Raw genomic sequence first — 56,954 nt, 5'->3', positions numbered from 1 at the left:
GGGAAGCATATAATCGTTTTACATGGTATCATGCGTATTTATGCCAAAACTTTGGCTTAAATCCGAAAAAAGATATCGTGTCACATAAAACGCTTGATCCAGCTAGAAAGATTGATCCTGAGAATGTATTAGGGAAACAAGGTATTAAATTTCAGCAGTTTTTAGCAGATGTCTATCGGATGTACGTTTCGTTTAGATGACAAATATATGAAAAATGAATACAATAAAGATAGGTGCCTACTGCTGTAAGTAGGTTTTTTCTTGTTTTTATAAATAGTGTATTGGTAGAAGACTAGGAGTGGACGAGTATGCAGAAAGAAACAGTTATTATAATCGGAGGCGGTCCGTGCGGATTAGCGGCTGCAATTTCGTTGCAAAAGGTTGGGATAAATCCGTTAGTAATTGAAAAAGGAAACATTGTAAATGCTATTTATAATTATCCAACTCATCAAACATTTTTCTCTTCGAGTGAAAAATTAGAAATTGGTGATGTAGCTTTTATTACAGAAAATCGTAAGCCAGTTCGAAATCAAGCGCTTGCGTATTATCGTGAAGTAGTAAAACGTAAATCTGTACGTGTAAATGCTTTTGAGCGAGTGGAGAAAGTTCAAAAAGATGGAGAAGTTTTTCAGGTTGAGACGACAAAGCGTGACGGAAGTAAAGAAATATATATAGCGAAATATATTGTTGTAGCAACTGGATATTATGATAATCCAAATTATATGAATGTTCCAGGTGAGGAATTGAAGAAAGTAGCTCACTATTTTAAAGAGGGGCATCCTTATTTTGATCGAGATGTAGTAGTTATAGGTGGGAAAAACTCGAGTGTAGATGCCGCGTTAGAACTTGTTAAATCTGGTGCACGTGTAACGGTACTGTATCGTGGAAGTGAGTATTCACCAAGCATAAAGCCTTGGATTTTGCCGGAATTTGAGGCGTTAGTACGAAATGGTACAATTCAAATGCATTTTGGGGCTCATGTGAAAGAAATTACTGAGCATACATTAACGTTTACAGTTGATGGTGAAGCTTTTACAATCAAAAACAATTTTGTATTTGCGATGACTGGTTATCATCCTGATCATAGCTTCTTAACGAAGATGGGTGTTCAGATTGATGAAGAAACAGGACGTCCAATTTATACAGAGGATAGAATGGAAACGAGTGCTGAAAATATTTTCATTGCAGGTGTCATTGCTGCTGGAAATAATGCAAATGAAATATTTATCGAGAACGGTAGATTTCATGGAGATGCGATTGCGCAAACCATTGCATTAAGAGAAAAATAAAAAGGAGCTGTCGGGAAAACCTCGACAGCTTCTTTTTATTCGTGCATAAACATATTTTGAATGGATTCATGAGAATTTGTATTCTCTAATGCAACAAGCAATTTAATGCGTGCTTTTTGTGCATTTAAGCCGTATGTGAATACAATGCCCATATCTTTTAAGTGTTTACCGCCACCTTCATACGAATATACGTCTTGAACGATACCGTTGAAACAGCGAGAAACTAATACGACAGGAATACCTTTATTTAATAATCTTTCTAGGCTAGGTAGTGTTCTCGGAGGGAGATTACCTTGTCCAAGAGCTTCGATAACAATGCCGTCTACAGGAAGATTTTCGATTGCTGCTAATAATGTATCATCCATGCCAGCATATGCTTTTAGAACAACTACATTTTTAGACACTTTGTTTATCGTATATGTTTCGTGATGTACTAAAGCGTGATGGAAGACAACGCCGCGTTTTGTTACCATTCCAATTGGTCCGTATTGTGGGCTTTGGAATGTTGCGACATTACTTGTATGTGTTTTCGTTACATTTGTAGCGCAATGAATTTCGTCATTTAATACGACTAAAACACCTTTTTCTGCAGCTTCATCACAACTAGCAACTTTTACAGCTGATAAGAAGTTATATAGACCATCAGCACCTAACTCATTGCTAGAGCGCATTGCACCTGTCACTACGATCGGAATAGTTGCTTGTACTGTTAAATCTAAGAAATAAGCTGTTTCTTCTAATGTATCCGTGCCATGCGTAATGACTACGCCATGAATGTTGTCTTGTTTTACTCTTTCATCAATGATGACTTGTAATTGTAACATTTCGCTCGGTGTCATATGAGGAGATGGTAGATGGAACACATCTTCAACGATTAAATCAACATCGCCTTCTAAATCAGGAATGAATTTTAAAAGAGGATTTTTTTCACCTGGTTGTACGACCCCAGTTTCTTTATCTTCCTCCATTGCAATTGTTCCACCTGTGTGTAAAACTAGGATTCTTTTCAATGCTTATACCCCTTTCAAGTAAAAAAATACATTTAGAACATAACATGTTTTGAGTAAATTCGACAATGGAAATGTATAAAAGTATGCCTCGAAAATGACAATAAAATTAACCGCTATATGTACGATGTATAAAATCACGAAACGAAATGGGCAAATATAGTATAGGAGGGAGGGATTGCGGTGAAAAAGATGGAGAGAATTTTTATTCGTATATTAATAATACAATTCATTTGTCTTTCTGTTGTGCAATTGTTATTTATACATAAGTCATCAGTGAAATATTTATCTAAAATTGTTTATTATGAGGGTGTCATGGTAAAAAACAAAATGGAAATCTTGCAGGTGAATAGGTAGTTTTCATTTTCTTCTATGAAGGATTATGCTACAATAATTGAGGATTTAATGACGTGAAGCAAATGAGAAGAAGCAGGGTGAACACCTGCTTTTCGTTTTGTTTTATAAGTGAAAAAATGAGGTGTTACGATGGATAAACGAATTTCAATTGCTATAGATGGTCCAGCAGCTGCTGGGAAAAGTACAGTGGCAAAAGTTGTTGCGAAGGAACTTTCTTACGTTTATATTGATACAGGCGCAATGTACCGTACGCTTACATATGCAGCCCTTGAACAAAAAGTAGACATTGAAAATGAAGAGCAGTTAATGGAAGTTGTAAAGAATGTAAATATTGAGTTTCAGCAAGGAGACAATACACAGCTTGTATTTTTAAATGGACAAGATGTTTCTGAAGTAATTCGTACACCTGATGTGACGAATCGAGTATCTATTGTAGCGAAACATCGCCTTGTTCGTGAAGAAATGGTACGTCGTCAGCAAGAGTTAGCGAAAAAAGGCGGCGTTGTAATGGACGGCCGTGATATTGGTACACATGTATTACCGGATGCTGAAGTGAAAATCTTTATGCTTGCTTCTGTTGAAGAAAGAGCGGAAAGAAGACATTTAGAAAATTTAAATAAAGGTTTCGATTCTAATTTAGAGCAGTTAAAAGAAGAAATTGCTCAGCGTGATAAATTAGATTCAGAACGCGAAGTTTCTCCACTAAAAAAGGCTGATGATGCATTGGAATTAGATACGACTTCTTTATCAATTGAAGAAGTTGTCCAAAAAATTATGAGCATTGTTTCTGGAGTGTTTGCGAAATAAAGAAAGGGGATAATCCTCTTTCTTTTTTTGTTTAAATAGAAATGTAAAGGATACGTGAATTGTGAGTCTCTTTCCTTGACAAATGAGCTGATTTGTAAGAAGTTAGTTAAAGAGGAATAAAACTGTCAGAATATATTCGCTATTATATTTCAAAACATACTTTTTTCAAGCTAGTTTTGCTGTATACTATTTATATAGGTTTAATATATTTTCTTGTGAATGGTATTGAAAAAGAGTATGTGATGAGAAATTCTTAAACGTGCAAATGAAAACTTTGTTTTCATTTCGTATATACATAAAAAATGCTTTGTCAATTCTGTAGGGAGGTATTTCCATGGTAGAGAAAATGAATGAAGAAGTTATGGATTCAAAAGAATTACAAGTTGGTGACGTTGTTACAGGTTCTGTAACGAAGGTTGAAGAGAAACAAGTGCTTGTAAATGTTGGATACAAAACAGATGGCGTAATTCCAATTAGTGAATTAGCTAACGTTCATATTGAAAAAGCAAGCGATGTTGTAGAATTAGATCAAACACTAGAGTTGAAAATTATTAAATTAGAAGAAGATGATCTTGTCTTATCTAAACGTGCTGTTGATGCAGAAAAAGCATGGGTAGAACTACAAGAGAAATTTACTTCTGGTCATGTATTTGATGTTACTGTAAAAGATATTGTGAATGGCGGATTAGTTGTGGACCTTGGTGTTCGCGGTTTTATTCCAGCTTCACTTGTAGAAGTACATTATGTAGAAGACTTTACTGACTATAAAGGTAAAACATTAGCGGTGAAAATTGTTGAATTAGACCGTGAAAAAAATCGTGTAATCCTTTCGCATAAAGCGGTAGTAGAATTAGAACTAGATTCTAAGAAAAAAGAAGCAATTTCTTCATTAAAAGAAGGGGACGTTGTTGAAGGAACAGTGCAACGATTAACTGACTTTGGCGCATTCGTTAACGTTGGTGGAGTGGACGGCTTAGTTCACATTTCACAAATTTCACACGAACGTGTAGAGCAACCTTCTGAAGTGTTGGAGCAAGGTCAAAAAGTTAAGGTAAAGGTGTTATCTGTTGATGCTGATACACAACGTATTTCTTTATCAATTAAAGCAGCTCAACCAGGACCTTGGGAAAACGTTGCTGGCGAAATAAAAGCTGGAGATATTCGTGAGGGAGTAGTAAAACGCCTTGTTACATTTGGTGCATTCGTTGAGATTTTACCTGGCGTTGAAGGACTTGTACACGTATCTCAAATTGCAAATCGTCACGTGAAAAATCCGAATGAAGTATTGGAAATGGGACAAGAAGTAAAAGTGAAAGTACTTGAAGTTCACGTAGCAGAGAAACGTATTTCTTTAAGTATAAAAGAAGCGCTTGAGGAAAATAATGTAACTGAAGATTATAGTCAGTATGAGCCAAATGCTGATTCTGCTACTTTCCAATTAAGTGATATTATTGGTGAACAACTGAAAAAATTAAAGAAATAATGAGGGGTACAAGTGGTAAGGGCAAAACGTAAATTAGATCATATTGAATATGCTCTTTCTACTGGTCAGTCTCGTACGCATGGCTTTCATGATATTGATTTTGTGCATCAAAGCTTGCCAAATTCAAATTATGACACAATAACATGTGAAACAAAAATCGGCGAACTTTCACTAAGTTCGCCGATTTTTATCAATGCGATGACTGGTGGTGGAGGAGAGAAAACGTTACATATTAATGAGCAATTAGCATATGTAGCGAAACATCATAACCTTGCTATGGCTGTAGGTTCGCAAATGGCGGCGTTAAAAGATGAAAGTGAAGTTGCTTCTTATAAGGTGATTAGAAAGGTAAACCCAAATGGTATTTTCTTTGCTAATTTAGGTAGTGAGGCAACTATCGAGCAGGCAGAGCGCGCCGTTGATATGATTGAAGCGAATGCATTGCAAATTCATTTAAATGTCATACAAGAGTTAACGATGCCAGAAGGAGACCGTGATTTTACTGGAGTACTTCAGCGCATTGAGAAAATTGTTTTAAATAGTAAAGTTCCTATCATTGTAAAAGAAGTTGGATTTGGGATGAGTAAGGAAACGATGCAACAGTTAGCGAACGTAGGTGTAACAGCCATTGATATTGGTGGGCAAGGTGGTACGAATTTTGCTGCTGTTGAAAATGAAAGAAGACAGCGAATGCTTTCTTATTTTAATAACTGGGGCATACAAACAGCAACCTCGATTATTGAAGCAACCTCTACAAATAATAACCTCTCTTTTATTGCATCTGGGGGTATACAAACAGCGCTTGACGTAGCGAAAGCAATCGCATTAGGGGCGAATACAACTGCGTTTGCTGGTTACTTTTTACGTATTTTAATGCAAGATGGTATCGAGAAGTTAGTGGATGAAATTGAGCTTCTACATACAGATTTGAAATTTATTATGACAGCTCTTGGTGCGAAGACGATAGAAGAGTTGCAATCTGTACCTCTTGTTGTAAAGGGTGAAACATATCATTGGTTAATGCAACGTGGTATTGATACTGCGCATTATAGTAGGAGATAAAAAATCAACCGTTCGGTTGATTTTTTTGTTCTATTCTTTTTCGTAATATAAAGTGGAGAATGGAACTAGTATTATATGAAAATATCATTTCGTGAAAATTACAATTGAAAAAGGGTTGAAAATGTAGATGGTGTGTTGTCGAATTACTGGAGAGAATTTAATTTTTAATGGGAATAGGTGAAGGTAAAAAGAAGTAGTGGAAGGATATAGTGCGCAAAATATTATTTTGATATAAATTTAAAACATTAAAATGATTATGTAAAAGACGGTTTCGGACAATATCGAAACCGTCTTTTTGTATTAATTAGTGCTGGTTTTGTTTTCGAGCCTGTTCTGGTGTATCAAGTCCAGTCGCACCTGGATATTGTAGTGATTGATCACGATCGGATTCAACGCGGCGTGATTCTCGTAGTTTTCGTTCTTGGCGATCTTTACCCATAATGAATAACACCTCCTTGTTAAAAGTGTTGCTGTTATAAGAAAAAACTATGCGTAAATAAAGTGGATTAACTTTCATAAAAAGTTCCCATAATGGAAAACATAGGAGGTGAAGTTGATGGATGGAAGTACTTTTTATTTTGTAGCTTGGATAGGGTGGGTCATCGCAACCTTTTTTATGAAAAAGGACCCTATTCGGTGGAAGTTAGGCGCTTGTATACTGATTTTTATAATTTGCTCTCCGTTACATGTAACGATTGCCTCATTCGTGGTATCGGTAAATGCTCTTCTACTTTGTATTATTTCTTTTATAGGGATCACGCTATATTCTGTCTGGAGAAAATTGTATAGCTTACTTTCGGCACTTATTATCGCAATGTTATATACAAGTTTTCATCTGTTAGAAATATATGATCCGATTTGGATTGTGGTGGATAGAGTGTTTCTGCTAAGTAGTGCTCTTGTGTATGCATCGGTGTTATTGCATGGGGATCGCGTATTACGATTATGTTCCCTATATGTAGGAATGTTACAAGGAGAGTTGCTAGTGACATTTATTTTTAGGAAATTGAATTTTCCATATGATTATGGTAGTTTAGCATTTTTTGATATCATCGCCGTTTCTACATTATTCATGGCAGTATTGTTTTTGATTGCAAAAGCATCAGTATACAGGGAACAGTTTAAGAGAAAAACACGTAAAAGAAAGGCGAGGGTAATACATGACTGAATATACACCAGCCATTTTATGCGGCGTAATAGCAGGGACAGTTACAAGGGTGCTAATGCTGCGGACGGATACGCGGCAATATCCGACGAGGCTGCATGGGAAAATCATTCATATTGCAATGGGTTTAATTGCAGCTGCTTTAGGAGCGATTGCAATCCCGTCTATTTTGAAAAAAGATTTTTCTGCCATTACATTTCTTACGTTAGCAGCGACACAATTTCGTGATGTACGTAATATGGAAAGAAATACGCTTCAACAATTAGATGGGTATGAGCTCGTACCGCGTGGAAATACATACATTGAAGGAATTGCATTGGTTTTTGAAAGTCGCAACTATTTGGCAATGTTAACGTCGTTTGCAACGACGTTTGCGTATATAGGGTTCCGTTCATGGATTGCAGGAGTAATTATGGCTATAATTGCATTTTTTATCGCGAAAAAATTAATGTCTGGTAAAAGGCTGCATGATCTTGTTGAAATTGAGCACGTTCCGCTTCGTTTTGAAGGAGCAGGGCTTTATATTGACAATATTTACATTATGAATATTGGATTGCCAGCAAGACAAGAAGAAATTATGAAATATGGTATGGGTTTTATTTTAAAGCCGAAATCAATTGATGCGATGGTTACAATCTCAAATTTAGGGCAACGACAAGCTATTTTACACGATGTTTCAGTAGCGTTAGGGATTTATAGAGATTCTGGTACACCAGCGCTTGTACCGTTAGCAAAGCGTGATTTAGAGGATGGCAGGGTTGGGATTTTTGTCCTGCCGCAAGATCAAGATGCAGAGAAAGCGATAGGTGTCATAGGAAATGTACCAACGTTAGAAAGTGCTGTCCATATGTCATCGGAAGCCCCGAAAGGAAGGGGAGATAAGAGATGATGTTAGAAAGTGTTATTCTGGCAGTTATAACAACGACTCCAGAAAAATTTGCAGGTGGTGCTCCTTTATTCGTTTGCGAATCGACAGAGGAACTAGAATTTGTTGCAAATAATTTAGAGGCAATTTTAGATGGTATTGCACATCGCTTACAAGAGAATGTATATATTATTGTGAAACATTAGCAACGTGTGTTATAATGTGAGGTGTTTTGATACGTTGAGAAATATTCTGGAATGCAAATCCCTTCTTGCACAAAGAAGGGTTTTTTACATAATAAACAGAAGCAAGTTGAAAGGATGAAAGTATATGCCGAAACCAGTAATAGCGATAGTAGGTCGCCCGAACGTAGGGAAATCTACTATTTTCAATAGAATTGTTGGAGAAAGAGTTTCAATCGTAGAAGATATTCCAGGTGTAACGCGTGATCGTATTTATAGCGCTGGAGAATGGTTAAATCATGAATTTAACATTATTGATACGGGCGGAATTGATATTGGAGACGAGCCGTTTTTGACACAAATTCGTCAACAAGCTGAAGTAGCGATTGATGAAGCGGATGTTATCATTTTTATGACAAACGGTCGTGACGGTGTAACAGCAGCTGATGAAGAAGTTGCAAAAATTTTATATCGTTCAAATAAACCGGTTGTACTTGCGGTAAATAAAGTGGACAATCCGGAAATGCGCAGTGACATTTATGACTTTTATGCATTAGGATTTGGCGAACCATTCCCAATTTCAGGTACACACGGATTAGGATTAGGTGACTTACTAGACGAAGCTGCACAACATTTCCCAAAGATTGAAGAAGACGGATATGATGAAGACACAATTCGTTTCTCTTTAATTGGACGTCCAAATGTAGGGAAATCATCACTTGTAAATGCTCTTCTTGGTCAAGAGCGTGTAATTGTTAGTAATGTAGCAGGAACAACTCGTGATGCTGTCGATACACCATATAGTAAAGATGGAAAAGATTATGTAATTATTGATACAGCTGGTATGCGTAAAAAAGGAAAAGTGTATGAAAGTACAGAAAAATATAGTGTACTTCGTGCTCTAAGAGCGATTGAACGTTCTGACGTTGTTTTAGTTGTTTTAGATGGTGAAGAAGGAATTATTGAGCAAGATAAAAAAATCGCTGGATATGCTCATGATTCAGGGCGAGCTGTTGTTATCGTTGTAAATAAATGGGATGCAGTGAAAAAAGACGAGAAAACAATGAAAGCATTTGAAGAAAATATCCGTGCTCATTTCCAATTCTTAGAATACGCACCAATTGTTTTCTTATCTGCAAAAACGAGAAAACGTACACAAACATTAATACCGGTTATCGATGAGGTAAATGAAAGTCATAGTATCCGTATTCAAACGAACGTATTAAACGATGTAATTATGGATGCGGTAGCGATGAATCCGACACCAACTCATAATGGTAGCCGTCTGAAAATTTTCTATGCAACACAAGTTGCGGTAAAACCACCGACATTTGTTGTGTTTGTAAACGATCCAGAATTATTGCACTTCTCATATGAGCGTTTCTTAAAGAATCGCTTACGTGAATCATTTGGCTTCGTAGGAACGCCGATTCACATTATCGCTAGAGCAAGAGACTAATGGAGAGGATGTGATTTTATGACAAAAATCACAGTAGTAGGAGCAGGTAGCTGGGGAACAGCGTTAGCGATGGTATTAGCTGACAATGGACATGATGTACGTATTTGGGGGAATCGCCCAGAACTTATGGATGAAATTAATACGAAACATGAGAATAGTCGATATCTCCCAGGCATTACATTGCCAAGCACAATCGTAGCCTACTCTTCTTTAGAAGAAGCATTAGTAGATGTAAATACAGTACTGCTAGTAGTACCAACGAAAGCGTACAGAGATGTATTACAAGAGATGAAAGAAATTGTTACTGAATCAATTACTTGGATTCATGCGAGCAAAGGAATTGAACCTGGTACGTCAAAACGTATTTCGGAAGTGATTGAGGAAGAAATTCCAGAGCACTTAATTAAAGATGTTGTTGTACTGTCTGGACCGAGTCATGCTGAAGAAGTCGGTTTACGACAAGCGACAACAGTTACGTCTGCAGCAAAGCGTATGGAAGCGGCTGAGGAAGTACAAGATTTATTTATGAATAGTTATTTCCGTGTATACACAAATCCAGATATCGTTGGAGTTGAACTTGGTGGTGCGTTAAAAAATATTATCGCATTAGCTGCTGGTATAACTGATGGTCTTGGATTAGGTGATAATGCAAAAGCAGCATTGATGACACGTGGTTTAACAGAGATTGCTCGTTTAGGAAGAAAGATGGGCGGGAATCCGTTAACGTTTGCTGGTCTAACTGGTATGGGAGACTTAATTGTAACTTGTACAAGTGTTCATAGCCGAAATTGGCGAGCTGGAAATATGCTTGGAAAAGGACACTCTTTAGAAGAAGTGTTAGAAAGTATGGGTATGGTTGTGGAAGGTGTAAGAACAACGAAAGCTGCTCATGAATTGGCAGAGAAAATGGAAGTTGAAATGCCGATTACAGCTGCTTTATATGACGTGCTGTTCAATGGGAATAACGTAAAAGATGCGGTAGGCTCATTGATGGGACGTGTTCGAAAACATGAAGTGGAAGCTATACCTGATTTACTGTAAAGAAAAGCGCCAGAAGTACATTTGTACTTCTGGCGCTTTTTTTATTTTTTGGGTCTTTTCACCATTTTTTCATTTTTGCATAGGATGAAGAGTAACTTGAGGAGAGGGTGAAAAGAATGGATAATAACATTTTTAATAATATTGAGAAGGAAGCGAAAGTAAATAAAGAGGATATTTTTAAATTAGCATCATCCGTGCAAAATGCGAATTTACGTGATGAAACTGTACTTCGTCAATTAATTCATCAAGTGGCTCTTATGGCGGGACGTGAAGTGCCGAAAGAGCAAGAGGATCAAATTGTAAAAGCGATTATTAATAATAATATGCCAACAGATTTTGGCTCGTTAAGCAAGATGTTTAAAAAATAAATTATGAGAAACAAAGAGTTTGTAGATTGCATATGATAGCCATGAAAGAATGGGAATAGAGCTGTTTTTGGGCATATTTGGTCAACCGAAGCGAGAGATACAATCGCTTCGGCTTTATTTTTGCCTAGATTGGTGAGAAATGCTGAAAAAACCTATTGATTAAAGTTACATATTCGCAATTTGTAGTAAAATGTTCTTTTTGTATTTGTTTAAAGATTTTAATTTGTTAAAATAGTATAAAAATAGATTAATAAAAAGGGGTGTGTATATGTCAGAAGGGCTTATGAAAATGTGGTTGGCTTTAGGGGCAATTGGATTTATGTTTTTTGCAGTAAGTTTTATTTTATTAAGTAGACATAAAATAAAGAATAAATTTTTGAAAGGGATTACAGCGTTAGTAGCCTACACCCTTATGATTGTGTCAGGAATTGTTATTTTTCTTGTTGTATTTAGTGGACCTGTACAGCAGTAAATGGAATGGTCTCGAAAATACTATATACGGAGCAAGTTATATTAGTATGAAAAGGTGATGCTAGTGAAAAAAGTCTATATTATTTTAATATTTTGTTGTATGAGCCTTTTAACAGGGTGTCTGTATCCGAAAGAAAATATAAAGCAAAATGCGGTTCCTTATGAAGATCAACTACAGGTTGTTCAAAAAGCTGTTGTGACATTTAAGGAGCAAAATGATGGGATATTGCCAATTAAGACGAGGGATATGAGTACACCTATTTATCAAAAGTATCCAATCGATTTTCAACAGATTGCCCCGCGTTACATACAAGAAGCGCCAGGGAATGCGTATGAAAGTGGAGGAGTATATCAATACGTATTAATAGACGTTGAAACAAATCCAACAGTAAAGTTAATTGATGTTAGGATGGCTGAACAAATTCAGGAACTCTCTTTAAAGCTTAGGATGTATCGTGATGAACATCAATATCCACCTTTTAAAAAAGTAATTTCAGATGGTGTATATGAATTGGATTTCAAAAAACTAGGCTATAAAGATGTACCACAAGTGACAAGTCCATATTCTGGTAAAGGACTTCCTTTTGTAATAAATGAAAAAGGAGAAGTTTTTGTTGATTATAGAATTGACTTATATGACGCTTTGAAAAAAAATGAAGGGCAGTTTACAGAGGGAGAAGATATTCGAAATATACTTTTGAAAGCTTCCCCGTTTGTACCAGCTTATTCTTTACCGTACACAGTAAAGGACGGAGAACCAATTTTTTTAAAATGATAAGTCATGAACCTTTCTTTTAGTGAATAAGTTCTAGAAGAAAGGTTTTTTATGTTATACAACTTACGATGCAAACAAAAGATATTTTTTAATAGTCATATGAAATTGGACAAAATTATATGATATATTGTCCGAACTTCTAGAATACCATTATATTATATCAGATATTATAGGCAACGTTAGAGAAGGTATTAGTTGACTATAAACGCGGAATTATTCCCAAAAATTTTGAGGGAGGGAATCACTTGGAAAAGGTAGATATTTTTAAAGATATTGCAGAACGAACAGGCGGTGATATTTATTTTGGAGTTGTAGGAGCTGTTCGAACAGGGAAATCAACATTCATTAAAAAATTTATGGAACTTGTAGTTATTCCAAATATTGAGAATGAGTCTGACCGTCAAAGAGCGCAGGATGAATTGCCTCAAAGTGCTGCTGGTCGTACAATTATGACGACGGAACCGAAGTTTGTTCCAAACCAAGCGGTTTCTATCGAAGTAGATGAAGGACTTGAAGTGAATATTCGATTAGTAGATTGTGTTGGATATACGGTTCCTGGAGCGAAGGGCTATGAAGATGAGAATGGCCCGCGCATGATTAATACCCCTTGGTATGAAGAACCTATTCCATTCCATGAAGCTGCAGAAATCGGCACGCGTAAAGTAATTCAAGAACATTCAACAATTGGTGTTGTAATTACAACAGATGGAACAATTGGTGAAATTCCAAGAAGAGATTATATAGAGGCAGAAGAACGCGTTGTAAATGAGTTGAAAGAAGTAGGAAAACCTTTCATTATGATAATTAATACGGTACAGCCGTATCATCCAGATACAGAGCAATTACGCCAAAGTTTATCAGAAGAATATGATATCCCGGTTATTGCAATGAGTGTGGAGAGTTTAAGAGAAACAGATGTATATAATGTACTTCGTGAAGCGTTATTTGAATTCCCTGTATTAGAAGTGAATGTGAACCTTCCAAGCTGGGTGATGGTGCTAAATGAAGGGCATTGGTTGCGTCAAAGTTATCAAGAAGCAGTTCAAGAAACTGTGAAGGATATAAAACGTCTTCGTGATGTGGATCGCGTTGTTTGGCAGTTTAGTCAATATGAATTTATTGATCGAGCGAGCCTAGCTGGCATTGATATGGGGCAAGGTGTGGCGGAGATTGATTTATATGCGCCAGATGAATTATATGATCAGATTTTAAAAGAAGTAGTAGGAGTAGAAATTCGAGGGAAAGATCATTTATTAAAGCTTATGCTCGATTTATCTCATGCGAAAATAGAGTACGATCAAGTGGCGGATGCACTGCGTATGGTTAAGCAAACAGGATATGGTGTAGCAGCGCCTGCATTAGCGGATATGAGCTTAGATGAGCCAGAAATTATTCGTCACGGTTCAAGGTTTGGTGTGAAGTTAAAAGCGGTAGCGCCATCTATTCATATGATTAAAGTAGATGTAGAGTCAACGTTTGAGCCGATTATAGGTACTGAAAAGCAAAGTGAAGAATTAGTTCGTTATTTAATGCAAGATTTTGAAGATGACCCGTTATCAATTTGGAATTCTGATATATTTGGACGTTCACTTAGCTCGATTGTTCGAGAAGGAATTCAGGCAAAATTATCTTTAATGCCAGAAAATGCTAGATATAAATTAAAAGAAACGCTAGAAAGAATTATTAATGAAGGATCTGGCGGATTAATTGCGATTATACTATAATAAAAAATCCCTCTCATTGTAGAGGGATTTTTTATTTTTTTGATTGTAAAATAGAAAAATAAACAGTCATTATCTAATACATTGTTGTAAATTGTCAAGTTTCATCAGATTTTCACATTTTCAGAGTAACAATTTCCTTAAAAATATTGAATTATAAAGGAGAATCGTATAATATAGGCGTTGATAATGATTTATCTACATCTTTGTAGTATAGAATTTGCAAAAATTGCCTACAAATGAAAGTAAGACTCATTTTATGATCATTATACAGTCTTATCTTTGGGAGGAGGTGAATGGCATGAACAAGACAGATTTAATCAATGCTGTTGCAGAAGCAAGTTCCCTTTCTAAAAAGGACGCAACAAAAGCAGTAGACGCTGTTTTTGATTCTATCTTAGAAGCTTTAAAACAAGGTGATAAAGTACAACTGATCGGATTCGGTAACTTCGAAGTTCGTGAGCGTGCGGCTCGTAAAGGTCGTAACCCACAAACAGGTGAGGAGATTGAAATCGCTGCAAGTAAAGTACCTGCATTCAAACCTGGTAAAGCGTTAAAAGATGCGGTTAAATAATCCTTACATATTAACAGGGAAGAAGAGTTTCCTTTTTGGGAACTCTTCTTTTTGCTTTTAAAAACATAAATATGCTAGAATGTGTTCGTATCACTTTTAGGTTTTCGGGAGGGCTAGCGGATGGCAAAAGTTAATTTAGAACAAATTGAACATGCAGTACGCCTTATTTTAGAGGCGATTGGGGATGACCCAAATCGTGAGGGAGTACTTGATACACCAAAGCGTGTTGCAAAAATGTACGCAGAAGTGTTCTCAGGTATGCATGAAGATCCGAAAGAGCATTTGCATAAAGTATTCGGAGAAGATCACGAAGAGCTTGTACTAGTAAAAGATATACCATTTTATTCGATGTGTGAGCATCATTTAGTTCCATTCTATGGAGTTGCTCACGTTGCATATATTCCGCAAGGTGGAAAGGTGACAGGGTTAAGTAAATTAGCTCGTACTGTAGATACAATTGCACGTCGTCCACAACTGCAAGAACGTATTACATCAACAGTAGCGAACTCTATTATGGAAGTACTAGAGCCTCATGGTGTAATGGTAGTAGTAGAAGCAGAACATATGTGTATGACGATGCGTGGTGTGAAAAAACCAGGTGCGAAAACAGTAACGACAGCAGTACGTGGTGTGCTTGAAAATGATGCTGCAGCACGCAGTGAAATTTTATCGTTTATTAAAACGAAGTAAAGAAAAGCGGGAAACTGCTTTTCTTTTTTTTTTTAGTAAATAAATGATATAGTTTTAACTAGACAGAGTGAGATTAGAAAGATTGCTTACATGAATGGTAGGTGTAGCCAAGTTTTGGTTATAGAAAATAGAGTGTATGTGTTATAATAAGTTTTATGAATTAGAAAACAAGGGTGATTTTTTGTGTGTGACATCTACGGAGGGTATGCGGGTATAAAAGAAAAATTGATGGAGAAATTACGCCATCCTTATTTTATAAACTATATTGAAGAACCATTTATTGATGAAGAAAAGATAGCATTGTTATATGGTGCTTTAAAGAGTGCAAACTTACATATAGAACAAATTGAGCATTACGTAGTAACAATTATGCTTGTACAAATTGCGCTTGATACACATGAAAGGGTATCAAATAAAGTAGGCGAGGAAGAAATTGAATCGCATAAATGTCGTCAATTAACAGTACTTGCAGGCGATTACTATAGTGGACTATATTATTATTTATTGTCTATGAACCGTGATATTGTTTTAATTCGTGCACTTGCTGAAGGAATTAAAGAGATAAATGAACACAAAATTATGTTATACCAAAAAGCGCATGAAACGATGAATGACATAATGAAAAGCATAGTAACGATTGAGTCTGCACTCCTTCAAAAAACATGTGATCATTTTCATTTATCACATTGGAAGCCATTTATCACATACGTATTAGGTGGAAATCGCCTTCAAAAAGAAATTCAATTGTATGCTGATAAACAACATTCACCTGTTTTTCAAGCTATGCAAGATGCTTTAGGGGATAAAGCAGAAGTAGTGATTAATGGTTGGCTGAAGGACTTGAGAAAGAAAGAAAAACAATTTTTAGAAAATCACACAGATATAAATAAAATAAATTCTGTGTTAAGGAATAAATAGAAGACATAAGCAATTTTACATTGGAAGAAGGTACGAGCATGCAACAATCAAAAGAAGAAAGAGTACATGACGTATTTGAAAAGATTTCTGATAAATACGATGTGATGAATTCTGTAATTAGTTTTCAAAGACATAAAGCGTGGCGTAAAGAAACGATGCGAATTATGGATGTACAACCAGGCAGTCAAGCGCTTGATGTATGCTGTGGAACCGCGGATTGGACAATTGCGCTAGCTGGAGCCGTAGGTGAACAAGGAAAGGTTGTTGGCTTAGACTTCAGTGAAAATATGTTATCTGTCGGTAAGCAAAAGGTAGAGGCGTTACAATTAAAACAAGTAGAACTTCTACATGGGAATGCAATGGAACTTCCGTTTGAAGATAATACGTTTGATTATGTGACGATTGGGTTTGGTTTACGTAACGTGCCGGATTATATGCACGTATTAAAAGAAATGACGCGTGTAGTAAAACCAGGTGGAAAAGTAATCTGTTTAGAAACATCTCAACCAACAATGATTGGTTTTCGACAAGGGTATATTTTATACTTTAAATATATCATGCCGTTATTTGGAAAGATGTTTGCGAAAAGTTATAAAGAATATTCATGGCTTCAAGAATCTGCTAGTACGTTCCCAGGAATGAAAGAATTGGCTCAAATGTTTGAGCAAGCTGGACTTGAACGTGTGCAAGTGAAACCATTTACTTTTGGGGTAGCAGCGATGCATTTAGGTATTAAACCAGAATCAAAATAGAAAAAAGAAGTTTTAGGTTAAGGTGAACAATATGAAGTTACAACTTATGTACTCTTTTTTACGATCGGATATTAATGTGATAGAAAAAGAATTAAAAAAGACAGTCGCTTCTGAACAGCCATTAGTAGAAGAGGCAGCATTACAGCTTATTGAAGCTGGTGGGAAACGAATTCGTCCTGTATTTGTGTTGCTTGCAGGGAAATTTGGAGATTATAAGTTAGATGCGATTAAGCATGTTGCTGTTGCGTTAGAACTTATTCATATGGCTTCTCTTGTTCACGATGATGTTATTGATGCTGCATTTTTACGACGCGGCAGTGCGACTGTGAATGCGAAATGGGGAGATCGTATTGCGATGTATACAGGGGACTATCTGTTCGCTAAGTCTCTTGAATGTATAACAAATATCGAAATTCCAGAGGCGCATCAAGCGTTATCACATACTATTTTAGAAGTCTGTAAAGGTGAAATTGAACAAATTAAAGATAAATACAATTATGACCAAAATTTAAGAACGTATTTAAGAAGAATAAAGCGAAAAACAGCATTATTAATTGCCGCGAGTTGTCAATTGGGAGCGATTGCTGCTGGTGCTAATCGTGATACGGTAAATCGTCTATTTTGGTATGGGTATTTTGTAGGGATGTCTTATCAAATTATTGATGACATTTTAGACTTCGTTTCCACAGAAGAGAAACTTGGAAAACCTGCTGGCGGAGATTTACTACAAGGGAATATTACACTTCCTGCTTTATATGCGATGGAAGATCCAGTACTTCGTCAGAAAATCACATCTGTACATGAAAATTCAACAGCAAGTGAAATGCAAGAAATTATTGATGCTGTAAAAAATAGTACAGCAATTGATCAAGCATTTGCGTTTAGTGAACGTTATTTACATAAAGCTTTAGAAATAATAAAACCACTTCCACGTGGAAAAGCAAAGTACGCATTACAAAATGTTGCAAAGTATATTGGAAAACGAAAATTTTAATGTTTATTCTAAAAAATAAAATAATCTCTCTATTTCAAAACTATTGCACAATTGTGATAAGGGTGATAATATGTGTGTGGGGATATACAATTACATACATAATTCAGAAGTGGAGAGATTTTTTATGGAAAAAACATTTCTAATGGTAAAACCAGACGGTGTACAACGTGCCTTCATTGGGGAAATTGTAGCTCGTTTTGAGAAAAAAGGCTTTCAATTAGTTGGTGCAAAATTAATGCAAGTCACTCCGGAAATTGCTGGACAACACTACGCTGAGCATAAGGAAAAACCTTTCTTTGGTGAGTTAGTAGAGTTTATTACATCTGGACCTGTATTCGCAATGGTATGGCAAGGTGAAGGTGTAGTAGATACAGCGCGTAACATGATGGGGAAAACAAGACCACATGAAGCAGCTCCTGGAACAATTCGTGGAGATTTCGGTGTAACTGTTGCGAAAAACATTATCCATGGTTCTGATTCTTTAGAAAGCGCAGAGCGCGAGATTGCTATTTTCTTTAAAGAAGAAGAATTAGTTGACTACTCAAAATTAATGAATGAATGGATTTACTAATTATTTTGAAATAATTTGTAAACGCTTTAATCACTGTGATAATAGTAAAAAGTGCAAGGAGAATAGGGGTATTCTTCTTGCACTTTTTTTATTTTCAGTTAGTTACGAAGTTTGAGCTGTTATGATATGTTGATATTTAAATTAGGCCTATCGGAAATATAGAATAAGAAAATGGTCGATTTATGATATAATTTCTTTAATATTTTTAGAATGATAAAAGTTAATATAGTGAGATAAATACATATACGAAAAGAGGAATAATGTATGCGATATATTACAGCTGGTGAATCTCATGGTCCACAACTTACAACGATTATAGAAGGTGTTCCGGCAGGATTGTCTTTAGTAGCAGATGATATAAACGAAGAGTTAGCTAGAAGGCAAAAGGGATATGGGCGCGGTAGACGCATGCAAATTGAAACGGATCAAGTGCAAATTTTAAGTGGTGTTAGACATGGAGAAACATTAGGTTCCCCTATTGCACTTGTTGTTGAAAATCGTGATTTTGCACACTGGACAAAAATTATGGGGGCGGAGCCTTTAACTGAGCAAGAAGAAAAAGAGATGAAAAGGAAAGTGACAAAACCAAGGCCTGGGCATGCTGATTTAAATGGTGCGATTAAATATGGTCATAGAGATATGAGGAATGTACTGGAACGCTCGTCAGCGCGCGAAACGACGGTACGTGTTGCTGCTGGTGCGGTTGCTAAAAAGGTGTTAGCAGAACTTGGTATTAAAGTGGCGGGCCATGTAATTGAAATTGGCGGTGTACAAGCTAAGGAGATTACGTATAGTTCAATTGAAGAATTAAAGAGTATTACAGAAGCATCTTCTGTACGCTGCTTAGATGAAGAAGCTGGTAACCAAATGATGAAAGCGATTGATGATGCGAAAGCAAATGGTGATTCAATTGGTGGAATCGTTGAAGTAATTGTGGAAGGGATGCCAATTGGAGTAGGTAGCTACGTGCATTATGATCGAAAACTGGATGCGAAATTAGCAGCTGCAATTATGAGTATTAATGCTTTTAAAGGTGTCGAGATTGGAATTGGTTTTGAAGCAGCGCATAGACCAGGAAGTGAAGTTCATGATGAAATTCTGTGGGATGAGGAGCATGGATATACACGAAGAACAAATAATGCAGGTGGACTAGAAGGCGGTATGACGACTGGAATGCCAATTGTTGTGCGCGGTGTGATGAAACCGATACCTACACTTTATAAACCTCTTCAAAGTGTAGATATTGATACGAAAGAGCCTTTTACAGCGAGTATTGAACGTTCAGATAGTTGTGCAGTGCCAGCAGCTAGTGTCGTTGCAGAAGCGGTTGTGGCTTGGGAATTAGCGACAGCTTTAATAGAACAATTCGGATTAGATCGTATGGAACTAATTCGTGAAAATATTGAGAAACATAATGAATATGCGAGGGGATTTTAATGGGAAACATACATATTCAAACGAAATCAAAAGAATATGATGTACATGTTGGTAAAGAAGCGTTGTCAAACTTAACAATGATCGTTCAAAATATGCAGCCAGCGGTATCTAACGTAATGATCATTTCAGATGAAGCTGTTGCATCACTACATTTACAGACAGTTATCGATGCATTACAAGTAGAGCAGCACGTGTTTTCGTTTGTTGTACCAAGTGGCGAAAAAGAGAAGTCTTTCGAAAATTTCTATGCGGCTCATACGTCAGCTCTTGAAAATAAATTAGATAGAAATTCTTTAATTCTTGCACTTGGAGGCGGAATGATTGGAGATTTAGCTGGTTTTGTTGCTGCATCGTTTATGCGTGGTATTCGCTTTGTGCAGGTTCCGACAACTTTATTAGCGCACGATAGCGCAGTGGGTGGGAAAGTAGCGATTAACCATCCGTTAGGTAAAAATATGATTGGTGCATTCCATCAGCCAGAAGCAGTTGTATATCATACACCGTTTTTACAGTCTCTTCCTGAAAAAGAGTGGCGTTCAGGTTATGCAGAGGTGATAAAGCATGCTCTTATCGGTGATGTGGAGCTATACCATTGGTTAAAAGAAGAAGTGCAAACATTAGCGGATCTTCATGATGAGAAGTTAATCCATATATTAACGAAGGCGATTCCTGTAAAGGCAAATGTTGTGTCACAAGATGAAACAGAGAAGGGTATACGTGCTCATTTGAACTTTGGACATACGTTAGGACATGCTCTTGAAAAAGAGCTAGGGTATGGAAATATTACTCACGGTGACGGTGTAGCGGTTGGAATGTTATTCGCCATATTTTTAAGTGAGCAAGTGTACAAGGTTGATCTTGCTTATGAAGATATGAAGCAGTGGTTCTTGAAATACGGCTATCCAAAAATGCCAAGAGATTTGAATGTAGAGCGCCTCGTTCAATTGATGAAACAAGATAAGAAAGCAAATGCAGGAGCAATTCATATGGTGCTTATGCAGGAATATGGGGTAGTGAATGTCGTATCTATTTCAGATGAGACTGTTCATATTGCGTTAGAGGCATTTCAAAAAGATATGGTTTAAAATGATAGCGAAGTGCTGTGAAGTGCTCATTTAGAGGTATTCTCGTAATAGTGACGGTTATGACAAAAGATTACAGTAAGGGGCTATAACCGTATTGTAATCAAATTGAATGAAATGACTGGGGGAAGAAAAATGAGAGTGAAAGAGCAATTGTTAACTTTGAGAGCGTATGTGCCTGGGAAAAACATTGAAGAAGTAAAAAGGGAATATGGTTTATCAAAAATTGTGAAATTAGCATCCAACGAAAATCCATTCGGTTGTTCAGCACGTGTGACAGAAGCATTAACTTCTTTAGCGAGCCAATATGCCCTTTATCCAGATGGATATGCCTTTGAACTTCGGACAAAAGTAGCGGAACATTTAGGTGTAAAAGCAGAACAACTACTATTTGGTAGTGGATTAGATGAAGTCATTCAAATGATTAGCCGAGCGTTACTACATGAAGGAACAAACGTTGTAATGGCGAATCCTACGTTTTCACAATATCATCACCATGCTGTTATTGAAGGAGCAGAAGTTCGTGAAGTATCACTTAAAGATGGTATTCACGATTTAGATGCAATGCTAGAGCAAGTAGATGAGAAAACGAAAATTGTATGGATTTGTAATCCGAATAATCCAACAGGTACATATGTTGAGAAACAAAAATTACTTTCACTTTTAGAATCAGTTCCTAAGTCGGCTCTCGTTATTATGGACGAAGCATATTATGAATACGCGGAAGCAGAAGATTATCCGCAAACATTACCACTTCTTGAAAAGTATGAAAATCTTATGGTTTTACGCACGTTTTCAAAAGCATATGGTTTAGCTGCTTTTCGTATCGGATATGCGATTGGGGATGCGAAGTTAATCGGACAGCTAGAAGTAGCTAGGTTACCATTCAATACATCAACTGTAGCCCAATCTGTAGCACTCGCTGCATTAGAAGATCAAGCATTTTTACAAGATTGTGTGCAAAAGAATGCTGAAGGTTTAAATCAGTATTATGCATTTTGTAAAGAATATAACGTATTCTATTATCCATCTCAAACAAATTTCATTTTCTTAAAACTTGGTATACCGGGTAATGAAGCTTTCGAACGATTAATGAAAAAAGGATATATCGTTCGTTCTGGTGCTGCATTTGGTATCGATGATGGTATTCGTATTACTGTCGGTTTGAAGGAAGAAAATGATGAAATTATAGAGTTGCTGAAAGAGCTTGTAAATGAGCAAGTACAGAAAGAAGAAACATATTCTTAAGAGATTGTGAAGGCTCCTAGTATAGGAGCCTTTTTTATCGCATTAAAAATAAAGGTTGAAGACTGCTAATTAAGTTGTTCTGTAAACCATAGTTTGTATGGCTCGATAATTAGTGAGAGAAGTTATTTGCACGGTCATAAAAGAAAGCGGTACAATAGAAGATGAGGATAAGGTATCGGTGTCATATTCGAACCGTTTGAACAATTACCTACTCTGTAAGAAGAAGTATAAGAAGATGCATGCTCATTCTAAAGGTTGCGTTCTAACAGTGAGTTGCTTATGATAAAGTGAAACTTTAATCAGTGGGGGGATGTTTATCCCCCGCTGATTATTAGTTGAACCAATCGGGCTTTTACGGGCAGTTGATCCCAAAACTAACTTCTTTGCCTTAGCTGAATTTTGAGGTGGGGGTCTTACTGCCCGTTAATAGCGGGGTAAATGAACAGAAGAGAATATTTTTTAGAATTAAAGGAGACGTTTATGCAAAAGTTTGAACAAGCTGTTTCATATATTGAAAATGGTGAAGCGGAAAAAGGATTACAATTATTAAAAGAACAATTAAAAATTGCGAATGATGAAGAGAAGTATGATATCGCTCGTTACTATCATACGCTTGGATTTACAGATGAGGCATTAGCAATTACTGAAGACTTACGTTTACTGTATCCAGAAGAAAGTGAATTCACTGTATTTTTAGCAGAATTATATATTGATCTAGATAAAGAAGATGAAGCGATTGAAGTGCTTCATGATATTCCAGAAAATGACGATTTATATGTTCAATCGTTATTACTTGTTGCAGATTTATTCCAAATGCAAGGTTTTGATGATGTAGCAGAGCAAAAACTATTAAAGGCGAAAGAAATGATGCCTGATGAACCTGTTATTACGTTTGGGTTAGCAGAATTATATAGTAGTAAAGGTGAAGAACAAAAGGCAATTACTTATTATGAATCGCTATTAGCGGAACATAAAGTAATGGGTGGTGTTGTGATTGCACTTCGCCTCGCAGAAACGTTAAGCGCGATCGGAAACTGGGAAGAAGCGATTTCTTATTATGAAGCAGGCCTAGAGGAACAAAAAGATATTCACTCATTATTTGGATATGCCTTTACATTATACCAAGGTGAAGAATATCAGAGAGCAATTGGTGCTTGGCAAGAACTAAAAGAATTAGACCCTGAGTACGCATCACTGTACATGTATTTAGCGAAAAGCTATGAAAAAGAAGGAATGCTTCAAGAAAGCTATGAAACGCTTCATGAAGGAATTAAAGTAGATGAGCTTTCAGTTCCATTTTATGTAGAGTTAGCGAACATTGCGGCGAAATTAGGAAAAATAGTAGAAGCAGAGGAAGTTCTTCAAAAAGCGCTTGAGTTAGATCCAGGGCATTTAGGTGCAACATTAAAATATGCATATATCTTAAAAGAACAAGAAAAGTACGAAGAGTTAATTGCAATTGTAGAGCGTGCTATTGATAGTGGAGAACCAGATACACAACTACTTTGGGATCTTGCGTATGCAAAAAAACAATTAGAAATGTATTCGGATGCATTAAAACACTATGAAAGTGCATATACTTCTTTTAAGAATCATCCAGACTTCTTAGAAGAGTACGGTTATTTCTTATTGGAAGAAGGAAAACGAAAAGAGGCGAAAGAAGTATTTACCCAGTTATTACAACTAGACCCGACACAAATTCATATTGAAGAGTTGTTATATAATTTAGAGGATTTTTCATAAGTTGGAAGGAAACTGAATGCCGCTTCTTGAATCTAAAAAGAAAAGAGAAAGACAGAGGAGGGACTTAATTGCTATGAATACCCCTGTTTCTGTAAACGAGAAGAAGGATTTTGTAAAATGGTTTTTGAATAATTACCAACTGAAACAGCGTGAATGTGTATGGATTCTGAATTATTTAATGAGTCACGACCAATTGATGCATAAAGTCCACTTCGTAGAGCATGCAAAATATTGTCCGCGTGGCTTAGTAATGTCAGCGAATTGTGTGAAAGACACACCGTTTCACTTTTTTAAACAAAATGTTATGACAACAGATGCTGAAAAATCGTTTCATGATATTCGTTTAAATCGAGATGAGGATATTTATATTCAACTCAACTTTAAATCATCGTTTCAAAATGCGAATTATGTAGCTGTATTAGAAGAAAATCCATATCTACCAAAGCATATTGAAGTAAATGAAAAAGATCGTTTACTTGCAGAAAGGTTTTTGGAAGAAAGTGTATTTTCGTTTAGGAGAGAACGCCTTTTGAAACAAATTGATGAAGCGTTAGATAAGCAAGATAAGGAAGCGTTTCATAGATTAACGGCAGAGTTAAAGACTTTATAGAATTTATTTGGATTAATTAATTTTTACAAATTTCAGACTTTTATTAAGAAAAACTACCTATATTAGGTAGTTTTTCTTTTTTTACCTCTTTTAGTGTGGTTTAATATATATAAAGTGAAAGTTCTGTCATTTGTAAGTGAAGGAGGGAAGGGATTTGAAGTGGATTGTAAAAGATGTAGAACAGTTTGAGCAAGCAAGAGAGTATGTTGATACAGGAGTAATACCGCTGTTATCAATTTCAGCAGCAAAAGAAATGAAAATGATTGTAGAACAAGGTGAATTTATCGAATTATTGAGCACGGAATTGGAAAGAGAGTATAAAGGAAGAGTGCTTTTACTGCCTGCGTTTACGTATTTGGTAGAAAGTCAAAAGAATGAAAAAGGTCGTTTGCAAGAATGGACAAATCATTTACGAAGTGAAGGTTTTAAGCATATTGCTTATGTTACAAGTGATTTTTCATGGAAAGAGGATATGCAAGAGTTACAGGGAGATTTATTTTGGTTTCCTTCATTAGCGTTAGAACAATTTAGTGATCAAGCAAAAAGAGAAGTTATTCATGCGCATATAAAAAATATAATGGTGATGTTGGAAGAGAAATGGGGAAACTCGCAATAAACAGAAAGTTCTTATTATTATGAGTAGTATGATATTGACCTGTGCATGAGCGTATTATATCATGATAGTGTCCTAGTTTTTATTTTTTATATAATTTATCACGAGGGGACAATTTCTGATAGAGGGGGGAAATTTTCGTGAGCGACAAAGAACATCGCGTGTCAAGAAGACAATTTTTAAATTACACACTCACAGGGGTAGGAGGCTTTATGGCTGCCGGTATTTTAATGCCGATGACGCGATTTGCGCTTGATCCGGTGTTAAGAAAAGAAGCGGGAACAGATATGGTTGCTGTTGCGCAAGTAAAGGATATTACAACAGAGCCGAAGCGTTTCGATTTTAAAGTGAAGCAGGTTGATGGTTGGTACAAGTCTGAAGAACCAAAATCGGCTTGGGTTCATAAAGATGAAAGCGGAGACATTGTTGCGTTCTCTCCAGTATGTAAACATTTAGGATGTACAGTTAACTGGAATTCGGACAAAGCACATCCGAATCAATTCTTTTGCCCATGTCACGGGGGGCGTTATACAAAAGATGGGATTAACATTAAAGGTACGCCACCCCTTGCTCCGCTTGATGTGTACGAGTCTAAAGTGAAAGATGGAACGCTGTATCTAGGAAAAGCGAAGCCAAGAGGGGGTGCAAAGTAGATGTTAAATAAAATTTATGATTGGGTGGATGAAAGATTGGATATTACACCAATATGGCGTGATATCGCTGATCATGAAGTACCTGAACATGTAAACCCGGCACATCACTTTTCTGCATTCGTCTATTGCTTTGGAGGACTTACCTTTTTCGTTACTGTAATTCAAATTTTATCTGGAATGTTTTTGACGATGTATTATGTGCCTGATATTAAAAATGCTTGGGAATCAGTTTACTATTTACAAAATGAAGTTGCTTATGGGCAAATTGTTCGTGGTATGCACCACTGGGGTGCTAGTCTCGTAATTGTAATGATGTTTTTACATACACTCAGAGTTTTCTTCCAAGGTGCGTATAAAAAGCCCCGTGAGTTAAACTGGATTGTTGGTGTTCTTATTTTCTTTGTTATGTTAGGTCTTGGTTTTACCGGATATTTATTGCCGTGGGATATGAAAGCTTTATTTGCTACAAAAGTAGGGATTCAAATTGCAGAGCAAACACCGCTCATTGGTCCTTATATTAAAACATTACTCGCTGGTCATTCCGAAATTGTTGGCGCTCAAACATTAACTCGCTTCTTTGCTATTCACGTCTTCTTCTTACCAGCAGCACTTCTAGGTTTAATGGCCTTCCACTTCATCATGATTCGCAAACAAGGTATTTCCGGTCCACTATAAGAGATTGCTAAATTAAAGGGGAAAGAACTAAAGGAGGGAGATTATGCATCGCGGCAAAGGGATGAAGTTTGTAGGAGATTCTCGGGTACCAGTAGCTCGGAAACCAAATATTCCAAAAGACTATTCTGAATACCCAGGGAAAACAGAAGCATTTTGGCCGAACTTCTTGTTAAAAGAATGGATGGTTGGTGCAGTTTTTTTAATCGGTTATTTATGTTTAACAGTGGCGCATCCGTCGCCGCTTGAGAGAATGGCGGACCCAACTGATGCTGGATATATACCACTTCCAGATTGGTATTTCTTATTCTTGTATCAGTTATTAAAGTATTCTTATGCTTCCGGTTCATTTACTGTAATTGGAGCATTTATTATGCCAGGGATTGCGTTTGGAGCATTACTGTTAGCTCCATTTCTTGATCGAGGTCCAGAAAGACGTCCATTGAAGCGTCCTGTGGCAACTGGATTTATGCTTTTAGCAATTGCATCGATTATTTTTTTAACTTGGGAATCTGTAGCACACCACGACTGGGAAGCTGCAAAAAAACAAGGAGCAATTGTAAAAACAGCGCCAGTTGATAAAAATGATGATGGCTATAAATTAATGCAAAAAAATACTTGTTTAACATGTCATGGTGACAATTTACAGGGCGGGGCAGCAGCACCGGCACTGCAAAACTTAACTTTAAAGCCAGAAGAAATTGCTAAAATTGCGAAAGAGGGAAAAGGTTCAATGCCTAAAGGTGTATTTAAAGGTACGGATGAGGAACTGAAGAAGCTTTCGGAATTCATTGCAAAGTATAATAAAAAATAATAAAAAGCTGACTACAAAATTTGTAGTCAGCTTTTCTATTTAGTTGGATGAAGTTTGTTATAATAGAGTAGGATTTAATGAATGAATTACTTTGCTTGAAAGGTGTTGGACATACGGATTGGTGTACTTGTATGCAATGTTAAGACAACGCTCGGTATTATTATTTTTATTAATTGTTAACATATTAGGTACAATTTACGGATTTATATGGTACGGAAATCAATTGAAAGAAACGTCACCTATATTTTGGCCGTTTGTACCAGATAGTCCTATGGCGAGTCTCTTTTTTGTCTTTGTTTTAATTGCTTTTTTGGCAAAGAGAAACTGGGGATTAATAGAAGCGTTAGCGATTGTAACTTTAATAAAATATGGTATTTGGGCTGTTGTTGTAAACGGGATTATGATTTACGTAAAAGGGCCTATTGGCCTTATGGGCTACATGTTAATGCTTTCGCACTTTGCGATGGCAGTACAAGGATTTTTATATGCCCCATTTTATCGTATAAAAAAATGGCATTTTATAGTAGCAGCTGTGTGGACGTTGCATAACGATGCAATTGATTATTTATTTTGGCAAATGCCGCGATATGGAATTATGCATTTGTTTGTAGAGGAAATTGGTTATTTTACGTTTTGGTTAAGCATTGCTGTATTATGTATTACATATTATTGTTGTTTAAGTGAGCAAAGGAAACAATTTTCTTTATGATGGTTAGAACATTTTAGGGGGGAGAACATGGAGAAAAATAAGAGTGGTACAAAAATATTGGATCGATTGATTACTTTAGTTGTTTCATATAGCATAGCATTTTCTATTTTTGCACTCTCAACAATGGCAGTTGTATATGGAAAATGGCTGTATTATTTTGAAATTGATTTTTTAAATATTCCTGATTTAGCGGATATGACGAAGGATGAAATTAAAAGAAATTACGATGTGCTTATTACATATTTATCCCCGTTTTATGACGGAGCATTACATTTGCCAACATTAGGTATGTCTACAAATGGCCGTATTCATTTTGTAGATGTTAAAAATATTTTAGTAAACATTCAATATGTGATGTATGCGACAATTATGATTGCAGTGATAGGCGGAATTTATTTATTAAAAAAGAAAAATGAAAAGTTTTTACTGCACGGATCGATTTTAACAATCATTTTTCCGATAGCGCTTATGTTACCAATTGCTATTAATTTTGAAAAGAGTTTTGTATTATTCCATAAGCTTTTATTTAGTAATGATTATTGGGTTTTTGATCCTGAAAAGGATCCAATTATATTAATGTTACCAGAAGAGTTCTTTATGCATGCTGCGTGTGCTATTTTATTATTCATTTTAGGTGGTAGTATACTTTGTTACAGTTTATATAGATATTTCGTAAAAAAGAAAAGGATGTCACAGAAAAAATTCTCTGCTTAAAGAGAATTTTTTTCTTTGTAAAATGATAATATATTTTTCGGTCTAGTTCTGTTCTATTCTTGTCCAAATTAACATATTTTGTACTAGTAGTTATAGGGGGGACCGGGATGAAGAGAACATTAATTGGATTGATAGCATTTCTAATTATAATGTTTCCGTTACGTATATATGCTGAAGAGTGGAATGAGCTAACAGGGTTGTTAGACGATTCTTTACAGTTAGTGAAGCGTAATGAAGATGAAAAAGCGGTACAAGTATTACAACATTTCTCGGAGCAGTTTTTAATAAAGGGGAATGAAAAGAAGCAGGAAGTAACACCAGATCAAGTTAGAGTTATTTCTTTAGCTTACGATAAGGCGCAACAATCGCTCTCTGAAGAAGGTTTAGGTAAGCAAGCTAAAATTGATAATGTGCTGGCATTACAACTTGCTGTTGATGCACAAGTATCGAAATATCAACCACTTTGGATGGAAAGAGAAAGGAAAGTAATGGATGCCTTTTCTCAAATGGAAAAAGCGATGGAAAAAGAAGATGCTGGGCAGTTTCAACAAACGTTAAATACGTTTTTAAATGAATTCAATATTATTTATCCAAGCTTAATGATTGCTTTGCCAGAAAACGAGGTTCAGCGTGTAAATGTTCATTTATCTTATTTAGATGAATTTCGTAACGTTATGTTAAAAACGAAAGGCGGCCAAATGCAATTAGGGATTATTAAAGGGGATTTGCAAAAGATATTTCACACAGTAAAAAAAGATGAAATTGCACCCTCTCTCATTTGGTTTATGACAATTACTGGGGGACTTATTTTATTCACATTAACTTATGTTGGATGGAGAAAGTATAAAGGAGAGAGAGAAAAAAGAAAAAGTAATGTACATTCTAAAAATAGATAATGCAATAAATAAAGATATGGATTGTAAGGTTTATTCATTGACAATAGTGGCAGAAGAAAATAGAATGAGAAGTACTATAATTAAAACTTCAATGGAGGTTCATGATGTTTTATTTAATTTACTTCGCGATCATAATGATCATACCGTTGTATGCACAGTCAAGAGTACGTAGTGCCTATAGCAAGTATTCACAAGTTTATTCAACATCAGGTATGACAGGAGCGGAAGTGGCTCGAAAAATTTTAGATGAAAATGGATTATACAACGTAGCTGTAGAAGAAACACCAGGTCATTTATCAGACCATTATGATCCAACCGCTAAGACGGTTCGATTATCAACAGATAACTATTATGGACATTCAGTTGCTGGTACAGCAGTTGCAGCACACGAAGTAGGACACGCAATTCAAGATGCAAAAGATTATAAATTTATGCGCGTTCGTCATTCGTTAGTGCCAGTTGCAAACTTTGGTTCGAATATGTCTTGGATTTTCGTTCTAATCGGTATATTTGCACAAATGTCTGGTTTGTTGTTATTAGGTATCATTTTAATGGCAGCAGGTGTTGTGTTCCAGCTCGTTACATTGCCAGTTGAGTTTGATGCGTCAAAGCGCGCAATGCAACAAATTGAAGCGCTAGGTATTGTATCAACAGATGAATATGGGCAAGCTCGTAAAGTATTAAATGCGGCAGCATTAACATATGTAGCAGCTGCAGCTGTAGCGGTATTTGAATTATTACGTCTCGTATTAATGTATACTGGTATGCAGCGTAGCGACGACTAAAGACTATCAATTTTGATAGTCTTTTTTTGTTGTATGGATTGAATTATATAATGTATTGCAAATAGAAATAATAGAAGTAATGCGGAAAGGCGGTGGGGGGAAATGAAATATCCAGACCATTTAGTAAAACAAGTGCAAGAGCGCAGTGCTCCTTATCAACTAGAAGGTTTTTTAAGTGGACAAGGTCCTGAAAATCCCAAATTTATGTTATTAGGAGAAGCGCCTGGTGAAACAGAAATTCATAATGGGATTCCGTTTAGCGGGAGGGCGGGGAAACAATTAATGGATTTTTTAGAGCGTATTGATGTTACAAGGGAAGAAGTATATATTACGAGCGCTGTTCGGAGTAGACCTTATAAATGGCGAGAGAAAAAAGAACGAAATGGTGAAGTCATGCAAAAAAAATATAATAGAACGCCAAATCAGGGAGAAATAGTTGCCCATGCGCCTTTGTTAGATTATGAATTAGAGAAAATAAATCCGAAGCTTATCGTCACGCTTGGAAATATCGGTCTTCAACGTTTAACAGGAAAAAATAAAAAAATCACAGATGTACACGGGCAATTATTAAAACAGCCCATTCAAAAATTAAAGGATATGCAAAGTGCAGAGTTTACATGGTCAGAGAAAGAATACGAAGTTTTTCCGACTTTTCATCCAGCTTCCATTTTTTATAATCGGGGTTTATTGGAGCTTATTTATGAGGATTTAGAGAAGCTTAAAAGACTTGTAATAAAAAACTAGAAAAGCTAAGGCGCTTTTCTAGTTACATTTAATTATGTAAAGGGTTTTTATTTTCATCTAACGTAAATCCTTCACCAACTACATCATGTACATCACTTACAGCGACAAAAGCATGAGGATCTACAGAAGTAATGATATTTTTTAATTTCACGATTTCATTTTTAGCAACAACGCAATACAATACGTTACGTTCCACTTTTGTATACGATCCAACAGCTTTTAAAAAGGTTGCTCCGCGCTCCATTTCAGATAAAATTTTGGCAGCAATTTCATCGTTTTTCTCTGAAATAATAGTCGCTCCTTTGGCAGCATAAGCTCCTTCTTGCATAAAATCAATGACTTTAGCCCCGATAAAAACAGCAACTAGCGTATACATGCCCTCGCGGTATGATAAATAGGTAAGAATAGAGACGACGATAACGACAGCATCAAACATAAACATTGTTTTCCCCATACTCCAGCCAACATATTTGTGAGCTAGTCGTGCGATAATATCTACACCGCCAGTAGTCCCGCCATATTTAAATATTATTCCAAGGCCGATACCGATAAATGCCCCGGCGAATAAAGCTGCGAGTGTCATATCATTTTGCAAGTTTAAATGTAAGTTGAGTACTTCGTAACGCTGGAAAATCCATAGAAATAAAGATACGCTAAAGGTGCCAATTAATGTATATAAAAATGTCGCTCTGCCAAGTAACCTCCAACCAATAAAAAATATAGGGATATTTAAAATTAAGTTTGAGTAGGAAGGATCAAACTTAAATAAAAAATACAATAATAGTGTAATACCAGTAAAGCCACCCTCTGCAAGGTGATTTTCAATATTGATATTGACAATACCGAAAGAAAATATAGCGGAACCAATTAAAATAAAAATAATATTTCGCATCTTCAATTTTGATGTCATATAGAAATCCCCCTAATTATGTAATGATTGCATTGCTCCGCTGAAACGGTAAACCATAATAATAAGTAATTTCTAATTGCTAGTGAAAATAGTAAGAACCTGCACCAACGGCTGATAGGAGATGAAGCAAAGAAGAGGGGCAAACCAGCCGTAGGAACCCGATTGGTACGGGCTAATCTTTTGCAAAAATCGCAAAAGAAGTTTCACTTTACCCCGTACCAACGGCTGGTAGGAGATAAAGCTCTGAAGAAAGGCGAACCAGCCGTAGGAACCCGATTAGTACGGGCTAATCTTTTGCCAAAAATCGCAAAAGAAGTTTCACTTTACCCCGTACCAACGGCTGGTAGGAGATAAAGCTCTGAAGAAAGGCGAACCAGCCGTAGGAACCCGATTAGTACGGGCTAATCTTTTGCACAAAAAACGCAAAAGAAGTTTCACTTTACCCCGTACCAACGGCTGGTAGGAGATAAAGCTCTGAAGAAAGGCGAACCAGCCGTAGGAACCCGATTAGTTCAACTAATCTTTTGCAAAAAAACGCAAAAGAAGTTTCACTTTATTATAGTCTATCCAAAAATGGGTCGCAAATAGGTGTTTGGCGGGGAATAATATTTGTCAAATCGCGATGAATTGGCTAACATGAAAGAGGAAGGATTAGAGGTGAATAGTATGGAAGCAAAAACGATGAAAGATATGCAGAAAGAAGTAGATGCATATATTGGTCAGTTTAAAGAAGGTTATTTCAGTCCGCTTGCAATGATGGCTCGTTTAACGGAAGAAATGGGAGAGCTTGCAAGAGAGGTAAATCATTATTATGGTGAGAAACCGAAGAAAACAACTGAAAAAGAAAGAAGTATTGAAGAAGAGCTTGGAGATGTATTATTTGTTATGATTTGTATGGCAAATAGTTTAAATATTGATTTAGAGACAGCACATAACATTGTAATGAATAAATTTAATACACGTGATAAAGATCGCTGGACACGTATTGATGAGGGAGAGAAAGAATAATGAAAGAAATTAAAGTAATTATCGCCGGACCAAGAGGACGTATGGGACATGAAGCAGTTCTTCTTATGGAAAGAACGGAACATTTTAATTTAGTAGCAGCAGTGGATTATAAGCATGGTGGTGAGAAGATTTCTGATTTACCTGGCATGCCAGCATTACATGCACCGATTTACGCTGATTTACATACTTGTTTAGATGAAGTAGAAGCAGATGTGTTGTTAGATTTAACAACACCAGAAGTGGGGAAACAACACGTTACACTTGCAGTTGAGCGTGGACTTCGTTCGGTTATTGGTACAACTGGATTTACAGAAGAAGAATTGGCACGTTTAACAGAGAATGCAAAAGAAAAAGCAGTAGGAACAATTATTGCTCCAAACTTTGCAATTGGTGCAGTTCTTATGATGAAATTCTCACAAATGGCAGCGAAATATTTCCAAGATGTTGAGGTAATTGAATTACATCATGATCAAAAATTAGACGCACCATCTGGTACAGCTGTAAAAACGGTAGAGTTAATTCGTCAAAATCGTGAATCAAAGCAGCAAGGTCATCCAAATGAAGTAGAGCAACTAGCAGGTGCACGTGGTGCAAATGTAGACGGTATTCACATTCATAGTGTACGTTTGCCAGGGCTTATTGCACACCAAGAAGTAATGTTCGGTGGAGATGGACAAATGTTAACAGTTCGTCATGATTCATTCAATCGTGCATCATTTATGTCAGGTGTAAAACTATCAATTGAGACAGTAATGAACCTTGATCATCTTGTGTACGGTTTAGAAAATATTATCGACTAAAGGGGAGACAACGGATGAAAATTGCCTTAATCGCACATGACAAAAAGAAAAATGATATGGTTTCGTTTGCATACGCATATAAACCAATTTTTGAACAACATGAATTATTTGCAACAGGAACGACAGGGCTTCGTATTATGGAAGCGACTGGATTAGTTGTAACAAGATATCAATCTGGCCCTCTTGGTGGAGATCAAGAAATTGGTGCAATGATTGCAAAGAACGATTTAGATATGGTGATTTTCTTCCGCGATCCATTAACAGCACAGCCGCATGAACCGGATGTGAATGCATTGCTTCGTTTATGTGATGTATATGCGATTCCACTTGCAACGAATATGGCAAGTGCTGAAATGTTAATGCACGCATTAGAGCGAGGAGATTTAGATTATCGTAAGTTAAGAAAATGAGGGGAACAATTATGAGTGGATTACATATATTAGCGTTTGGTGCTCATGCCGATGATGTTGAAATCGGCATGGCTGGTACCATCGCTAAATATACAAAGCAAGGGTATGAAGTAGGTATTTGTGATTTAACAGAAGCTGATCTTTCTTCAAATGGAACGATAGAGTTGAGAAAAGAAGAAGCGAAGGTCGCAGCTCGTATAATGGGAGTAAAAACGAGGCTGAATTTAGCGATGCCAGACCGTGGTTTGTATATGAAAGAAGAGTATATACGTGAAATTGTCAAGGTGATCCGTACATATAAACCAAAACTAGTTTTTGCGCCGTACTATGAAGATCGCCATCCAGATCATGCAAATTGTGCAAAGCTTGTGGAAGAGGCTATTTTTTCAGCAGGAATCCGTAAATATATGCCGGAACTTTCACCACATCGTGTGGAGTCTTTTTATAATTATATGATTAATGGTTTTCATAAACCGAATTTTTGTATAGATATAAGTGAGTACCTCTCTATAAAGGTGGAAGCATTAGAAGCGTATGAAAGTCAGTTTTCAACAGGGAGCGATGGTGTTAAGACACCGTTAACAGAAGGTTACGTTGAAACTGTGATCGCTCGTGAGAAGATGTTTGGAAAAGAAGTTGGAGTCTTGTATGCCGAGGGATTTATGAGTAAGAAACCGGTTTTATTACATGCTGATTTATTAGGGGGATGTAAATGAAATTAAAAATAGGTATTACATGTTATCCTTCTGTAGGTGGTTCTGGAGTTGTTGGAACAGAATTAGGAAAGCAATTGGCGGAACGTGGGCATGAAATTCACTTTATTACATCGGGTTTACCATTCCGGTTAAATAAAGTATATCCAAACATTTATTTTCATGAAGTGACGGTAAATCAATACTCTGTATTTCAATATCCACCATACGATTTAGCGTTAGCAAGTAAAATGGCCGAGGTTGCACAAAGAGAAAACTTAGACATTTTACATGTGCATTACGCAATACCACATGCAATTTGTGCATATTTAGCAAAACAAATGATCGGAGAGCGTATTAAAATTGTTACAACCTTACATGGAACAGATATTACTGTGTTAGGTTCCGACCCTTCGTTAAATAATTTAATTCGTTTTGGTATTGAGCAATCAGATGTTGTCACTGCTGTCTCGCATTCATTAATTAATGAAACACATGAGCTTGTAAAACCAAGTAAAGAAATTCAAACGGTATATAACTTTATAGACGAACGTGTATATTTCAAGCGTAATATGTCTCAATTAAAGAAAGAATATGGTATAAGTGAGAGTGAAAAAGTACTTATTCATATTTCGAATTTCCGTAAAGTGAAACGTGTGCAGGATGTTGTTCAGGCATTTGCTAAAATTGTTAAAGAAGTAGATGCGAAGTTGCTTCTTGTTGGAGACGGACCAGAATTCTGTACGATTTTACAGATAGTGAAAAATTTACATATTGAAGATCGCGTTTTATTCTTAGGGAAGCAAGATAATGTTGCAGAACTACTCGCGATGAGTGATTTAATGTTGCTTCTATCAGAGAAGGAAAGTTTTGGTCTTGTTTTATTAGAAGCAATGGCGTGTGGTGTACCTTGTATCGGAACGCGGGTTGGAGGTATTCCAGAGGTTATTCAACACGGGGAAACAGGATATTTATGTGAAGTTGGCGATACAACAGGAGTGGCAAATCAAGCTATTCAGCTATTAAAGGACGAGGAACTTCACCGTAATATGGGAGAGCGAGCAAGAGAAAGTGTTTATGAGCAATTTCGCTCAGAAAAAATTGTTTCACAATATGAAACGATTTACTATGACGTACTAAGGGATGACAAAAATGGAAAGATTTAAAAAAGCTAGTTCTATTATTGAGACATTAAAGCAACAAGGACATGAGGCTTACTTTGTTGGTGGGAGCGTACGAGATCTTATTATCGATAGGCCGATTGGAGATATTGATATTGCGACATCCGCTCTACCAGAAGAAGTGATGGCTATATTCCCAAGAAATGTTCCTGTTGGTCTTGAGCATGGAACTGTAATTGTTGTAGAAAATGGTGAGCCTTATGAGGTAACTACTTTTCGAACAGAAAGCGAATATGAAGATTTTCGAAGACCTAGTAGTGTTCAATTTGTTCGTTCATTAGAAGAGGATTTAAAACGTCGTGATTTCACGATGAATGCAATTGCTATGACAGAAGAAGGCAAAATGGTTGATTTATTTGCTGGACAGGAAGCCATTCAACAGAGAGAAATTGTGACAGTTGGAAATGCTGCGGATCGTTTTCAAGAAGATGCCCTGCGAATGATGCGTGGTATTCGGTTTGTAAGCACGTTAGGTTTTTCATTAGAAATGAAAACGAAGCAAGCGATTGAAACGCATGGGCATTTGCTAGAACATATAGCAATTGAGCGTATTACAGTAGAGTTTGAGAAACTGTTAACTGGTACATATTGTGTGAAAGGTCTCAAAGAATTAGTAGAGACGAAGCTATTTTCTCATTTGCCATATTTACAAATGTCAGAAGAGAGACTGTTAAAAGCTACGCAGTATAAATGGGATTCTTTCGAAACGGATATTGAGGCGTGGGCATTTTTCTTATATTGTATCGGAGAAGAACATCCATCTGTCTTTTTACGTCAATGGAAGTTTTCGAATAAAAAAATAAAAGATATTGTTGCAGTTTTATTGGCAATTCGTACTAGAAAGGAGAAGGATTGGGATACAGTCCTTCTTTATAAAACGGGAATTCATATCGCTGAAATGGCAGAGAGAGTATATGAAGCGATGATTGAAAGCTATGATCCTACATCTGTTGAACGAGTACAATCAATGTTTCATGCATTGCCAATCCAGGAGCGTCAAGAAATGAATGTGACTGGTAATGATTTATTAAACTGGGCAAACAAAAAGCCTGGTCCGTGGGTTGCTGAAATGCTTCAGAAAATCGAAGAAGCAATCGTACAAGGAAACGTAGTTAATGAGAAAGAGCGTATAAGGGAGTGGCTGCAAGGATGCAATCTACTATAAGAAAGCAGTTATTGCAAGTTTTTTCTGAAGCGGATGGCGAGTTTGTATCCGGCCAAACAATTAGTGATAAACTTGGTTGTTCAAGAACTGCTGTGTGGAAACATATGGAGGATCTCCGGAGTGAGGGATATGAACTTGAAGCTGTGCGCCGATTAGGTTACCGAATTGCAAGTAAGCCAGACAAAGTGACTGCTAATGAAATTCAGTTAGGGCTACAAACGAAGCGAATTGGTAGAACAGTGTATTTTGAAGAAACTGTTGAATCAACGCAGCACATTGCAGCAAAACTTGCTTATGAAGGTGCAGAAGAAGGAACTGTCGTTGTAGCAGAAGAACAAACAGCGGGAAGAGGTCGTTTAAGCAGAAAATGGCATTCACCAAAAGGAACAGGGATTTGGATGAGTATTATTTTACGCCCATCAATCCCAGTTCATCATGCACCGCAACTTACTTTGTTAGCGGCTGTTAGTGTTGCACAGGCAATTGAAAAATGTACAGGTGTAAACGTAGGAATAAAATGGCCAAATGATATTTTAATTCAAGGTAAAAAGGCTGTAGGTATATTAACAGAAATGCAAGCGGATCCTGATAAAATTAATGCTGTCATTATGGGCATCGGTATTAATGCGAATCAAAAGCAAGAACATTTTGATGAAGAAATTCAGCACATTGCTACTTCATTAGCGATTGAATCAGGTAAGCCGATTGTTCGTGCAGAACTTATGCAACAAATCTATTTACAACTAGAAAAATTATATGAAGAGTATTTACAAAATGGTTTCTCTGTCATTAAAATTCTTTGGGAAAGTTACGCTGTGAGCATCGGGAAAGAAATTACCGCTCGAACAATGAGAGAGACGATTACGGGTGTAGCAAAAGGAATTACAGAGGATGGTGTATTGCTTCTAGAAGACCATGAAGGAAAAGTACATCATATTCATTCTGCAGATATCGAAATTAAGTAAAAGAAGTTCCTCTTTTGGAACTTCTTTTTATTTCAATAGTTTTGAGTTGAATTTGTAACATGATAATAAATTCTTTTCATATTTAAAGTTCATTTCAAAATAGCTTCCGTCGAGTTGACCTGGCATGTTATTTGACGATTACTTTGCCTGTCATTCCTTTAAGAAGATGGTATCGACATATTAATTCATATGTACCAGTATTTTTAGGTTTCACGGTAATATTCTTTTCTTTTCCTGACTGGACTACGACGTCAATACCGAGTTTTTTCACTGTAAAGGTGTGCTCGTTTTTACCTTTATTTTTCAATAGTAATGTTGTTGATCCTTCAAGCGGAATCGTGATGACATTTGGATTAAAGTAATCATCATTTAGTTCAACCTCAATCACTTTCGTTAAATCGGTGGGTTGTGTTACGACATGAACTGAGGCAAATACTTGGGAGGATCCTAAAGACATCCACCATACAATCATTACAAGCAAACTGCTGAATCGAAATAACCACCTGTTCATAGACATCTGCAATTCTCCTTTTTTAAGTGCTTTCTTCAATTAACCTGCATCATTAGTTTAAGAGTTATACTATACAGTTAAATGGATTACAGAAAAAATTAACTTGGACTTTTTTTAACATGCGTTGAAAAACATGTATCTTTTCAGGATTGAATTATCCATAAAAACTGTATAGCATATATACTCTCGTATTAAATTTCATATACCGTAATAAGAATAAAAAATTATTTTTTCAAAAAAATGTAGTAATTCCTTTTTGTGGTTTGCTATAATTAGTTCGAATGTGGGCAGTATCAGAGCGAACTGCACCATGATTCGAAGTCATACGAAAAATAATAACTTGGATTCTGCCTTGATCCAATAACGGACTGGGACAGAGGGATGAATAATGCCGACTAACACACAACCCTTCTGCCCTTTTATGGCCAGAGGGGTTTTTTATATGATTTCGGCCATCTCCTCTCTCCTGCATAAAGGAGGAGTAGTTTTTGAAAACAAAAACAGATTTTTTGAAGATGAAAGAGCAAGGTGAGCCGATTACAATGCTAACGGCGTATGATTATCCATCTGCTAAATTAGCAGAAGAAGCTGAAGTTGATATGATTCTAGTTGGAGATTCTCTTGGAATGGTTGTACTCGGATACGATTCAACAGTACCTGTAACAGTAGAGGATATGATTCATCATACGAAAGCTGTACGCCGTGGAGCGAAAGAGACGTTTATTGTAACTGATATGCCATTTATGTCGTATCACGTATCATTACAAGAAACGATGGTGAATGCACGCCGCATCGTTCAAGAGAGCGGGGCACACGCACTGAAGGTAGAAGGTGCTGGAGAAGTTATATCGACGATTCAATATTTGACGAACGCAGGAATTCCTGTTGTAGCGCATTTAGGTTTAACCCCTCAATCTGTAGGAGTGTTGGGTGGATATAAAGTGCAAGGAAAAGATGCGGAGAGTGCAAAAAAATTAATAGAAGATGCAAAGAAATGTGAAGAAGCTGGTGCAATAGCGCTTGTGTTAGAATGTGTACCAATGCAGCTAGCAGAACTTATTTCAGAGCAACTAACAATACCGACAATTGGGATTGGTGCAGGACAAAAAGTAGATGGGCAAGTGCTTGTTTATCATGATCTTATCTCATACGGCGTAAATCGTGTTCCGAAATTTGTGAAGCAATATACGTCTGTTCAAGAGGAGATTGTACGCGGGATTTCACAATATGTTACTGAAGTAAAGACAAGGAAATTTCCTGAAGAAAAACATTCGTTCACAATGAAAGAGGAAGAATGCTTAGCGTTATACGGAGGAAAACAATAATGAAAATCGTAACTACAGTGCAAGAGATGCAGCAAATTACAAACGAACTTCGTGCAAGTGGAAAGAGTATTGGTTTTGTTCCAACAATGGGTTATTTACATGAAGGCCATGCTACTTTATTACGTAAGGCAAGAGAAGAAAATGAAATTGTAGTTTTAAGTGTATTTGTAAACCCACTACAATTTGGCCCAAATGAAGATTTAGATCGATATCCTCGTGATATTGATAGAGATGAAAATGTAGCAAAAGAAAACGGTGTAGATTATTTATTTTATCCGAGTGTAGAAGAAATGTATCCAGCAGAACAAACGACAACAGTTGAAGTTGTAAAGCGTACCGATGTATTATGTGGCAAACAAAGACCTGGTCATTTTGCTGGTGTTGCAACTGTACTAATGAAACTATTTAATATTACGCTGCCAATGCGTGCTTATTTCGGTATGAAAGATGCTCAACAAGTTGCTGTCATTGAAGGATTTGTAACTGATTTCAATATTCCAGTTACAATCGTACCAGTTGATATTGTAAGGGAAGAAGATGGTTTAGCGAAAAGTTCTCGTAACGTGTACCTATCACAAGATGAACGTGAAGAAGCTCTTCATTTATACCGAAGCCTATGTATAGCGAAAGAAAGAATTGAGGCAGGTGAACGTAATCCGGAAATCATTACAAATCTTGTGAAAGAGTATATTGAGACGCATACGAAAGGCACTGTAGATTATGTGGATTTATATGCATATCCGTCATTAACAATGGTAGAGAAAGTCGAAGGAAGGATCATTTTAGCTATTGCAGTTAAGTTTGAAAATGTAAGATTAATTGACAATATAACATTAACGGTTAAATAAGGGGGAGCATCTATGTTTCGCACAATGATGAGAGCAAAGTTACATCGTGCAACTGTAACGGAGGCAAATTTAAATTATGTAGGTAGTATTACAATTGATGAAGACTTAATGGATGCGGTAAATATTGTAGAAAACGAAAAAGTCCAAATTGTAAATAATAATAATGGTGCTCGCTTAGAGACATACGTTATTAAAGGGGAACGCGGTAGTGGTGTTGTTTGTTTAAACGGTGCTGCGGCAAGGCTTGTACAACCAGGGGACAAAGTAATTATTATTTGTTATGGGCTAGTTACGGAAGAAGAGATTCATAAACAAGAACCAAAAATTGCAGTACTAGACGATAATAATCAAATTATTGAAATGTTAGGTGCTGAAAAAGCGGGTACGATATTATAAGTAGAAAAGCTATCTCCATTGCGGAGATAGCTTTTTTGTGCATCTTTTCATTAAGATGAGATAAAACGTGGTATAGTAACATTATATAAATTATTGTTGTTTGAAAGGTAAGAAATTGAGGTGTTACATATATGAGTAAGCGTTATGTCGTTGTTGATTTAGAGACGACAGGGAACTCCTGGAAAGATGGGAAGGATAAAATTACCCAAATTGCAGCTGTTGTAGTAGAAGATGGAGAGATATTGGAGATTTTTTCGTCTTTTGTTAATCCAAAGAGAGAGATCCCACCATTTATTACAGAATTAACAGGGATTGATGAAAGTCTTGTAAAACAAGCCCCGTTATTTCAAGATGTAGCCCCGATGATTGTTGAGCTATTACAAGGTGCGGCTTTCGTTGCGCATAATGTTCACTTTGATTGGAATTTTTTAAATGAAGAATTAAGGCAAGCTGGATATACAGAAATACATTGTCCGAAAATCGACACGGTTGAATTGGCTCAAATTCTTTTGCCGACAGCCGATAGTTATAAATTACGTGATTTAGCTAAGAAGCATGAACTAGAGCACGATCAACCACATCGTGCGGATAGTGATGCTCTTGCAACAGCGGAATTATTTTTACAATTTTTAAATGAAATTGAAAAGTTACCACTTGTCACGTTGCAATCGCTTTATGAATTAAGCGATGTGTTCCAAAGTGATATAGCTGATGTGCTTTCTGAAAATATTTTAAAGAAAGTAATGCACGGTAAAGAAGATATAGCGGAGTATGAAATACATCGAAATATTGCGCTGAAAAAGCGGAACTATTCCTTAAACCTTGGAGAAACGTGTTCATCAAAGTTTGATGCTTTCTTGAATAAAACGATGGATAAATTGGAATCACATATGCCAAAGTTTGAAAGAAGAGAAAGTCAACAATTGATGATGAAAGAGATATATACGGCGTTAAGAGATTCTCGTTTTTCACTAATTGAAGCCGGTACAGGAACAGGAAAGACTCTTGCTTATTTGCTTCCTAGTCTTTATTTTGCAAAGAGAAAAGAAGAACCTGTCATTATAAGTACACAAACGGTACAACTCCAACAACAAATATTAGAAAAAGAAATTCCGTTATTACAAAAAATAATGCCATTTTCATTTGAGGTAGCTCTTCTAAAAGGAAGAAAGCATTATTTATGCTTACATAAATTTGAGTATGCTTTGCAAGAGGAAGAAAAAAATTATGATATGGCACTTACGAAGGCGAAGATTTTAGTTTGGCTATTGCAAACTGAAACAGGTGATCGAGACGAATTAAATATTCCTGAGGGTGGAAAGTTACTTTGGAATCGGATTTGTAGCGATGCGTATAGTCCAGGCGGTATGCAAAGTAATTGGTATAGTCGTTGTTTTTACCAGCGAGCGAAGAATAAAGCTTTATTTGCAGATATCGTTATTACAAATCATGCGTTATTATTTCAAGATTTTTCAAGTGAAGAACCGTTGTTTGCTTCATGCGAACATATTATTTTTGATGAAGCTCACCATATTGAAGAAGCTGCGAGTAGAACATTGGGTGAACAGTTCTCTTGTATGTATTTTCAATTGGTTATATCTCGTCTTGGGACGCTAGAAACAGAAGATGTACTCTCCAAAGTATATAAAATGATGAAAAAATCAGAGCAAGCATCTCGTTCAACTTTCCGTATGATAAGTTATAGTTTGAAGGAACTTAAGTTTGATGCGGATGAACTCTTCCAAATGTTACGTACTTTTATATTTAAACAAACAAAGCAAGAACAAGGAACGAATAATATGCCGCTCATCTATAGGTATAACCCAGAACTAGAAAAAGGTAAGTTGTGGGATAGTATTGTCGAATTAACAAATCGTTTTATATATGAATTAAGAAGGGTAGTAACTGCTCTTGAGAAGCAAGTGAATATATTGCAAAGTAAGTTAGAATGGGAGATGCATGTTGTAACAGGTGAATTTATGCATTTAATTGAGTTGCTGAGAAAGATGGCAGAATCATTACAATTACTCATATTAGAAAAGAATTCGTATGTAACTTGGATGGAGACTGAAACGAAAGGGACGATTCATTCAACAGTTCTATATGCACAGCCTGTTCATATTGGTGAAAGATTTGCGGATGAATTTTTAACAGAAAAAAAGAGTGTTATTTTTACATCTGCAACACTAACAATTAACGATACGTTTGATTATATAAAAGAGGAACTTGGTTTACATGATTTCGCTCCAAATACTTTAAAGGTTCCGTCACCATTTCGTTATGATGAACAGATGAAATTAATGGTTTCAACGGATGTACCTTTTATTAAGCAAGTAAGTAATGAACGATATATTGAATCTGTATCGGAACATATTGCAAAGATAGCGAAAACCACAAAAGGCAGAATGCTCGTTTTATTCACTTCGTATGAAATGTTAAAAGAAGCGTATGCGAATTTAAAAAATAATGATGAATTAGAGGGTTATTTATTACTCACACAAAGTGTGAATAATAGAAGTAGAAGCCGTTTAATTCGAAAGTTTCAAGAGTTCGACAAATCAATTTTATTAGGGACGAGCAGTTTCTGGGAAGGAATAGATATTCCAGGAGATGCCTTAAGTTGTCTTGTTATAGTCCGTCTACCATTTACACCTCCTCATCAGCCGATGATGGAAGCGAAAGGTGAGTGGCTAAAAAATCAAGGTGAAGATGTATTCGCTAAATTAGTGCTCCCACAAGCAATATTACGTTTCAAACAAGGATTTGGCCGTTTAATTCGAACGAATACAGACACAGGAACGGTAGTAGTGTTAGATCGTCGTTTGACGAGTTCTTCTTATGGAAAACGATTTCTACAATCGATTCCTAACGTACCTCTTTATGAAGGACCATTAGAAGAATTATTAGTACAATTAGAAGAACCACCAAATGAATAAAAATGGAAGAAAAATACGCCTGAAGTATTTATAAACTTCGGGCGTAAAAAATGTGGGTAGGAGGAATTTTATTTTTCTTACTTCTTGTATACAAAATGTGTTGGTTTTCGACTTGAAACCTTTTTTTGCTGTACATGTCCTGCTATAATAGATGGGTGATGAAGCAGGGGTTGTAAAGAATGTACTCTTATTGTAACCGCATTGCGTTCTTCTATAATTAGAAATTTTTGTGTAACGGAGGAGTTTTTTCATGGAGAAGAAAATCGAAGTACTATCAACGACACGTATTAAATATTCGTCTGATTTGTATAAAATTGTTGATAGTTTGAATCGTACGTTAAAAGAGCAGGACCTCATGTTCGGACTAGCATTAGACGAAAAAGATAAAGAAACAGCTGTATTTACGATTTACAGAACGTAGTGATACAATGAAAAAGTGGATCTTTGCAATCATTATTGTTATCGTTGCTAGCGGAATATATGGGGCGTATGTTTATAATAAAGCGATGGGAAAGAAAATTCCCAAAGAGTCGAAATTTGTAGAAATTGCTAAAGAAAAAGCAAAGCTTACAAAGGTCAAATCTGTTGATTATTACAATGGAAAATCTGCATATATAGTCGTGCAAGGTACAGATGAAAAGGGAGAACAACTTATCGTTTGGGTGCCTGAGAAAAAAGGGGATACTGTAGTAAGGAAAAAGAGCGAAGGTATTTCTGAAAAAGAGGCTATACAAAGAACAATAGAGCAAGTCGGCAATGAAAGTAAGGAATCAAAAAGTAAGCCGAAAGAGATTATGAAAGTGAAATTAGGCTTTGAAAATGATGTACCACTATGGGAAGTTACATATATTGATGATGACAATCGTTATAGCTATTACTATCTTGAATTTAAAGATGGAAAATTTTTAAGACGATATAGCATTGAAAAATAGATGTAGGGGGAACTACAAATGAAATTAGCAAAGCGAGTAGCTGCTTTAACACCGTCTTCAACTTTAGAAATTACAGCAAAGGCACAAGCATTAAAAGCAGAGGGTCATGATGTAATTGCATTAGGGGCAGGGGAACCTGACTTTAATACACCAGAGCATATTATGGATGCTGCACATAAAGCGATGTTAGAAGGGCATACGAAGTATACACCAACAGGTGGATTACAATCGTTAAAACAAGAAATTGTGAAAAAGTTTACTCGCGATCAAGGTATTGCGTATGATCCATCTGAAATTATTGTATGTAATGGTGCAAAGCATGCATTATATACATTATTCCAAGTATTACTTGATGAGGGAGATGAAGTTATCATCCCAACTCCTTACTGGGTAAGCTATCCAGAGCAAGTGAAGCTTGCTGGCGGTAAGCCGGTTTATGTAGAAGGTTTAGAAGACAATGAGTACAAAATTACAGCAAAGCAGCTGCGTGAGGCAATTACAGAGAAAACGAAAGCGGTTATTATTAATTCACCGAGCAATCCAACAGGAATGATTTATAGCAAAGAAGAATTACAACAGCTTGGAGAAGTGTGTTTAGAACATGATATTTTAATCGTTTCTGATGAAATTTATGAAAAATTAATTTATGGTGGCGTAGAATATACTTCAATTGCCCAGCTTTCTAATGCATTAAAAGAACAAACACTTATTATTAATGGTGTATCTAAATCTCATTCTATGACAGGATGGCGTATTGGATATGCAGCAGGGAATAAGCAGCTTATTAAAGCGATGACGAACTTAGCGAGTCATAGTACGTCAAACCCTACTTCAATCGCTCAATACGGCGCAATTGCGGCATATGCAGGCTCACAAGAACCTGTAGAAACAATGCGTCAAGCCTTTGAAGAGAGATTAAACATCATTTATGATAAATTAATTCAAATCCCTGGCTTTACTTGTATTAAACCGCAAGGTGCATTTTACTTATTCCCTAACGTAAAAGAAGCTGTAGCTTTATCAGGATATGCAACAGTTGATGAGTGGGCAAAAGCTCTATTAGAAGAGGAAAAAGTGGCTCTTGTACCCGGTACAGGATTTGGGGCTCCAAATAATGTTCGTTTATCATATGCGACATCTCTTGAACAAGTAGAGAAAGCATTAGAGCGCATCCATACATTTATGAAAAGTAAAGTGCAAGCTTAATTTTATATTTCATTCATGTAATATAAAAAACCTCCCTATTAATGGGGAGGTTTTTTTGACGAATTGTGGCAAAAAGAAATAGCTAAAGGTGTGTTATACTAGAGAGCGAGGTGTTTGGTGATGAAAAAGAAAATAATGTTACAGTGGTTTGAGCAGGGAAGCATTGCAATTCCAAAATTGCTTATGATGCATTATAAAAAATTAGGTTTAAATGAGACGGAATTTATGGTGGTACTTCATGTACACACATTTTTAGAATCAGGTAATTCGTTTCCGACTCCTTCAGAGATTTCTGAACGGATGACGATAACGGAAATGAAATGTATGGAAGTAATTCAAGTATTGATTCAAAAAGGGTTTTTATCACTAGAAGGTGGACAAAGATCAGAAGCGATGATGTGCGAAAGTTATTCTTTACAACCGTTATGGGAAAAAATATTACATTTCTTAATGGATGAATCAATAGAGGAAGAGCAAAAAGAAAAAAAACAGCTGCAAGTAAATTTATATACAGTATTTGAAAAAGAATTTGGAAGACCACTTTCGCCGTTCGAATGTGAAACGTTAGGAATGTGGGAGGACCAAGATCAACATCATCCAAATTTAATTCAAGCGGCTCTTAGAGAAGCTGTAATGAGTGGAAAACTAAATTTCCGATATATTGATCGTATTTTATTTGAGTGGAAAAAGAATGGAATTAAAACGGTAGATCAGGCTCAAAATCAAGGTCAAAAATTTAGAGCGAATCAACAAAGAACACAACAAATGACAAAACAAGAGACGAAATTTACTGGAAAAGTGCCTTTTTATAATTGGTTGGAGCAGTAATATAGGAGGAAAAATATGCTTAACAAAACGCAAATCCGTTATTGTTTAGACACAATGGCGGATATGTATCCAGAAGCACATTGTGAATTGGTTCATGATAATCCATTTGAACTTGTAATCGCGGTGGCGTTATCTGCACAATGTACGGATGTACTTGTAAATAAAGTGACAAGAAATTTATTTCAAAAATATAAAACACCAGAAGATTATTTAAGTGTTTCTCTAGAAGAATTACAACAAGATATACGCTCTATCGGATTGTATAGAAATAAAGCAAAAAACATTCAAAAATTATGCCGAATGTTATTAGATGACTATAATGGAGAAGTACCGAGCGATCGAGATGAACTTACGAAATTACCAGGTGTAGGAAGGAAAACAGCGAATGTTGTAGTTTCCGTAGCGTTTGGAATTCCGGCAATTGCTGTTGATACACATGTGGAGCGAGTGAGTAAACGATTAGCTATGTGTAGATGGAAAGACTCTGTGTTAGAAGTAGAAAAAACATTAATGAAAAAAGTACCGATGGATGAGTGGGGAGTTACACATCATCGTATGATTTTCTTTGGACGTTATCACTGTAAAGCACAACGACCGCAATGTGAGGAGTGCAGACTGTTAGAAGTATGTCGTGAAGGAAAGAAGCGAATGAAGGTGAAATAAAGGATGGAGCGAGTTATAGAAATACCGAAAGAATTTCACTGTTTACCATTTTTTGAAGAAAGTGTAAATTTAATTAAGTATCATACAGACAATTCTTTTGAAGAGATAATACAAAATACTTACTTTATATTTGATATTGAAAGACAGTATGAGCCATGGAAGGAAATTGAAAACAGTATTCCAGCGATGTTGAATGTATGGAAAAATAAGCATGAAGACATTGCTATACTGTTTCGAAATAGAAATAAGCAAGAGGCTGAGGGACCAATGATTCTTTTTGCAGCTCACTTGTTATCGGTTGTCTATTGGCTAAATGAACAACCTGTTCATAGTTTGAATGAAATGCAAATAAATACGAATAAATTAAAAGTACAACCTGTTAATTTTATGGAAAGATATTCATTCATTATAAAGAAACCGAGTAATTATCATTCTTATATTCAATTAGCGCAGTTGTATATCGAAATAGAAAAGCTGTATGTAAAGAAAATGATAACAAAAAAGAAGTCCGCTTCTCGTTAAGAGAAACGGACTTCTTTTTTTGTATATTAGGACTCTGTTGTTACAACAGCACCGTCTGCGTGAGGTGTATCTCCTCCGGTATTTTGGTGTTGCTGTTCTTGTTGTTTCTTAGCTTCTTCTTCAGCTTTTTTCTTGGCCTCTTCTTCAGCTTTCTTCTGAGCTTCTTCTTCAGCTTGTTTCTTAGCTTCTTCTTCAGCTTTCCTTCTAGCTTCCTCATCAGCTTTCTTCTGAGCTTCTTCTTGCTGTTTACGTTGTTGTTCTTGTTGCTGTTCTTGTTGTTTTTTAGCCTCTTCTTCAGCCTTTTTCTTAGCTTCGTCTTGTTTTACTTTATCTTCATTAGCCTTTTTCTGGGCTTCTTCATCAGCTTTTTTCTTAGCTTCTTCATCGGCCTTTTTCTTAGCCTCTTCTTCAGCTTTTTTCGCATCTGGAGTTCCGCCAGGCGCAGTGAAGGATGCACCAACTGCTGGGCTTGTGCCAGTGCCTTTTTTCGCTACTACAGAGAAGCTATAAGTAACACCTGGTTTAATACCACCAAGAGTAGCTGTCGTACCACTTACTGATAGGCTGCCACTTGAACCGTCAGTTGCTTTATAGCTGGCTGCATATGCATCAACTTCTGCTGGTCCAGACCAGTTTAGTGTAACTGTGCTAGCGCCATCAAAAGTGACATTCAGACCACTAGGGGCATCTACTTTAATTTGTTTAATTGCATCTTTTTTCGCACCTTTTACATATAATTCTCCGTTTATTTCTTGAACAGAAGAAGGACGTTCAAAGCGTGATTTATCTGTAGCGAATTTGCTCATCATTACTTGGAACATTTGCTGTGCAATTTTAGTATAACGATCACTAATGTAGTTTTCTGGACCGTTCTTTACGTAACCCGTCCATACAGCCATCGTATATTGTGGTGTATATCCAGCGAACCAGCTATCTCTGTTTGCATCAGCTGGAATGCCGTATTTCTTTAAATCTTTTGCATCAAAGTTTTGCGTTCCAGTTTTACCCGCTACGTCAACACCTGAAACATATGCTGTTGGTCCTGTACCACCAGAACCAGGTTTTACTACGTCACGAAGAACGTCAGTTACCATGTAAGCTGTATAGTCTTGCATAGCACGTTGTTCTTTCGGTTTAAAGCTTTTCTTTTTCCCGTCCGGGAAGGTTACTTCTTTTACGAAGTGTGGTTTATTGTAGTTACCACTATTACCAAAGGTTGCATATGCACCTGCTACTGCTAAGGGAGAACTATCGTTACTACCAATTGCAGTAGATTCATGTACTCCATTTTCAAATGTCATGCCTAAACCTTCAGCAAACTCTTTTGATTTATTAAGTCCAACTGTTTGAGCTGTCTTTAAAGCCGGGATGTTTAATGACTTCTTCAATGCTTCACGAAGTGAAACGTCACCTTTAAAACTCCCTGTAGCATTTTTAATCTTTGTGCCATCAGAATAAGTATATTCAGAGTCATTTAATTGATGATAAGTAGACCACTGAAGATTCTCAATCGCTGGACCGTAGTCGAAAATTGGTTTCATTGTTGAACCAACTTGGCGTTTTAAATCAGTTGCCATATTATGACCTTTGAAAGTGGACTTATTTTCTTTACGTCCAGCACCAATTGCTCGAACTTCTCCAGATTGTGTATCCATAAATACGAATGATCCTTGGAATTGATCGTTTGGATACTTAATAAGATTGCCATCCATAATTTTTTCAGCATAATCTTGAGCATCTTGATCAAGTGTTGTATGAATCGTTAAACCATCTGAACCGATATTTACATCAGGATATTCTTTTTCAACTTCTTTTACAACTGCATCTAAAAATGCTTGATACTTCATCTCAGTTATTTCTGAAGACGGTTGAAGGCCCTCTGTTACTGGGATTTTAACTGCATTATTCATTTCTTCTTTTGTTATATAACCATGTCGATTCATTAATGACAATACGACATTACGACGATTTGTTGCTCGTTCAACATTTTCCTTTTTGGTTGGATCATAAATGTTTGGACCTTGGGGTAAACCAGCGAGCATAGCAGCTTCATGTAATTGCAAGTCTTTTAAATCTTTACCATAATATTTTTGCGCTGCTGTCGCAATACCGTATGAACGGTTACCTAAATTAATCTTATTTAAGTACATTTCTAAAATCTCATGTTTAGAGTATTGTTGCTCTAATTTGTAAGATAAGTACCATTCTTGTACTTTTCTCTTAGCGGTTTTATCCATCGTTAGAAAGTAGTTTTTAACGACTTGCTGTGTAATCGTACTACCACCTTGGGAACCGAAACCACCAGTGACATTTTCCATAACTGCTTTTGTAGTTCGTTTAAAATCAATTCCATTATGATCATAGAAACGCGAATCCTCAGTTGCAAGGAATGCATTTTCAACTACTTTTGGAATTTGATCATAAGTAACATGTGTTCGTTTTTCAGCACCGTATTCATAGAAGAAATTTCCGTTTTTATCAAGAAACTTTGTTGATAAAGGATTAACAAGTTTGGATTTGTCTAATTTTGGAGCGTCCTTTACCATAACAAAGAAAGCGGAAACGCCGGCTACAAGACCAACGATACCAAGAAGTAGACAACCTATAAGGAATTTCTTGAAAAAGGAGCCTTTTTTCTTTGGTTTTTCTTCTTTATGTGTTTTTTTCTCTTGATTTTTCACATGATTTCGTTCTGTACGAGAACGATAATTATCTGACATTATACTTTCTCCTACCTTTCATTCTCTCCCCCAAAAGTCGAAAAAAGAGCCTTAGTGATGACTCTATCACGAAAAATAAACCATGTCTAGTACACGGATATAGTCAATCCGAGGGTGATAACCGCATGATAATAAGGATCCATGCTCTTCTATTTCTTCTTTCGTAATCGACTTGCGTCCACCAGTATTTTGACGATTCCAAAATGCAATAATATGTTTTGCATCTAGTAAATAAAATTCATCAAAAAGTGTAAATTTAATAATAACAAATGCAATTCCATTATGAGCAACCACTTGCTTCATATGTTCAATTTGATGAAGGTGGAAGTTTTGAAGTGGGAAACTAGTTTTATTTTTTGTTTCCTTTGCTTCAAAATCGATGTATTTCCCTTTGTATACACCGTTGTAATCTGTTGTAGAAGGTTGTTTAAAATACGCTTCTTTTACCACTGCAGCACTTCGAGCGGGGTAATCTACTTTTACAATTTGAAGAGGTGTAGGCTTTTTATGTACACATGCAATATTATGGGTTAAGTAATATTGATTTGTTTCATTCAATTCCTCTTCAAGGGACATACCTCTATTACTATAAGTATGTGTTTTTATAGGTGTTTTTTGAGGTTGTGAAGCTTGATTATACCTTTTTCCATTTGGGTAACGAATGGTCATAGTGTGTCCACTCCCAACTTGCTAAGAATTACTTACAAAGGTGATTATATCAAAAAATGAAAAAAGATGTGACCTTTTTGATGAAAGGTATGATGACTTATTTATGTTTACATGGAATGATTATATGAAAATTAAACAAAATCGAGAAAAAAAGTTTTGTACAGAGGAAGAAAGAGCAATCATTCGCAATATTAAAAAGAAAACAGAAATAGCTAATGTGGACAATATTTCTCGAACACAATCTTATCAAGAATATTATTTAAGAAATAGTGAAATCAGGTGGGCCTTTTTAGCGAGTATGGTTTCGAGAAATGCGGGCTGGAATATGACTGATTTAGAAGGGAGATATTATGCTACTGTTTTACCTAAAACGGTAAAAAAACATTTATTTATTCTGTACGAACAGGCTAATTGGATTATTTTTTTAGATGCATTTCCACAGCTATTATTGTATGAGGAAAGTAAGAAGAGACGTGCACCTCTCTTTCATTTGTTGCAATATTTCAGCGTATCAATTTTTATGGAAAAAGAATGGCTATTTTTCTGGGAAAGAAGAGATATAAATAGGCTTATGACAGCGCTTATTATAAATGAACAAAATAAAATTCAAAAACCAGTCATTGAGAACACATATTTTAAAAAACATGTATTCCATACTGCACTTTTTAAAGTACAAGAAAGATTTCATATTAGTGCAGTTATCTTCCCAACAATTGAAGGGAGAATGTATGGATTTTCGGTTTATCAATTTGAAACGTTACAACAGCGTATAGAACTAGGAAAAAAATTAGCATGGTTATTGTTTCATCCAATTTATAATGGTTCGTTTTATAAGTTTGCATTGCAAACTACACATACTGGGTCTAGAGAAGATTATGAAGTTTACGCAAAGGAAACTCGAAAGTCTTATACGCCAACACTTAGAGATATTTATCCTGTTATTTTACATGAAGAAATAAAAATGAGAGATTGGTTTTGTGCAAATATGAAAATGAATGTGCTATTTGTACTTGAAGAACCTAAAGGGGAAGTTAATATAACAGAATGGTATAGAAGAAAGAGAGAACAAATCTATAGGCTATCTATCGTAAATCGTTTTGCTAAAAGGATGGATGAGTTCATGATATAATAAAAAAGAAGTCCCGTCTTCCATTTTGAAGACGGGACTTCTTAATTTGAAACAATCCTGCTATGTGTGCTACAACTTTAATCTCAAAACGTAATGCTAGTAGGAGATTAAGGGTGACTTGAAATTTAACTGTTCGTAATAAAGTCTCGCTTTATGTAGCAGGGAAGTTTGGACCATCTAGCTTTGGATTGCCAGTCTCGGGTTTATTTTGTTGTTTGTTTTGGTTTTTCTTTTTTTCATTTTTGTTCTTTGCCATTGTAATACACCTCCTTTTTGTATTGTTACCATTTCTATAAATGACATACGAAATGATTTCTTTGACGAATAACAACTAGTTTTGTCATGTGGGCAGGAGTGGTGAATCATTCGGCGAAAATACATGACAAAGGAAAAGCAAAGAAGGAGGCGTTTTGTATATGGCGATGGTTCAAAAGGAAGATGTAATGAAAAAAATGGATCAAATGTTAAGTTCTCTCGATTTGCTGGAAATGAATATAGGGATTAGAATGAATCATGCATTAAAGGATGCGAGTGAAAAAATATGCAATAAGATAGAAATAACAGAAATGCATATTGAACATATGGAAAATAAATTAGTGCATCACGAAGAGAAAGGGAATTGGGTAAAGACATTTCAAAACGTCGTAGTGAGTGCATAATAAGGTGGGAAAGTAATGAAGAATGAAGCGTTAATACAGTCTTCAGAAAAACTCATGCAGTATAATAATGAAGCGAATGTAAAAAAGAGAGAACTAACCGAATACGACTTTTATAAGGATATGAAACCGTTTGTAGATATGGTAGATGAGGAATTAAAGAAGTGGAAAGAATTAGCTTATACGTGGATTAAAGAAGAAAAGCCAAAATATATACATGTACAGCAAATTGATCAAGTATACGATAATTTACAAACGAATGTGTTACAATGCTTTGTAAATAAAGGTAAAGGTAAACGATTCTTTGAAACACACCAAGCCATTTCGTATACTTTGCAAAATATAGTTGAGCAATGTAAATAACAAGAGGGAGAGCCCTCTTGTTATTTTTATGCTTCTGTCATTGTTGTGGGTTTTGTTGCGCCGTTTATTTCTAATTCTTTTATTAATGTTCGATAATCTGATATGCATATTTTTCCTTCGAGATACCAATGTCTCGCAAAGTCTAATAATTCATTTACATTCTCTGTGCAATACCCCTTTTTTTGAGAAAACGCTTGTTTTAAATCCCCTAATACCATGTTGATTCCTCCCCCATGAGAATCTTCTTCTTCATTATCATAGCATGGAAGGGTTTTCTTTTTTAATTTTTTAAAAATTTAAACTTCCGACAAAAATAGACAGATACTCCATCACACATATTATTTTATAGGTACATATTATATATGTAGAAACTTATGTGAAGGAGGAGAGAATGCATGTTTCAACAACCTAACGTATATCAGCAAACGAATCCATATGTACAGCAAAATATGTACCAATATAATACGGATACATATTTACGGTATAATATGTATCCTTTTGAGCCTTATTATGGAAATCAAAATTATTATCAACCGTTTGAAGTGTCCTTTATGAATCAAGCTCAACAACCACAACAGCAGCAACCTTATGTGAATCAAGCTCAACAACCACAAGCTCAGCAACCATACATGAATCAACAACAGCAGCAGCCTTATATGAATTCGCAATATTATATGCCACCACCACCATCGCCGTATGCTAATCAACAAGCGATGTTTTATCCACCAAAACAACCGTATCCGACGCAGGGTAAGCAAAAGCAACAACAGCCAAGTCAGTTTTCTAGTTTTGTTTCTCAATTTAAAACATCAGATGGTAACTATGATGTAAATAAAATGATGAATACAGCTGGACAAATGATGAATGCGATGAATCAAGTGACAGGTATTGTAAAGCAAGTTGGAGGCTTTTTTGGTAAGTAATGTTGAAGGATTGTCTATAAAAACAATGTAGATGAAATAAAGGACTAGACAAATTTCCTTGTAATAAATGGGTATATATAACAAACGGCTTTCTCTCTTTTCTCATACTGTAAAGTGTAATCAGATTTTTTTAACGAGAGAGGAGAGAAAAAACTATGCATCATTGTCATCCTTGCTTTGGAGGGCATAAGCCTACAGGACCTATTTGTACGACTGCTCCTGTCATTCATCCGACGAAACAATGCGTAACACACTCTTTTTCAACAACGGTGGTGCCACACATTTTCCCAACACATACAACACATGTACATCATCAACAAATTAAAAACCAAAACTTCTTCCCACAAACAAATTCAAATGTAAATGTTGTGGACCCAATCGACCCAGGATTCGGCGGCGGATGTGGACCGTGTGGTCATGGTCATCATCATCATCATCATCACCACGGTCATCAAATATCTCCATTTGGGCCGGGACCGAATGTATCACCGTTTGGACCAGGACCAAATGTATCACCGTTTTTACCAAACAATGTATCACCAGTAGGTCCAAATATCGGACCAAACGTTGGTGGAATATTTAAAAAGTAAATGATATGTTAGAACTAGCGAAATGCTAGTTCTTTTTTTGTAATTGGAGTGTTGATATGAAAGTTATTTCAGTAACAGGATATAAGCCATTTGAACTTGGAATATTTAAAAATGATCATCCAGGAGTGGAGTGTATAAAGAAAGCATTACACCGTAAATTACTCACTTTTGTAGAAGATGGTTTAGAGTGGGTTATAATAAGCGGCCAATTAGGTGTAGAATTATGGGCTGCTGAAGTTGTTTTTGAAATGCAAGTAGAATATCCAGATTTAAAATTAGGGGTATTCACTCCGTTTTTAGAACAAGAAGAAAATTGGAAAGAAGATAATCGTGAATATTACGAATTTATTCTTTCTCAAGCAGACCATGTTGATAGTATCACGAAACGGAAGTATGAAAGCCCAGAGCAATTTAAATTAAAAAATCAATTTTTTATTGAAAAAAGTGATGCGCTTTTAGCGGTATACGATGAAGAAAAACCAGGAAGTCCCAAATATATTGTAGAATCAGCAAAGAAAAAAGGGGAAATAGAAAATTATCACAGTTATTTCATTCTTTTTTCTGATTTACAAGATATAATAGAAGAGGAACAGTGGAATAATGCAGAGTAATATGTAATATAGTACTCGTATATATGATTGACAAAAAGCATTGTTTCTGAAAAAATTTAGTTAATGAAAGTTTTGGTAAAAATTTGAGGTGAAGAAAATGATTTCGGATAAAATTAAATTAACAGCGAAAGATATTTTAGAAAAAGAATTTAAAACAGGTATGAGAGGTTATCAGCAAGAAGAAGTAGACAAGTTTCTTGATATGATCATTAAAGACTATGAAGCTTTCCACAAAGAGTTTGAGCAATTAAAGCAACAAAATGCTCGTTTAAAGCGTGAATTAGAGGAACAAAAACTAGCTGTAACGCAAGTTCCACAACAACCTGTACAAACACCAGTTGCACAACCAGTTTATAACAACACGAATACGGATATTTTAAAACGCTTATCTAACTTAGAAAAAGCTGTATTTGGAAGTAAGTTATACGAATGATGTAAGGTGGGAAAAGGTTTAAGCATTTTACATAGAAAAAAACGTTGCAAAATCTTTTTGTTTCCACTATACTAATGGATGTCATAACGTTTGGGTAATCGCTGCAACGCCAACGTTGTAGAGGAAAGTCCATGCTCGCACGGCCTGAGATGGCTGTAGTGTTCGTGCCTAGCCAATTCATAAGCTAGGGTATTCTGGCTGTAAGGCTGGTTTAACGGCAGGGAAAAAACCTAAGTCCTTTCGGATATGGTTTGACTACCTTTAAAGTGCCACAGTGACGAAGTCCTTGAA

67 protein-coding genes and 1 other RNA gene (2 of these 68 cut by a window edge) are annotated in these 56,954 nt (G+C 36.1%); 60 read left to right on the top strand and 8 right to left on the bottom strand.

Annotated elements, in window-relative coordinates; translation table 11 throughout:
• A protein-coding gene (locus tag F3I02_RS06690; RefSeq protein ID WP_001240655.1) for a peptidoglycan recognition protein family protein crosses the window boundary here: on the top strand, positions 1-200 show its final stretch. It extends 331 nt beyond the left edge of the window; only the last 200 of its 531 coding nucleotides appear in the window; its start codon lies beyond the left edge, outside the window; its stop codon occupies positions 198-200.
• A 108-nt stretch (positions 201-308) separates the two neighbouring features.
• A complete protein-coding gene (locus tag F3I02_RS06685; RefSeq protein ID WP_001168514.1) occupies positions 309-1,289 on the top strand; it encodes a YpdA family putative bacillithiol disulfide reductase in 981 nt (326 codons plus the stop codon).
• A gap of 35 nt (positions 1,290-1,324) precedes the next feature.
• On the opposite strand, the gene ansA is transcribed toward F3I02_RS06685, so the two are convergent.
• Complete coding sequence (gene ansA / locus F3I02_RS06680) at positions 1,325-2,299, bottom strand: asparaginase (protein WP_000822009.1); 975 nt, start codon at positions 2,297-2,299, stop codon at positions 1,325-1,327.
• A gap of 180 nt (positions 2,300-2,479) precedes the next feature.
• On the opposite strand from ansA, the gene F3I02_RS06675 reads away from it, so the two are divergent.
• The 4 genes from F3I02_RS06675 (at position 2,480) to F3I02_RS06660 (ending at position 6,005) form a co-directional block, all read left to right on the top strand.
• Positions 2,480-2,653, top strand: a complete 174-nt coding sequence (locus F3I02_RS06675) for a YpfB family protein (RefSeq protein ID WP_000738056.1) — start codon at positions 2,480-2,482, stop codon at positions 2,651-2,653.
• A 129-nt stretch (positions 2,654-2,782) separates the two neighbouring features.
• On the top strand, positions 2,783-3,460 hold the full coding sequence (gene cmk / locus F3I02_RS06670; RefSeq protein WP_000361251.1) for a (d)CMP kinase: 678 nt from the start codon (positions 2,783-2,785) through the stop codon (positions 3,458-3,460).
• A gap of 334 nt (positions 3,461-3,794) precedes the next feature.
• On the top strand, positions 3,795-4,943 hold the full coding sequence (gene rpsA / locus F3I02_RS06665; RefSeq protein WP_000229559.1) for a 30S ribosomal protein S1: 1,149 nt from the start codon (positions 3,795-3,797) through the stop codon (positions 4,941-4,943).
• 12 nt (positions 4,944-4,955) lie between these two features.
• A complete protein-coding gene (locus F3I02_RS06660) occupies positions 4,956-6,005 on the top strand; it encodes a type 2 isopentenyl-diphosphate Delta-isomerase (RefSeq protein WP_000251039.1) in 1,050 nt (349 codons plus the stop codon).
• Between the two features lie 304 nt (positions 6,006-6,309).
• Here the strand turns inward: F3I02_RS06660 and F3I02_RS06655 are convergent, their stop codons facing one another.
• Entirely contained in the window at positions 6,310-6,444 is a 135-nt protein-coding gene (locus F3I02_RS06655; protein ID WP_000513900.1) for a YpzI family protein, read from the bottom strand.
• 117 nt (positions 6,445-6,561) lie between these two features.
• Here F3I02_RS06655 and F3I02_RS06650 point away from each other — a divergent pair, with 117 nt between their 5' ends.
• From F3I02_RS06650 to F3I02_RS06510, 29 genes are all read left to right on the top strand, one after another.
• Positions 6,562-7,173: a YphA family membrane protein gene (locus tag F3I02_RS06650; protein ID WP_000349109.1), complete on the top strand. Its 612-nt coding sequence runs from the start codon at positions 6,562-6,564 to the stop codon at positions 7,171-7,173.
• On the top strand, positions 7,166-8,059 hold the full coding sequence (locus tag F3I02_RS06645; RefSeq protein ID WP_000141596.1) for a YIEGIA family protein: 894 nt from the start codon (positions 7,166-7,168) through the stop codon (positions 8,057-8,059). The genes F3I02_RS06650 and F3I02_RS06645 overlap by 8 nt, the downstream gene beginning before the upstream one ends.
• The gene (locus tag F3I02_RS06640) at positions 8,056-8,241 is read left to right on the top strand and encodes a capping complex subunit for YIEGIA (RefSeq protein ID WP_000979059.1); all 186 of its coding nucleotides are present in this window, start codon (positions 8,056-8,058) and stop codon (positions 8,239-8,241) included. The genes F3I02_RS06645 and F3I02_RS06640 overlap by 4 nt, the downstream gene beginning before the upstream one ends.
• Before the next feature lie 124 nt (positions 8,242-8,365).
• Entirely contained in the window at positions 8,366-9,676 is a 1,311-nt protein-coding gene (gene der, locus F3I02_RS06635; protein ID WP_001125893.1) for a ribosome biogenesis GTPase Der, read from the top strand.
• Positions 9,677-9,694: 18 nt separating this feature from the next.
• A complete protein-coding gene (locus F3I02_RS06630; RefSeq protein WP_000161764.1) occupies positions 9,695-10,717 on the top strand; it encodes an NAD(P)H-dependent glycerol-3-phosphate dehydrogenase in 1,023 nt (340 codons plus the stop codon).
• 116 nt (positions 10,718-10,833) lie between these two features.
• Positions 10,834-11,085 (top strand): stage VI sporulation protein F, encoded by a 252-nt coding sequence (locus F3I02_RS06625; protein WP_000369754.1) that lies wholly within the window; start codon positions 10,834-10,836, stop codon positions 11,083-11,085.
• Between the two features lie 268 nt (positions 11,086-11,353).
• Positions 11,354-11,557: a DUF2768 domain-containing protein gene (locus F3I02_RS06620; RefSeq protein WP_001289004.1), complete on the top strand. Its 204-nt coding sequence runs from the start codon at positions 11,354-11,356 to the stop codon at positions 11,555-11,557.
• 63 nt (positions 11,558-11,620) lie between these two features.
• The gene (locus F3I02_RS06615) at positions 11,621-12,331 is read left to right on the top strand and encodes a hypothetical protein (RefSeq protein ID WP_000758623.1); all 711 of its coding nucleotides are present in this window, start codon (positions 11,621-11,623) and stop codon (positions 12,329-12,331) included.
• Positions 12,332-12,576: 245 nt separating this feature from the next.
• A complete protein-coding gene (gene spoIVA, locus F3I02_RS06610; protein WP_000416519.1) occupies positions 12,577-14,055 on the top strand; it encodes a stage IV sporulation protein A in 1,479 nt (492 codons plus the stop codon).
• 298 nt (positions 14,056-14,353) lie between these two features.
• Positions 14,354-14,626: an HU family DNA-binding protein gene (locus F3I02_RS06605; RefSeq protein WP_001043860.1), complete on the top strand. Its 273-nt coding sequence runs from the start codon at positions 14,354-14,356 to the stop codon at positions 14,624-14,626.
• 120 nt (positions 14,627-14,746) lie between these two features.
• Positions 14,747-15,316 carry a GTP cyclohydrolase I FolE gene (folE, locus tag F3I02_RS06600; protein ID WP_001151482.1) on the top strand — a complete coding sequence of 190 codons (570 nt, stop codon included), beginning with the start codon at positions 14,747-14,749 and terminating at the stop codon, positions 15,314-15,316.
• 183 nt (positions 15,317-15,499) lie between these two features.
• The gene (locus tag F3I02_RS06595; protein ID WP_000332855.1) at positions 15,500-16,234 is read left to right on the top strand and encodes a heptaprenyl diphosphate synthase component 1; all 735 of its coding nucleotides are present in this window, start codon (positions 15,500-15,502) and stop codon (positions 16,232-16,234) included.
• Between the two features lie 38 nt (positions 16,235-16,272).
• On the top strand, positions 16,273-16,986 hold the full coding sequence (menG, locus tag F3I02_RS06590; protein ID WP_001187674.1) for a 2-heptaprenyl-1,4-naphthoquinone methyltransferase: 714 nt from the start codon (positions 16,273-16,275) through the stop codon (positions 16,984-16,986).
• A gap of 31 nt (positions 16,987-17,017) precedes the next feature.
• The gene (gene hepT, locus F3I02_RS06585) at positions 17,018-17,980 is read left to right on the top strand and encodes a heptaprenyl diphosphate synthase component II (protein WP_000776077.1); all 963 of its coding nucleotides are present in this window, start codon (positions 17,018-17,020) and stop codon (positions 17,978-17,980) included.
• Positions 17,981-18,104: 124 nt separating this feature from the next.
• The gene (gene ndk, locus F3I02_RS06580; RefSeq protein ID WP_000415884.1) at positions 18,105-18,551 is read left to right on the top strand and encodes a nucleoside-diphosphate kinase; all 447 of its coding nucleotides are present in this window, start codon (positions 18,105-18,107) and stop codon (positions 18,549-18,551) included.
• Positions 18,552-18,815: 264 nt separating this feature from the next.
• On the top strand, positions 18,816-19,988 hold the full coding sequence (gene aroC / locus F3I02_RS06575; protein WP_001269388.1) for a chorismate synthase: 1,173 nt from the start codon (positions 18,816-18,818) through the stop codon (positions 19,986-19,988).
• Positions 19,988-21,073, top strand: coding sequence for a 3-dehydroquinate synthase (gene aroB, locus F3I02_RS06570; protein WP_000526810.1), 1,086 nt, complete (start codon positions 19,988-19,990; stop codon positions 21,071-21,073). The genes aroC and aroB overlap by 1 nt, the downstream gene beginning before the upstream one ends.
• A 132-nt stretch (positions 21,074-21,205) precedes the next feature.
• On the top strand, positions 21,206-22,318 hold the full coding sequence (gene hisC, locus F3I02_RS06565; RefSeq protein WP_001264026.1) for a histidinol-phosphate transaminase: 1,113 nt from the start codon (positions 21,206-21,208) through the stop codon (positions 22,316-22,318).
• Positions 22,319-22,798: 480 nt separating this feature from the next.
• Positions 22,799-24,061, top strand: a complete 1,263-nt coding sequence (locus tag F3I02_RS06560) for a tetratricopeptide repeat protein (RefSeq protein ID WP_001168671.1) — start codon at positions 22,799-22,801, stop codon at positions 24,059-24,061.
• Positions 24,062-24,134: 73 nt separating this feature from the next.
• Positions 24,135-24,671 carry a ReoY family proteolytic degradation factor gene (locus tag F3I02_RS06555; RefSeq protein WP_001095925.1) on the top strand — a complete coding sequence of 179 codons (537 nt, stop codon included), beginning with the start codon at positions 24,135-24,137 and terminating at the stop codon, positions 24,669-24,671.
• A gap of 154 nt (positions 24,672-24,825) precedes the next feature.
• A complete protein-coding gene (locus F3I02_RS06550; RefSeq protein WP_000871305.1) occupies positions 24,826-25,287 on the top strand; it encodes a YpiF family protein in 462 nt (153 codons plus the stop codon).
• Between the two features lie 137 nt (positions 25,288-25,424).
• Positions 25,425-25,937, top strand: a complete 513-nt coding sequence (gene qcrA, locus F3I02_RS06545; RefSeq protein WP_001280593.1) for a menaquinol-cytochrome c reductase iron-sulfur subunit — start codon at positions 25,425-25,427, stop codon at positions 25,935-25,937.
• The gene (gene qcrB, locus F3I02_RS06540) at positions 25,938-26,612 is read left to right on the top strand and encodes a menaquinol-cytochrome c reductase cytochrome b subunit (RefSeq protein WP_000932700.1); all 675 of its coding nucleotides are present in this window, start codon (positions 25,938-25,940) and stop codon (positions 26,610-26,612) included. It begins immediately after the preceding gene.
• A 43-nt stretch (positions 26,613-26,655) separates the two neighbouring features.
• A complete protein-coding gene (gene qcrC, locus F3I02_RS06535; RefSeq protein ID WP_000554602.1) occupies positions 26,656-27,423 on the top strand; it encodes a menaquinol-cytochrome c reductase cytochrome b/c subunit in 768 nt (255 codons plus the stop codon).
• A 118-nt stretch (positions 27,424-27,541) separates the two neighbouring features.
• Positions 27,542-28,132, top strand: a complete 591-nt coding sequence (lhaT, locus tag F3I02_RS06530; RefSeq protein WP_116777454.1) for a lipoprotein heptaprenylglyceryl N-acetyltransferase LhaT — start codon at positions 27,542-27,544, stop codon at positions 28,130-28,132.
• Positions 28,133-28,159: 27 nt separating this feature from the next.
• The gene (lit, locus tag F3I02_RS06525) at positions 28,160-28,846 is read left to right on the top strand and encodes a lipoprotein intramolecular transacylase Lit (RefSeq protein WP_000414380.1); all 687 of its coding nucleotides are present in this window, start codon (positions 28,160-28,162) and stop codon (positions 28,844-28,846) included.
• A gap of 107 nt (positions 28,847-28,953) precedes the next feature.
• Positions 28,954-29,742, top strand: coding sequence for a sporulation protein YpjB (ypjB, locus tag F3I02_RS06520; RefSeq protein WP_000831584.1), 789 nt, complete (start codon positions 28,954-28,956; stop codon positions 29,740-29,742).
• Positions 29,743-29,843: 101 nt separating this feature from the next.
• Complete coding sequence (locus F3I02_RS06515; RefSeq protein WP_058839490.1) at positions 29,844-30,527, top strand: zinc metallopeptidase; 684 nt, start codon at positions 29,844-29,846, stop codon at positions 30,525-30,527.
• A 102-nt stretch (positions 30,528-30,629) separates the two neighbouring features.
• On the top strand, positions 30,630-31,271 hold the full coding sequence (locus F3I02_RS06510; protein ID WP_000876872.1) for a uracil-DNA glycosylase: 642 nt from the start codon (positions 30,630-30,632) through the stop codon (positions 31,269-31,271).
• A gap of 28 nt (positions 31,272-31,299) precedes the next feature.
• Here F3I02_RS06510 and F3I02_RS06505 read toward each other — a convergent pair whose 3' ends face one another.
• Entirely contained in the window at positions 31,300-32,181 is an 882-nt protein-coding gene (locus F3I02_RS06505; protein WP_046945515.1) for a YitT family protein, read from the bottom strand.
• A gap of 666 nt (positions 32,182-32,847) precedes the next feature.
• Between F3I02_RS06505 and F3I02_RS06500 the strand changes: the two genes are divergently transcribed.
• The 7 genes from F3I02_RS06500 to F3I02_RS06470 are packed head-to-tail and all read left to right on the top strand — an operon-like array spanning position 32,848 to position 38,402.
• Entirely contained in the window at positions 32,848-33,189 is a 342-nt protein-coding gene (locus tag F3I02_RS06500) for a nucleotide pyrophosphohydrolase (RefSeq protein WP_002108639.1), read from the top strand.
• A complete protein-coding gene (gene dapB / locus F3I02_RS06495) occupies positions 33,189-33,989 on the top strand; it encodes a dihydrodipicolinate reductase (RefSeq protein ID WP_000658810.1) in 801 nt (266 codons plus the stop codon). The genes F3I02_RS06500 and dapB overlap by 1 nt, the downstream gene beginning before the upstream one ends.
• Positions 33,990-34,003: 14 nt before the next feature.
• Positions 34,004-34,399, top strand: coding sequence for a methylglyoxal synthase (gene mgsA, locus F3I02_RS06490; RefSeq protein WP_000684765.1), 396 nt, complete (start codon positions 34,004-34,006; stop codon positions 34,397-34,399).
• An 11-nt stretch (positions 34,400-34,410) separates the two neighbouring features.
• Complete coding sequence (gene bshB1, locus F3I02_RS06485; protein ID WP_000015673.1) at positions 34,411-35,115, top strand: bacillithiol biosynthesis deacetylase BshB1; 705 nt, start codon at positions 34,411-34,413, stop codon at positions 35,113-35,115.
• Positions 35,112-36,257, top strand: a complete 1,146-nt coding sequence (gene bshA, locus F3I02_RS06480) for an N-acetyl-alpha-D-glucosaminyl L-malate synthase BshA (RefSeq protein WP_000768305.1) — start codon at positions 35,112-35,114, stop codon at positions 36,255-36,257. The genes bshB1 and bshA overlap by 4 nt, the downstream gene beginning before the upstream one ends.
• Positions 36,244-37,437, top strand: coding sequence for a CCA tRNA nucleotidyltransferase (locus F3I02_RS06475; protein ID WP_000439317.1), 1,194 nt, complete (start codon positions 36,244-36,246; stop codon positions 37,435-37,437). The genes bshA and F3I02_RS06475 overlap by 14 nt, the downstream gene beginning before the upstream one ends.
• Entirely contained in the window at positions 37,422-38,402 is a 981-nt protein-coding gene (locus tag F3I02_RS06470; protein ID WP_001192064.1) for a biotin--[acetyl-CoA-carboxylase] ligase, read from the top strand. The genes F3I02_RS06475 and F3I02_RS06470 overlap by 16 nt, the downstream gene beginning before the upstream one ends.
• 127 nt (positions 38,403-38,529) lie before the next feature.
• On the opposite strand, the gene F3I02_RS06465 is transcribed toward F3I02_RS06470, so the two are convergent.
• On the bottom strand, positions 38,530-38,919 hold the full coding sequence (locus F3I02_RS06465) for a cupredoxin domain-containing protein (RefSeq protein ID WP_000062393.1): 390 nt from the start codon (positions 38,917-38,919) through the stop codon (positions 38,530-38,532).
• A 482-nt stretch (positions 38,920-39,401) separates the two neighbouring features.
• Here F3I02_RS06465 and panB point away from each other — a divergent pair, with 482 nt between their 5' ends.
• From panB to F3I02_RS06415, 10 genes are all read left to right on the top strand, one after another.
• A complete protein-coding gene (panB, locus tag F3I02_RS06460) occupies positions 39,402-40,238 on the top strand; it encodes a 3-methyl-2-oxobutanoate hydroxymethyltransferase (protein WP_000851107.1) in 837 nt (278 codons plus the stop codon).
• The gene (gene panC / locus F3I02_RS06455; RefSeq protein WP_000707012.1) at positions 40,238-41,086 is read left to right on the top strand and encodes a pantoate--beta-alanine ligase; all 849 of its coding nucleotides are present in this window, start codon (positions 40,238-40,240) and stop codon (positions 41,084-41,086) included. Before panB ends, panC begins: the two co-directional genes overlap by 1 nt.
• Before the next feature lie 12 nt (positions 41,087-41,098).
• Complete coding sequence (gene panD / locus F3I02_RS06450; protein WP_000490182.1) at positions 41,099-41,482, top strand: aspartate 1-decarboxylase; 384 nt, start codon at positions 41,099-41,101, stop codon at positions 41,480-41,482.
• Between the two features lie 131 nt (positions 41,483-41,613).
• Complete coding sequence (dinG, locus tag F3I02_RS06445; protein WP_196477759.1) at positions 41,614-44,418, top strand: ATP-dependent DNA helicase DinG; 2,805 nt, start codon at positions 41,614-41,616, stop codon at positions 44,416-44,418.
• Between the two features lie 250 nt (positions 44,419-44,668).
• Entirely contained in the window at positions 44,669-44,839 is a 171-nt protein-coding gene (locus F3I02_RS06440) for a YpmA family protein (protein ID WP_000412179.1), read from the top strand.
• 7 nt (positions 44,840-44,846) lie between these two features.
• The gene (locus F3I02_RS06435; RefSeq protein WP_000758739.1) at positions 44,847-45,350 is read left to right on the top strand and encodes a cell wall elongation regulator TseB-like domain-containing protein; all 504 of its coding nucleotides are present in this window, start codon (positions 44,847-44,849) and stop codon (positions 45,348-45,350) included.
• Positions 45,351-45,368: 18 nt separating this feature from the next.
• Positions 45,369-46,556 (top strand): aspartate transaminase AspB, encoded by a 1,188-nt coding sequence (gene aspB, locus F3I02_RS06430; RefSeq protein ID WP_000761561.1) that lies wholly within the window; start codon positions 45,369-45,371, stop codon positions 46,554-46,556.
• A gap of 120 nt (positions 46,557-46,676) precedes the next feature.
• Positions 46,677-47,384, top strand: a complete 708-nt coding sequence (dnaD, locus tag F3I02_RS06425) for a DNA replication protein DnaD (RefSeq protein ID WP_000727172.1) — start codon at positions 46,677-46,679, stop codon at positions 47,382-47,384.
• A 15-nt stretch (positions 47,385-47,399) separates the two neighbouring features.
• Entirely contained in the window at positions 47,400-48,047 is a 648-nt protein-coding gene (gene nth / locus F3I02_RS06420) for an endonuclease III (RefSeq protein WP_000933037.1), read from the top strand.
• A 3-nt stretch (positions 48,048-48,050) separates the two neighbouring features.
• Positions 48,051-48,569, top strand: a complete 519-nt coding sequence (locus F3I02_RS06415; RefSeq protein ID WP_000442648.1) for a YpoC family protein — start codon at positions 48,051-48,053, stop codon at positions 48,567-48,569.
• A 26-nt stretch (positions 48,570-48,595) separates the two neighbouring features.
• Here the strand turns inward: F3I02_RS06415 and F3I02_RS06410 are convergent, their stop codons facing one another.
• Positions 48,596-51,289 (bottom strand): PBP1A family penicillin-binding protein, encoded by a 2,694-nt coding sequence (locus F3I02_RS06410; protein ID WP_196477758.1) that lies wholly within the window; start codon positions 51,287-51,289, stop codon positions 48,596-48,598.
• Positions 51,290-51,355: 66 nt separating this feature from the next.
• The gene (gene recU / locus F3I02_RS06405) at positions 51,356-51,958 is read right to left on the bottom strand and encodes a Holliday junction resolvase RecU (protein ID WP_000155598.1); all 603 of its coding nucleotides are present in this window, start codon (positions 51,956-51,958) and stop codon (positions 51,356-51,358) included.
• 103 nt (positions 51,959-52,061) lie between these two features.
• Here recU and F3I02_RS06400 point away from each other — a divergent pair, with 103 nt between their 5' ends.
• Positions 52,062-53,087 carry a DUF2515 domain-containing protein gene (locus tag F3I02_RS06400; protein WP_000495647.1) on the top strand — a complete coding sequence of 342 codons (1,026 nt, stop codon included), beginning with the start codon at positions 52,062-52,064 and terminating at the stop codon, positions 53,085-53,087.
• Between the two features lie 151 nt (positions 53,088-53,238).
• On the opposite strand, the gene F3I02_RS34625 is transcribed toward F3I02_RS06400, so the two are convergent.
• Positions 53,239-53,418, bottom strand: coding sequence for a hypothetical protein (locus F3I02_RS34625; protein ID WP_001987054.1), 180 nt, complete (start codon positions 53,416-53,418; stop codon positions 53,239-53,241).
• Positions 53,419-53,503: 85 nt separating this feature from the next.
• Here F3I02_RS34625 and F3I02_RS06395 point away from each other — a divergent pair, with 85 nt between their 5' ends.
• Positions 53,504-53,746 carry a hypothetical protein gene (locus F3I02_RS06395; RefSeq protein WP_001252036.1) on the top strand — a complete coding sequence of 81 codons (243 nt, stop codon included), beginning with the start codon at positions 53,504-53,506 and terminating at the stop codon, positions 53,744-53,746.
• Positions 53,747-53,761: 15 nt separating this feature from the next.
• Positions 53,762-54,106: a YppE family protein gene (locus F3I02_RS06390; protein ID WP_000786940.1), complete on the top strand. Its 345-nt coding sequence runs from the start codon at positions 53,762-53,764 to the stop codon at positions 54,104-54,106.
• Positions 54,107-54,132: 26 nt separating this feature from the next.
• On the opposite strand, the gene F3I02_RS06385 is transcribed toward F3I02_RS06390, so the two are convergent.
• The gene (locus tag F3I02_RS06385) at positions 54,133-54,324 is read right to left on the bottom strand and encodes a YppF family protein (RefSeq protein ID WP_000242653.1); all 192 of its coding nucleotides are present in this window, start codon (positions 54,322-54,324) and stop codon (positions 54,133-54,135) included.
• 177 nt (positions 54,325-54,501) lie between these two features.
• On the opposite strand from F3I02_RS06385, the gene F3I02_RS06380 reads away from it, so the two are divergent.
• The 5 genes from F3I02_RS06380 to rnpB all read left to right on the top strand — a co-directional run.
• Positions 54,502-55,029, top strand: a complete 528-nt coding sequence (locus F3I02_RS06380; RefSeq protein ID WP_000487630.1) for a YppG family protein — start codon at positions 54,502-54,504, stop codon at positions 55,027-55,029.
• A gap of 155 nt (positions 55,030-55,184) precedes the next feature.
• Positions 55,185-55,619, top strand: coding sequence for a CotD family spore coat protein (locus F3I02_RS06375; protein ID WP_000546273.1), 435 nt, complete (start codon positions 55,185-55,187; stop codon positions 55,617-55,619).
• 56 nt (positions 55,620-55,675) lie between these two features.
• Positions 55,676-56,230: an SLOG family protein gene (locus F3I02_RS06370; RefSeq protein ID WP_000864832.1), complete on the top strand. Its 555-nt coding sequence runs from the start codon at positions 55,676-55,678 to the stop codon at positions 56,228-56,230.
• Between the two features lie 97 nt (positions 56,231-56,327).
• The gene (gene gpsB, locus F3I02_RS06365; protein WP_000622431.1) at positions 56,328-56,663 is read left to right on the top strand and encodes a cell division regulator GpsB; all 336 of its coding nucleotides are present in this window, start codon (positions 56,328-56,330) and stop codon (positions 56,661-56,663) included.
• Between the two features lie 86 nt (positions 56,664-56,749).
• Positions 56,750-56,954, top strand: an RNA gene (rnpB, locus tag F3I02_RS06360) — RNase P RNA component class B (it continues 186 nt past the right edge of the window).

It is taken from the genome of Bacillus sp. SRB3LM (assembly GCF_015712745.1).
GTDB lineage: Bacteria > Bacillota > Bacilli > Bacillales > Bacillaceae_G > Bacillus_A > Bacillus_A thuringiensis_K.
The sequence above is the reverse complement of the archived record's forward strand: the minus strand, read 5'-3'. Positions and strand labels throughout refer to the sequence as shown.

Coding starts and splice junctions, on each gene's coding strand:
- F3I02_RS06685 (WP_001168514.1), top strand. CDS start 309: ATGCAGAAAGAAACAGTTATTATAATCGGAGGCGGTCCGTGCGGATTA.
- cmk (WP_000361251.1), top strand. CDS start 2,783: ATGGATAAACGAATTTCAATTGCTATAGATGGTCCAGCAGCTGCTGGG.
- rpsA (WP_000229559.1), top strand. CDS start 3,795: ATGGTAGAGAAAATGAATGAAGAAGTTATGGATTCAAAAGAATTACAA.
- F3I02_RS06655 (WP_000513900.1), bottom strand. CDS start 6,444: ATGGGTAAAGATCGCCAAGAACGAAAACTACGAGAATCACGCCGCGTT.
- F3I02_RS06650 (WP_000349109.1), top strand. CDS start 6,562: ATGGATGGAAGTACTTTTTATTTTGTAGCTTGGATAGGGTGGGTCATC.
- F3I02_RS06645 (WP_000141596.1), top strand. CDS start 7,166: ATGACTGAATATACACCAGCCATTTTATGCGGCGTAATAGCAGGGACA.
- F3I02_RS06640 (WP_000979059.1), top strand. CDS start 8,056: ATGATGTTAGAAAGTGTTATTCTGGCAGTTATAACAACGACTCCAGAA.
- der (WP_001125893.1), top strand. CDS start 8,366: ATGCCGAAACCAGTAATAGCGATAGTAGGTCGCCCGAACGTAGGGAAA.
- F3I02_RS06630 (WP_000161764.1), top strand. CDS start 9,695: ATGACAAAAATCACAGTAGTAGGAGCAGGTAGCTGGGGAACAGCGTTA.
- F3I02_RS06625 (WP_000369754.1), top strand. CDS start 10,834: ATGGATAATAACATTTTTAATAATATTGAGAAGGAAGCGAAAGTAAAT.
- F3I02_RS06620 (WP_001289004.1), top strand. CDS start 11,354: ATGTCAGAAGGGCTTATGAAAATGTGGTTGGCTTTAGGGGCAATTGGA.
- F3I02_RS06605 (WP_001043860.1), top strand. CDS start 14,354: ATGAACAAGACAGATTTAATCAATGCTGTTGCAGAAGCAAGTTCCCTT.
- folE (WP_001151482.1), top strand. CDS start 14,747: ATGGCAAAAGTTAATTTAGAACAAATTGAACATGCAGTACGCCTTATT.
- menG (WP_001187674.1), top strand. CDS start 16,273: ATGCAACAATCAAAAGAAGAAAGAGTACATGACGTATTTGAAAAGATT.
- hepT (WP_000776077.1), top strand. CDS start 17,018: ATGAAGTTACAACTTATGTACTCTTTTTTACGATCGGATATTAATGTG.
- ndk (WP_000415884.1), top strand. CDS start 18,105: ATGGAAAAAACATTTCTAATGGTAAAACCAGACGGTGTACAACGTGCC.
- aroC (WP_001269388.1), top strand. CDS start 18,816: ATGCGATATATTACAGCTGGTGAATCTCATGGTCCACAACTTACAACG.
- aroB (WP_000526810.1), top strand. CDS start 19,988: ATGGGAAACATACATATTCAAACGAAATCAAAAGAATATGATGTACAT.
- hisC (WP_001264026.1), top strand. CDS start 21,206: ATGAGAGTGAAAGAGCAATTGTTAACTTTGAGAGCGTATGTGCCTGGG.
- F3I02_RS06560 (WP_001168671.1), top strand. CDS start 22,799: ATGCAAAAGTTTGAACAAGCTGTTTCATATATTGAAAATGGTGAAGCG.
- F3I02_RS06555 (WP_001095925.1), top strand. CDS start 24,135: ATGAATACCCCTGTTTCTGTAAACGAGAAGAAGGATTTTGTAAAATGG.
- qcrB (WP_000932700.1), top strand. CDS start 25,938: ATGTTAAATAAAATTTATGATTGGGTGGATGAAAGATTGGATATTACA.
- qcrC (WP_000554602.1), top strand. CDS start 26,656: ATGCATCGCGGCAAAGGGATGAAGTTTGTAGGAGATTCTCGGGTACCA.
- lit (WP_000414380.1), top strand. CDS start 28,160: ATGGAGAAAAATAAGAGTGGTACAAAAATATTGGATCGATTGATTACT.
- ypjB (WP_000831584.1), top strand. CDS start 28,954: ATGAAGAGAACATTAATTGGATTGATAGCATTTCTAATTATAATGTTT.
- F3I02_RS06515 (WP_058839490.1), top strand. CDS start 29,844: ATGATGTTTTATTTAATTTACTTCGCGATCATAATGATCATACCGTTG.
- F3I02_RS06510 (WP_000876872.1), top strand. CDS start 30,630: ATGAAATATCCAGACCATTTAGTAAAACAAGTGCAAGAGCGCAGTGCT.
- F3I02_RS06505 (WP_046945515.1), bottom strand. CDS start 32,181: ATGACATCAAAATTGAAGATGCGAAATATTATTTTTATTTTAATTGGT.
- F3I02_RS06500 (WP_002108639.1), top strand. CDS start 32,848: ATGGAAGCAAAAACGATGAAAGATATGCAGAAAGAAGTAGATGCATAT.
- dapB (WP_000658810.1), top strand. CDS start 33,189: ATGAAAGAAATTAAAGTAATTATCGCCGGACCAAGAGGACGTATGGGA.
- mgsA (WP_000684765.1), top strand. CDS start 34,004: ATGAAAATTGCCTTAATCGCACATGACAAAAAGAAAAATGATATGGTT.
- bshB1 (WP_000015673.1), top strand. CDS start 34,411: ATGAGTGGATTACATATATTAGCGTTTGGTGCTCATGCCGATGATGTT.
- bshA (WP_000768305.1), top strand. CDS start 35,112: ATGAAATTAAAAATAGGTATTACATGTTATCCTTCTGTAGGTGGTTCT.
- F3I02_RS06475 (WP_000439317.1), top strand. CDS start 36,244: ATGGAAAGATTTAAAAAAGCTAGTTCTATTATTGAGACATTAAAGCAA.
- F3I02_RS06470 (WP_001192064.1), top strand. CDS start 37,422: ATGCAATCTACTATAAGAAAGCAGTTATTGCAAGTTTTTTCTGAAGCG.
- F3I02_RS06465 (WP_000062393.1), bottom strand. CDS start 38,919: ATGTCTATGAACAGGTGGTTATTTCGATTCAGCAGTTTGCTTGTAATG.
- panC (WP_000707012.1), top strand. CDS start 40,238: ATGAAAATCGTAACTACAGTGCAAGAGATGCAGCAAATTACAAACGAA.
- panD (WP_000490182.1), top strand. CDS start 41,099: ATGTTTCGCACAATGATGAGAGCAAAGTTACATCGTGCAACTGTAACG.
- dinG (WP_196477759.1), top strand. CDS start 41,614: ATGAGTAAGCGTTATGTCGTTGTTGATTTAGAGACGACAGGGAACTCC.
- F3I02_RS06440 (WP_000412179.1), top strand. CDS start 44,669: ATGGAGAAGAAAATCGAAGTACTATCAACGACACGTATTAAATATTCG.
- F3I02_RS06435 (WP_000758739.1), top strand. CDS start 44,847: ATGAAAAAGTGGATCTTTGCAATCATTATTGTTATCGTTGCTAGCGGA.
- aspB (WP_000761561.1), top strand. CDS start 45,369: ATGAAATTAGCAAAGCGAGTAGCTGCTTTAACACCGTCTTCAACTTTA.
- dnaD (WP_000727172.1), top strand. CDS start 46,677: ATGAAAAAGAAAATAATGTTACAGTGGTTTGAGCAGGGAAGCATTGCA.
- nth (WP_000933037.1), top strand. CDS start 47,400: ATGCTTAACAAAACGCAAATCCGTTATTGTTTAGACACAATGGCGGAT.
- F3I02_RS06415 (WP_000442648.1), top strand. CDS start 48,051: ATGGAGCGAGTTATAGAAATACCGAAAGAATTTCACTGTTTACCATTT.
- F3I02_RS06410 (WP_196477758.1), bottom strand. CDS start 51,289: ATGTCAGATAATTATCGTTCTCGTACAGAACGAAATCATGTGAAAAAT.
- recU (WP_000155598.1), bottom strand. CDS start 51,958: ATGACCATTCGTTACCCAAATGGAAAAAGGTATAATCAAGCTTCACAA.
- F3I02_RS06400 (WP_000495647.1), top strand. CDS start 52,062: ATGTTTACATGGAATGATTATATGAAAATTAAACAAAATCGAGAAAAA.
- F3I02_RS06395 (WP_001252036.1), top strand. CDS start 53,504: ATGGCGATGGTTCAAAAGGAAGATGTAATGAAAAAAATGGATCAAATG.
- F3I02_RS06390 (WP_000786940.1), top strand. CDS start 53,762: ATGAAGAATGAAGCGTTAATACAGTCTTCAGAAAAACTCATGCAGTAT.
- F3I02_RS06385 (WP_000242653.1), bottom strand. CDS start 54,324: ATGGTATTAGGGGATTTAAAACAAGCGTTTTCTCAAAAAAAGGGGTAT.
- F3I02_RS06380 (WP_000487630.1), top strand. CDS start 54,502: ATGTTTCAACAACCTAACGTATATCAGCAAACGAATCCATATGTACAG.
- F3I02_RS06375 (WP_000546273.1), top strand. CDS start 55,185: ATGCATCATTGTCATCCTTGCTTTGGAGGGCATAAGCCTACAGGACCT.
- F3I02_RS06370 (WP_000864832.1), top strand. CDS start 55,676: ATGAAAGTTATTTCAGTAACAGGATATAAGCCATTTGAACTTGGAATA.
- gpsB (WP_000622431.1), top strand. CDS start 56,328: ATGATTTCGGATAAAATTAAATTAACAGCGAAAGATATTTTAGAAAAA.